At 41.9% G+C, this 57,671-nt stretch carries 50 protein-coding genes and 1 pseudogene (2 of these 51 running past the window's edge); 30 read left to right on the top strand and 21 right to left on the bottom strand.

Annotation, left to right across the window (positions count from 1 at the left end):
• Positions 1–586, top strand: the end of a protein-coding gene (gene prlC, locus BKK48_RS01410) for an oligopeptidase A (RefSeq protein WP_077426437.1). It extends 1,454 nt beyond the left edge of the window; the window shows 586 of its 2,040 coding nt (coding positions 1,455–2,040); its start codon lies beyond the left edge, outside the window; it ends in the stop codon at positions 584–586.
• Between the two features lie 175 nt (positions 587–761).
• On the opposite strand, the gene fabB is transcribed toward prlC, so the two are convergent.
• Complete coding sequence (gene fabB / locus BKK48_RS01415; RefSeq protein ID WP_077426438.1) at positions 762–1,982, bottom strand: beta-ketoacyl-ACP synthase I; 1,221 nt, start codon at positions 1,980–1,982, stop codon at positions 762–764.
• Between the two features lie 179 nt (positions 1,983–2,161).
• Here fabB and mnmC point away from each other — a divergent pair, with 179 nt between their 5' ends.
• The 3 genes from mnmC (at position 2,162) to BKK48_RS01430 (ending at position 4,772) form a co-directional block, all read left to right on the top strand.
• Positions 2,162–4,171, top strand: a complete 2,010-nt coding sequence (gene mnmC, locus BKK48_RS01420) for a bifunctional tRNA (5-methylaminomethyl-2-thiouridine)(34)-methyltransferase MnmC2/FAD-dependent 5-carboxymethylaminomethyl-2-thiouridine(34) oxidoreductase MnmC1 (RefSeq protein ID WP_077426439.1) — start codon at positions 2,162–2,164, stop codon at positions 4,169–4,171.
• Positions 4,172–4,315: 144 nt separating this feature from the next.
• On the top strand, positions 4,316–4,495 hold the full coding sequence (locus BKK48_RS01425) for a hypothetical protein (protein WP_077426440.1): 180 nt from the start codon (positions 4,316–4,318) through the stop codon (positions 4,493–4,495).
• On the top strand, positions 4,488–4,772 hold the full coding sequence (locus BKK48_RS01430) for a type II toxin-antitoxin system RelE/ParE family toxin (RefSeq protein WP_077426441.1): 285 nt from the start codon (positions 4,488–4,490) through the stop codon (positions 4,770–4,772). Before BKK48_RS01425 ends, BKK48_RS01430 begins: the two co-directional genes overlap by 8 nt.
• 42 nt (positions 4,773–4,814) lie before the next feature.
• On the opposite strand, the gene mfd is transcribed toward BKK48_RS01430, so the two are convergent.
• From mfd to BKK48_RS01445, 3 genes are all read right to left on the bottom strand, one after another.
• Positions 4,815–8,255 (bottom strand): transcription-repair coupling factor, encoded by a 3,441-nt coding sequence (gene mfd, locus BKK48_RS01435; protein ID WP_077426442.1) that lies wholly within the window; start codon positions 8,253–8,255, stop codon positions 4,815–4,817.
• Between the two features lie 92 nt (positions 8,256–8,347).
• Positions 8,348–8,527, bottom strand: coding sequence for a DUF5363 family protein (locus BKK48_RS01440; protein ID WP_077426443.1), 180 nt, complete (start codon positions 8,525–8,527; stop codon positions 8,348–8,350).
• A complete protein-coding gene (locus BKK48_RS01445; RefSeq protein WP_077426444.1) occupies positions 8,524–10,374 on the bottom strand; it encodes a tRNA(Met) cytidine acetyltransferase TmcA in 1,851 nt (616 codons plus the stop codon). Before BKK48_RS01445 ends, BKK48_RS01440 begins: the two co-directional genes overlap by 4 nt.
• 265 nt (positions 10,375–10,639) lie before the next feature.
• Between BKK48_RS01445 and BKK48_RS01450 the strand changes: the two genes are divergently transcribed.
• The 16 genes from BKK48_RS01450 (at position 10,640) to BKK48_RS01525 (ending at position 28,570) form a co-directional block, all read left to right on the top strand.
• Positions 10,640–11,626: a mannose/fructose/sorbose PTS transporter subunit IIA gene (locus BKK48_RS01450; protein ID WP_077426445.1), complete on the top strand. Its 987-nt coding sequence runs from the start codon at positions 10,640–10,642 to the stop codon at positions 11,624–11,626.
• 11 nt (positions 11,627–11,637) lie between these two features.
• Positions 11,638–12,432 (top strand): PTS mannose/fructose/sorbose transporter subunit IIC, encoded by a 795-nt coding sequence (locus tag BKK48_RS01455; protein ID WP_077426446.1) that lies wholly within the window; start codon positions 11,638–11,640, stop codon positions 12,430–12,432.
• A 10-nt stretch (positions 12,433–12,442) separates the two neighbouring features.
• Entirely contained in the window at positions 12,443–13,276 is an 834-nt protein-coding gene (gene manZ / locus BKK48_RS01460; protein WP_077426447.1) for a PTS mannose transporter subunit IID, read from the top strand.
• 60 nt (positions 13,277–13,336) lie between these two features.
• Positions 13,337–13,720 (top strand): hypothetical protein, encoded by a 384-nt coding sequence (locus BKK48_RS01465; RefSeq protein WP_077426448.1) that lies wholly within the window; start codon positions 13,337–13,339, stop codon positions 13,718–13,720.
• Positions 13,721–13,834: 114 nt separating this feature from the next.
• Positions 13,835–14,134 carry a type II toxin-antitoxin system RelE/ParE family toxin gene (locus tag BKK48_RS01470; RefSeq protein ID WP_077426449.1) on the top strand — a complete coding sequence of 100 codons (300 nt, stop codon included), beginning with the start codon at positions 13,835–13,837 and terminating at the stop codon, positions 14,132–14,134.
• Positions 14,131–14,424: an addiction module antidote protein gene (locus BKK48_RS01475; protein WP_077426450.1), complete on the top strand. Its 294-nt coding sequence runs from the start codon at positions 14,131–14,133 to the stop codon at positions 14,422–14,424. The genes BKK48_RS01470 and BKK48_RS01475 overlap by 4 nt, the downstream gene beginning before the upstream one ends.
• 145 nt (positions 14,425–14,569) lie before the next feature.
• Positions 14,570–16,471, top strand: coding sequence for an FTR1 family protein (locus tag BKK48_RS01480; protein ID WP_077426451.1), 1,902 nt, complete (start codon positions 14,570–14,572; stop codon positions 16,469–16,471).
• Positions 16,472–16,489: 18 nt separating this feature from the next.
• Complete coding sequence (locus tag BKK48_RS01485; RefSeq protein ID WP_077415632.1) at positions 16,490–17,008, top strand: iron transporter; 519 nt, start codon at positions 16,490–16,492, stop codon at positions 17,006–17,008.
• Positions 17,009–17,119: 111 nt separating this feature from the next.
• Positions 17,120–18,526, top strand: a complete 1,407-nt coding sequence (locus BKK48_RS01490; RefSeq protein WP_077426452.1) for a Fe-S-containing protein — start codon at positions 17,120–17,122, stop codon at positions 18,524–18,526.
• 2 nt (positions 18,527–18,528) lie between these two features.
• Positions 18,529–19,860 (top strand): ABC transporter permease, encoded by a 1,332-nt coding sequence (locus BKK48_RS01495; RefSeq protein WP_077426453.1) that lies wholly within the window; start codon positions 18,529–18,531, stop codon positions 19,858–19,860.
• Positions 19,847–20,980 (top strand): ABC transporter permease, encoded by a 1,134-nt coding sequence (locus BKK48_RS01500; RefSeq protein ID WP_077426454.1) that lies wholly within the window; start codon positions 19,847–19,849, stop codon positions 20,978–20,980. The genes BKK48_RS01495 and BKK48_RS01500 overlap by 14 nt, the downstream gene beginning before the upstream one ends.
• A 42-nt stretch (positions 20,981–21,022) precedes the next feature.
• Positions 21,023–21,694 carry an ABC transporter ATP-binding protein gene (locus BKK48_RS01505; RefSeq protein WP_077426455.1) on the top strand — a complete coding sequence of 224 codons (672 nt, stop codon included), beginning with the start codon at positions 21,023–21,025 and terminating at the stop codon, positions 21,692–21,694.
• On the top strand, positions 21,684–22,166 hold the full coding sequence (locus BKK48_RS01510; protein ID WP_077426456.1) for a TlpA family protein disulfide reductase: 483 nt from the start codon (positions 21,684–21,686) through the stop codon (positions 22,164–22,166). Before BKK48_RS01505 ends, BKK48_RS01510 begins: the two co-directional genes overlap by 11 nt.
• 17 nt (positions 22,167–22,183) lie before the next feature.
• A complete protein-coding gene (locus BKK48_RS01515; protein ID WP_077426457.1) occupies positions 22,184–22,501 on the top strand; it encodes a c-type cytochrome in 318 nt (105 codons plus the stop codon).
• 103 nt (positions 22,502–22,604) lie between these two features.
• Positions 22,605–23,219, top strand: coding sequence for a lipoprotein HlpB (locus BKK48_RS01520; protein WP_077426458.1), 615 nt, complete (start codon positions 22,605–22,607; stop codon positions 23,217–23,219).
• A gap of 380 nt (positions 23,220–23,599) precedes the next feature.
• Positions 23,600–28,570: a YadA-like family protein gene (locus tag BKK48_RS01525; RefSeq protein ID WP_077426459.1), complete on the top strand. Its 4,971-nt coding sequence runs from the start codon at positions 23,600–23,602 to the stop codon at positions 28,568–28,570.
• A gap of 175 nt (positions 28,571–28,745) precedes the next feature.
• On the opposite strand, the gene BKK48_RS01530 is transcribed toward BKK48_RS01525, so the two are convergent.
• From BKK48_RS01530 to BKK48_RS01550, 5 genes are read right to left on the bottom strand one after another with little or no spacing between them, the layout of a single operon-like run.
• Entirely contained in the window at positions 28,746–29,849 is a 1,104-nt protein-coding gene (locus tag BKK48_RS01530; protein WP_077426460.1) for a lytic murein transglycosylase, read from the bottom strand.
• Positions 29,850–29,867: 18 nt separating this feature from the next.
• Entirely contained in the window at positions 29,868–30,671 is an 804-nt protein-coding gene (locus tag BKK48_RS01535) for a glycosyltransferase family 2 protein (RefSeq protein ID WP_077426461.1), read from the bottom strand.
• An 11-nt stretch (positions 30,672–30,682) separates the two neighbouring features.
• Positions 30,683–31,567 (bottom strand): glycosyltransferase family 2 protein, encoded by an 885-nt coding sequence (locus BKK48_RS01540; RefSeq protein WP_077426462.1) that lies wholly within the window; start codon positions 31,565–31,567, stop codon positions 30,683–30,685.
• On the bottom strand, positions 31,560–32,759 hold the full coding sequence (locus BKK48_RS01545) for a hypothetical protein (protein ID WP_077426463.1): 1,200 nt from the start codon (positions 32,757–32,759) through the stop codon (positions 31,560–31,562). The genes BKK48_RS01540 and BKK48_RS01545 overlap by 8 nt, the downstream gene beginning before the upstream one ends.
• A complete protein-coding gene (locus BKK48_RS01550; RefSeq protein ID WP_077426464.1) occupies positions 32,760–33,530 on the bottom strand; it encodes a glycosyltransferase family 25 protein in 771 nt (256 codons plus the stop codon).
• 127 nt (positions 33,531–33,657) lie between these two features.
• On the opposite strand from BKK48_RS01550, the gene BKK48_RS01555 reads away from it, so the two are divergent.
• From BKK48_RS01555 to BKK48_RS01575, 5 genes are all read left to right on the top strand, one after another.
• Entirely contained in the window at positions 33,658–35,181 is a 1,524-nt protein-coding gene (locus tag BKK48_RS01555; RefSeq protein ID WP_077426465.1) for an oligosaccharide flippase family protein, read from the top strand.
• Positions 35,178–36,137, top strand: a complete 960-nt coding sequence (locus BKK48_RS01560; RefSeq protein WP_077426466.1) for a polysaccharide pyruvyl transferase family protein — start codon at positions 35,178–35,180, stop codon at positions 36,135–36,137. Before BKK48_RS01555 ends, BKK48_RS01560 begins: the two co-directional genes overlap by 4 nt.
• Positions 36,134–36,877: a YdcF family protein gene (locus BKK48_RS01565; protein WP_077426467.1), complete on the top strand. Its 744-nt coding sequence runs from the start codon at positions 36,134–36,136 to the stop codon at positions 36,875–36,877. Before BKK48_RS01560 ends, BKK48_RS01565 begins: the two co-directional genes overlap by 4 nt.
• 158 nt (positions 36,878–37,035) lie before the next feature.
• Complete coding sequence (locus tag BKK48_RS01570) at positions 37,036–37,419, top strand: type II toxin-antitoxin system RelE/ParE family toxin (RefSeq protein WP_077426468.1); 384 nt, start codon at positions 37,036–37,038, stop codon at positions 37,417–37,419.
• Positions 37,412–37,714, top strand: a complete 303-nt coding sequence (locus tag BKK48_RS01575) for a helix-turn-helix domain-containing protein (RefSeq protein WP_077426469.1) — start codon at positions 37,412–37,414, stop codon at positions 37,712–37,714. The genes BKK48_RS01570 and BKK48_RS01575 overlap by 8 nt, the downstream gene beginning before the upstream one ends.
• A gap of 88 nt (positions 37,715–37,802) precedes the next feature.
• On the opposite strand, the gene xseA is transcribed toward BKK48_RS01575, so the two are convergent.
• From xseA to BKK48_RS01590, 3 genes are read right to left on the bottom strand one after another with little or no spacing between them, the layout of a single operon-like run.
• Positions 37,803–39,137 carry an exodeoxyribonuclease VII large subunit gene (gene xseA / locus BKK48_RS01580; protein WP_077426500.1) on the bottom strand — a complete coding sequence of 445 codons (1,335 nt, stop codon included), beginning with the start codon at positions 39,135–39,137 and terminating at the stop codon, positions 37,803–37,805.
• Entirely contained in the window at positions 39,130–40,350 is a 1,221-nt protein-coding gene (locus tag BKK48_RS01585) for a ribosomal protein uL16 3-hydroxylase (protein ID WP_077426470.1), read from the bottom strand. The genes xseA and BKK48_RS01585 overlap by 8 nt, the downstream gene beginning before the upstream one ends.
• Positions 40,347–40,661 carry an RnfH family protein gene (locus tag BKK48_RS01590; RefSeq protein ID WP_077426471.1) on the bottom strand — a complete coding sequence of 105 codons (315 nt, stop codon included), beginning with the start codon at positions 40,659–40,661 and terminating at the stop codon, positions 40,347–40,349. Before BKK48_RS01590 ends, BKK48_RS01585 begins: the two co-directional genes overlap by 4 nt.
• 81 nt (positions 40,662–40,742) lie before the next feature.
• Here BKK48_RS01590 and BKK48_RS09825 point away from each other — a divergent pair.
• From BKK48_RS09825 to BKK48_RS01605, 4 genes and pseudogenes are all read left to right on the top strand, one after another.
• Positions 40,743–40,816: pseudogene (locus BKK48_RS09825) on the top strand (EamA family transporter); the annotation flags it as partial.
• A gap of 107 nt (positions 40,817–40,923) precedes the next feature.
• Entirely contained in the window at positions 40,924–41,508 is a 585-nt protein-coding gene (gene pth / locus BKK48_RS01595) for an aminoacyl-tRNA hydrolase (RefSeq protein ID WP_077426472.1), read from the top strand.
• A gap of 47 nt (positions 41,509–41,555) precedes the next feature.
• Positions 41,556–42,647 (top strand): redox-regulated ATPase YchF, encoded by a 1,092-nt coding sequence (gene ychF / locus BKK48_RS01600; RefSeq protein ID WP_018356072.1) that lies wholly within the window; start codon positions 41,556–41,558, stop codon positions 42,645–42,647.
• Between the two features lie 60 nt (positions 42,648–42,707).
• On the top strand, positions 42,708–43,295 hold the full coding sequence (locus BKK48_RS01605; RefSeq protein ID WP_077426473.1) for a uracil-DNA glycosylase family protein: 588 nt from the start codon (positions 42,708–42,710) through the stop codon (positions 43,293–43,295).
• An 80-nt stretch (positions 43,296–43,375) separates the two neighbouring features.
• On the opposite strand, the gene BKK48_RS01610 is transcribed toward BKK48_RS01605, so the two are convergent.
• Positions 43,376–44,770 (bottom strand): MATE family efflux transporter, encoded by a 1,395-nt coding sequence (locus tag BKK48_RS01610; protein WP_077426474.1) that lies wholly within the window; start codon positions 44,768–44,770, stop codon positions 43,376–43,378.
• 41 nt (positions 44,771–44,811) lie between these two features.
• On the opposite strand from BKK48_RS01610, the gene BKK48_RS01615 reads away from it, so the two are divergent.
• Positions 44,812–45,429, top strand: a complete 618-nt coding sequence (locus tag BKK48_RS01615) for a riboflavin synthase subunit alpha (RefSeq protein WP_077426475.1) — start codon at positions 44,812–44,814, stop codon at positions 45,427–45,429.
• A gap of 61 nt (positions 45,430–45,490) precedes the next feature.
• Here BKK48_RS01615 and BKK48_RS01620 read toward each other — a convergent pair whose 3' ends face one another.
• From BKK48_RS01620 to BKK48_RS01660, 8 genes are all read right to left on the bottom strand, one after another.
• Positions 45,491–46,531, bottom strand: a complete 1,041-nt coding sequence (locus BKK48_RS01620; RefSeq protein WP_077426476.1) for an IS481 family transposase — start codon at positions 46,529–46,531, stop codon at positions 45,491–45,493.
• Between the two features lie 152 nt (positions 46,532–46,683).
• Complete coding sequence (locus BKK48_RS10160; protein ID WP_077426477.1) at positions 46,684–46,872, bottom strand: VENN motif pre-toxin domain-containing protein; 189 nt, start codon at positions 46,870–46,872, stop codon at positions 46,684–46,686.
• 86 nt (positions 46,873–46,958) lie between these two features.
• Positions 46,959–47,324, bottom strand: coding sequence for a hypothetical protein (locus tag BKK48_RS01630; RefSeq protein ID WP_077426478.1), 366 nt, complete (start codon positions 47,322–47,324; stop codon positions 46,959–46,961).
• A gap of 53 nt (positions 47,325–47,377) precedes the next feature.
• A complete protein-coding gene (locus BKK48_RS01635; protein ID WP_077426479.1) occupies positions 47,378–47,743 on the bottom strand; it encodes a hypothetical protein in 366 nt (121 codons plus the stop codon).
• Between the two features lie 2 nt (positions 47,744–47,745).
• Entirely contained in the window at positions 47,746–50,160 is a 2,415-nt protein-coding gene (locus BKK48_RS01640; RefSeq protein WP_077426480.1) for a hemagglutinin repeat-containing protein, read from the bottom strand.
• 386 nt (positions 50,161–50,546) lie between these two features.
• Positions 50,547–51,062, bottom strand: coding sequence for a hypothetical protein (locus BKK48_RS01650; RefSeq protein WP_077426482.1), 516 nt, complete (start codon positions 51,060–51,062; stop codon positions 50,547–50,549).
• A gap of 38 nt (positions 51,063–51,100) precedes the next feature.
• Positions 51,101–51,451, bottom strand: a complete 351-nt coding sequence (locus BKK48_RS01655; protein WP_077426483.1) for a hypothetical protein — start codon at positions 51,449–51,451, stop codon at positions 51,101–51,103.
• On the bottom strand, positions 51,448–57,671 hold the 3' portion of the coding sequence (locus BKK48_RS01660) for a two-partner secretion domain-containing protein (protein WP_077426484.1). The gene runs 3,208 nt beyond the window's last position; only the last 6,224 of its 9,432 coding nucleotides appear in the window; its start codon lies off the right edge, out of view — the gene reads right to left on this strand; its stop codon occupies positions 51,448–51,450. The genes BKK48_RS01655 and BKK48_RS01660 overlap by 4 nt, the downstream gene beginning before the upstream one ends.

Consider the following 57,671-nt stretch of genomic DNA (forward strand, 5'->3'; position numbering starts at 1 on the left):
TGTCGCAGGGATTAATGGTGTGCCTTGGGATGCTGTGGAATTGCCAAGTCAGTTTATGGAAAACTGGTGTTGGGAAGAAGAGGCATTGGCATTTATTTCCGGTCATTATGAAACGGGTGAACCTTTGCCAAAAGCAAAATTAGCCCAATTATTGAAAGCGAAAAACTTCCAGGCGGCCATGTTTGTCTTACGTCAATTAGAATTTGGTATTTTCGATTTCCGCTTGCACCATACCTTTGATCCGGAAAAAATCAATCAAATTCTTGATACCCTCAATGCGGTGAAATCACAGGTTGCCGTGATAAAAGGTGTGGATTGGGCAAGAACTCCTCATAGCTTCAGCCATATTTTTGCGGGAGGCTATGCAGCCGGCTACTACAGCTACTTATGGGCAGAAGTACTCTCTGCCGATGCCTACTCACGCTTTGAAGAAGAAGGGATTTTTAACCCAGTTACCGGAAAATCTTTCCTTGATGAAATCTTAACCCGAGGTGGTTCGGAGGAGCCGATGGAACTGTTCAAACGTTTCCGTGGACGTGAGCCACAGTTAGATGCCCTGTTAAGACATAAAGGTATCGCCAATTAATCACAATCAACGCCCTGAAAATTCAGGGCTTTTTTATAAATAAAGTGCGGTCATTTTTCAAAGAGATTTGTCAGTTCCACTTTTTTAAATTCTAATTGGTATGTTCTAAATTCAATATATAAAAAAATCGCACGTTTAACTAACGTGCGATTTTTCTTATTTCATCCGGTTTGGACTAACCATTGTAACGTTTGAAGATTAATGTGGCATTCGTTCCACCAAAACCGAAGCTGTTTGACATCACTGTTTGCAAACCGGCATTTTCTCTCGTTTCGGTGACGATATTGCAACCTTCCGCTGCTTCATCTAAGGTTTCAATGTTAATACTTGGTGCAATAAAATCATTATCTAACATTAATAAGGTATAAATGGCCTCATGTGCACCGGCAGCCCCGAGTGAGTGCCCGGTCATAGATTTGGTCGATGAAATGGCTGGCACTTTATCACCAAAGACATTTTTGATTGCACCCAATTCTTTCACATCCCCAACCGGTGTTGAAGTACCATGAACATTAATGTAATCGATTGGCGTATCCACGGTTGCCATGGCTTGTTTCATACAACGTTCTGCCCCTTCACCACTTGGAGCCACCATATCATAGCCGTCAGAGGTCGCCCCATAGCCCACGATTTCCGCATAAATTTTTGCACCACGGGCAAGAGCGTGTTCCAACTCTTCAACAACGACCACTGCACCACCACCGGCAATAACGAAACCATCACGGTTTGCATCGTAAGCACGGGAAGCTTTTTCCGGTGTATCGTTATATTTGGTGGAAACCGCCCCCATTGCATCAAACTCTGTGGCACATTCCCAAGATAATTCTTCTGCGCCTCCGGCAAAAACAATGTCTTGTTTGCCTAATTGGATTAATTCTAAGGCATGGCCAATACAATGGGCTGAAGTGGCGCAAGCAGAACTGATGGAATAGTTAACACCACGGATTTTATAAGGTGTGGCAAGACAGGCTGAAACACTGGATGCCATAGTTTTGGTTACCGCATAAGGGCCAATGGCTTTGACACCACGAGGTCCACGCACTGCATCACAAGCCACCAACTGGTTATGCGCAGAGCCTGTGCCTGCACCAATCACCAAACCGGTACGATCATTGGACACTTGCTCTTCTGTTAACCCGGCATCTTCAATGGCTTCACGCATAGAAAGATAAGCATAAGCCGCCGCATCGCCCATAAAACGGTACACTTTACGATCAATATGTTCGCTTGGATCTAATTTAATCGTACCCGCAACATGGCTACGCATTTTCATCTCAACAAATTCAGGCACGACTTCAATACCCGACTTCCCTGCTTTTAGAGAGGCAAGCACTTCTTCTTTGTTGTTACCAATACTAGAGATAATCCCAAAGCCTGTAATGACAGCTCTTTTCATTGCTTCTTCCTTTTGTTTTATAGGTCAAAATAACGGCTCAAAACTACTACGAAATAAAAATATTTCAAGCAATAGTTTATTTGTTAGACCAGTTAGGCATTCCCCCCGCCAACAAATTTCAATAAGCCCGAAAATTTCGCTATTATAAGCCAATTCAATCATGCAATAAAGGAATAAAAATGTTCAACGTTCAGTATGCCGATATTCACTTTAATGAAGAAAATACGCCGATTTCCAATCAATTTGATGATATTTATTTTTCCAATCAGGATGGATTAGCAGAAACCGATTATGTGTTTTTACAAGGCAATCGATTATGGGAACGTTGGCTTGCTGATGAAAACGCCCATTTTGTGATTGCAGAAACCGGCTTCGGTACGGGATTAAATTTTTTTGCGGTCACTACATTATTTCGACAATTTCGGCATCAATTTCCACATGCGCCTTTAAAACGGCTCTATTTTATTTCCTTTGAAAAATATCCTCTAAAACCGACCGCACTTCAGCAAGCGCATTTGGCTTATCCTCAATTTGCCGAACTCAGCCAACATTTACAACGCTATTGGCAATCACCGATTAAAGGCTGCCAACGCATTCATTTTGCAGAAACCACCCTTGATCTATGGTTTGGTGATGTGGCAGAAAATTTACCGCAACTTGGCGATTATATGAACGAACAGATTGATGCTTGGTTTTTAGACGGTTTCGCCCCGAGTAAAAACCCCGATATGTGGAACGAAAACCTGTACCACCTGATGTATCGTTTCAGCAAACCTCAAGGCACTTTTGCTACTTTCACGGCAGCAAGTGCGGTTAGAAAAGGGTTGGCATTAGCAGGTTTTGAGGTAACTAAACGTCAAGGGTTTGGCAAAAAACGGGAATGTCTGAGCGGGCAAAAAACACAGCCAAAATCGACCGCACTTTCCGCCCCTTGGTATCTGCCTCAATCGGCGACGATGAAAAAACAAGATATTGCGATTATTGGCGGGGGAATTGCCTCACTTTGTACGGCCATTTCGCTGCTTCAACGTGGTGCCAATATCACCCTTTATTGTGAAGATAAACAACCTGCGCTAAATGCTTCCGGCAATAAACAAGGGGCCTTTTATCCTCAACTGAGCGATGATAATCCCCTCACCATTCATTTTTATCTTCATGCCTTCACCTATGGCAAACAATTACTTGATTGGGCAATAAAACAAGGGATTGAATTTGAACACGAGTTTTGTGGTGTGGCCTTATGTGCCTATAACGAAAAAAGTACGGTCAAATTGGAAAAAATATCCCAATTAGGTTTGCCAAAGGAAATTTTTGAAATATTGGATGCTAAAGCCTTAACCGAAAAGGTCGGCTTGCCCTTTGATTGTGGTGGAGGGTTTATTTCCCAAGGGGCTTGGCTTGCCCCCCGCCAATTTGTGCAAAATGCCTTTTCATTACTTGAAAAATATGGGGTAAAAATCAAAACATCGCAAAAAATTACCGCACTTTCCCCTACCCACTCCGGCTGGCAACTACATCATTCCCCAAAAGACAGCACAGAACATGAGGTAGTAATTCTCGCCAACGGCTATAAAATTACTGATTTTAGTCAAACAGAAAAACTGCCTCTCTATCCCATTCGTGGGCAAGTGAGCCAAATCCCCACTTCCGAAAATTTACTGAAACTGAAATCCGTGCTTTGCTACGATGGCTATCTCACCCCCGCAGATCAAGCCAAAACCAGTCATTGTATTGGTGCAAGCCATATTCGGGATAATACAGATCGTCATTTTAGCGAACAAGAACAGCGGGAAAATCAGCAAAAACTTCAACAAAATATTGCACAAAGTTGGACACAAGAAGTGGATACCTCAGGCAATCTTGCCCGAACAGGTATTCGCTGTTCCGTGCGGGATCTCGCCCCAATGGTGGGTAATGTTCCCCACTTCGCCCAACAGTGTGAAAATTATCACAATCTGTTTAATCTCCGCCGCCGCCAACAACCCATTCCAAGTGCGGTCAATTTTCCCAATCTTTTTCTCTGTGCCGCCTTGGGATCACGCGGCTTAACCTCCGCCCCTTTACTTGGCGAAACCTTAGCCTCATTAATTTATGGTGAACCTTTGCCTTTAAGTGAAGAAATAATGCAAAATCTATCGGCAAATCGTTCCTGGGTGAGAAAGTGGTTGAAAGGGGCGGAGGTGAAATAGTGTTTTTACTTCCCAAAAACCAATAGCAAGCCTGGCCCCATAACAGATTAGATGATCGATATTAACTAAAGGGCGCAAGCCCTTTTTATTTGCTTAAAAAAATCACTCACGTTATAGTAGGAACATTTCCATAGGAGCGTGAAAATGTTTAAAGAAAAAGGCTATGATGAATTTCTCGCTGCAAGCATTAAACGTGGTGAAGAAGATCTTGCGACAGGGCGTGTTTTTACTTTGGAACAATCCAAACTACGTCTACAACAAACAATTGAAAAAAAAGCACAGGAGCTTGAAGCTGCCGAGCGTGAAATGTTGATTTATGGCTAATATTTTCTTTACCCAAGAAGCCGACCGCAACTTAAATGAGATTGTAGCAAACGTAATTGAATACACGGGTTATGAGATAACTGGAATTAAATTAGCCAACGATATTTTGGCTAAAATAGATGTAATTGCCTATATGCCCACTGCAGCTGGTAGAATTATTCAAGATAATCGGCGTGAAGCATTCTGTCGTGGTTATCGTATTGTTTACGATATCATCGGAGATGAAGTATATATTCAAACCATCATCCATTCCCGCCGATTATATCCCCGCTTATAATAGATGCCTATTCAAGTTTTTAGGTTGCCACGCTAATTTCTTTTATTCAACCAATCCCCTCACCAAATCCGTCACAAATTCCAACCGCACTTTATTTTCGGAAAGATCTTTTATAAATTTGAATTTTAATGGGCCGTCAAAGCGGTACACAATGGGTTCTTTTTGGATAAGTTGAAGAAATTTTTCCGGGTCAATTTTCGCATTAGGTGAAAATTCAATGAAACCGCCTTGAGTTCCTGCATCAATTCGTAGCACTTGTAGAGGCTCAACCAATAGACGCAATTCGGCAATTTGCAGTAAATTTTTCGTTGCTTCAGGTAGCAATCCAAAGCGGTCGATCAGTTCGACTTTTAATTCATCCAATTCTTGTTTAGTTTGTGCGGCGGCAATACGTTTATAAAAAGACAAACGCATATTCACATCGCCTAAATAGTCATCCGGTAACAATGCCGGAATACGCAACTCAATTTCTGCATGTTGTTGAGTTAATTCCTCCAGAGAAGGTTCTCGTCCTTCTTTTAAGGCTTTTACTGCCGCATCAAGTAATTCCATATAAAGGGAAAAACCAATGGTTTCAATTTGTCCGCTTTGTTCATTACCCAGCAATTCCCCTGCACCACGAATTTCTAAATCATGAGTGGCAAGAATGAACCCCGCACCAAGATTATCTAAACTTTCCAAGGCCTCAAGGCGACGCTCTGCATCTTTAGTCATCATTTTCAGTGGCGGGGTCAGCAAATAAGCATAAGCTTGATGATGAGAACGCCCCACTCGACCACGCAGTTGATGCAATTGCGCCAAACCAAAATGGTCTGCCCGTTCGATGATAATAGTGTTGGCCGTTGGCACATCAATTCCTGTTTCAATAATGGTTGAACAAACCAACACATTGTAACGTTGGTGATAAAAATCGCTCATCACCCGCTCTAACTCACGTTCACGCATTTGCCCATGCCCAACCACGACTCTTGCTTCCGGTACAAGTGCGGTCAGTTTTTCTGCGGCATTTTCAATGCTCGCCACATCGTTGTATAAATAATAAACCTGTCCACCCCGCAAAATTTCCCGCAAAATGGCTTCACGCACCACTAAATCCTCTTTTTGGCGTACGAAGGTTTTAATGCTTAAACGTCGAGCCGGTGGCGTGGAAATAATGGAAAGATCACGAATACCGTGCATTGCCATATTCAGGGTTCGGGGAATTGGGGTAGCGGTAAGGGTGAGAATATCAATATTGGCGCGTAACTGTTTAATCTTTTCTTTTTGACTAACTCCAAAACGATGCTCTTCATCAATAATCAATAAACCGAGGTCGTGAAATTTCACATCAGATTGAATGAGTTTATGCGTGCCGATCAAAATATCCACTTTACCTTCCGCAAGATTTTGCAAAATTTGTTTTTGTTCTTTCGCCGTTTTAAAGCGTGATAGCACTTCTACGTTCACCGGTAAATTCGCAAAACGATCTTTAAAATTTTCATAATGTTGTTGGGCAAGCAAGGTGGTCGGCACTAAAACGGCCACCTGTTTATGGTTCATCACTGCCAAAAATGCCGCACGCATCGCCACTTCGGTTTTACCAAAGCCCACATCACCACAAACTAAACGATCCATCGCTTTGGGTTGGCACATATCGGAAATGACAGCGTTAATCGCCATTTCTTGATCATGAGTTTCTTCAAAAGGAAAGGTGGCGGCAAATTGTTGAAATTCCTCACGATCATAATGGAACGCAAAGCCTTTTTTCGCTTCACGTTGTGCATAAACATCTAACAAATCCGCTGCCACATCACGAATTTTTTCCGCCGCTTTTTGGCGTGATTTCACCCAAGCCTCGTTACCCAGTTTATGGAGTGGCGCACTTTCATCAGAACCGCCCACATAGCGGCTAATCAAATGTAAGGAAGTCACCGGCACATAAAGTTTGGCCTCGTTAGCATAATTTAGGAGCAAATATTCTGCTTTCATCCCCCCTGCATCAAGGGTCACCAATCCACCATAACGCCCCACGCCATGATCCAAATGAACCACGGGTTGGCCGATTTTAAGTTCCGCCAAATTCCGCACAAGGGTATCCGGATTAATGGTTTTACGCTTATCACGCTGACGCTGTTGCACCCGTTCACCCAATAAATTCGCTTCACCAATAATAGCCAATGGGGAAGATTGTTCGATAATAAAACCCTGCTCAAAGGTACTCACCAACAAACTCAATTTTTCTTGTTTAGCCTCGGCGAGAGAGGGAATTTGTTTCGGTTTAATTTTTAAGGGTTGAAGCAAATCAAGCAAAGTTTCCCGACGCCCTTCCGTTTCCACGGAAAACACAATATTCCCGTTAAAATGTTCAATAAATTGACGAAGTTGCCCTAGCGGCTCTTTTTGTTGTGATTGAATGGCAATCGCCGGTAATGGGCTTACCGGTAAATTTTTCTGACGTACCGATGACCGCACTTTTTCATTTTTCAGCGTAATGCGAGGATAGGCTTTCAGTTGGCGATGGAGTTCATCAAGGTGTAACCATAAACGTTCCGGGGGTAATAAAGGACGCATCGGATCCGCTTTGCGTTGTTCATAACGTTGTTTCGCATCTTGATAAAAACGCTCTCCCTTAACCTGATTAGCCTCCATATCCACCAACAAGGTTTGTGCCGGAAGATAATCAAATAAGGTTGCCATTTCGGCAAAAAATAGCGGTTGCCAATATTCAATACCGGAAATTAACGTGCCTTTGCTGATTTGTTGATAAATATGTTCCGGATCACGGCGGATTTCACCGAAGGTTTCTCTAAATTGCGTGCGGAAAAATTCAATCCCCTTTTCATCTGTTGGAAATTCCTGAGCCGGCAAAAGATTTATGGATTGAATTTCATCGAGTGTGCGTTGCGTATCCACATCAAAAGTGCGGATAGAATCAATTTCATCATCAAAAAAATCTAACCGAAAAGGCAAGCTACTGCCCATTGGGAAAAGATCGAGCAATGAACCCCGTAGCGCATATTCACCATGTTCCAGCACTTGCTCTACGGCGCGATAACCGGCGGCGTCCAATTGTAAGCGCATCTTGTCAATACTTAAGCGATCCCCTTTTTTAATCAATAACACATGGTGCTGTAAATATTGCGGTGGGCAAAGGCGTTGCATTAAAGTGGAAATCGGCAATAAAAAAATGCCTTTTTTCGCATTCTGCAAATGAAAAAGCGCACTCAGACGAGAAGAAATAATATCTTGATGAGGAGAAAAGGTATCATAGGGTAAGGTTTCCCAATCTGGAAACAGTGTCACCTCTTGTTCGCTTAATTCCGATAAAAGCTCTGATAAACGCACTGCAGTGCGGGTATCCGGTGTGACCACCACCGTCAAATGCGGGTGATGCTGAGCCATTTCGCTAATAGCTAATGCATCAGCGCCCGATAAGACATTGCCTAAAATTTTGTGGTCGTTTGGGGAGGAAGGAATATCGAGTTGGAAAAAAGCGGTTTTCATGAATAATGCGTCAATTTCTAATAAAAAATTGACGCATAGTTTACTGAATTAAAAAAGGGGATTCAAGATGAAAATCTGTATAAAAAAACAGGTTATTTTTTAAAGAGTGAATCTTCTTTACATAAATTGCCGTTTTTATCTTCTCGCATTTTTGGCACACCACAACAGCTTGGCGAATCAAGATCGTAGGTTTTAAGAAAATTATCATATTTTTCTAAAGCCTGTTTAAACCATCCTTTTGGTTTCTCGGTATTTTCTGTTGGTGTTGTCATAAAAGTTCCTCTAAGTATTGTTTAATTTCTAAACGAAAACATTCTACGCTTTTTTTCTTATTAAAGGGAAGCGCTTTTTTGCTGAAATAGTCGGAAAGTCGTGGAAAATAACGCTTGCCCTGTGCTTTCAACAAACGGCGAATAGCAGGGGTTGAAGAAAATAAGGTGCGATGAAAATAAGCAAACGTTTTTAAATGTTGCCAATCTTCCTCATTAAGCGACCAATCCACTTCCCCCAGCCATAGCGTTTCAGCCAAAGGATGCGTTGATAGCCCCAGATCACGTTGAAATTGTCGCTGTGCGGTTTCCGTAAAAACCATCCCCGCTTCCGATATGCCCTTCAACGCAATGGCAGAATAGCAACCACTACTGGCTTCCTTGTGTTCCCCCAAATGTACCAATGCAAAACCGCATTTTTGCCAAAAATTTGCCAGATCTTTCGTATACCCAAAGCTGACGGAAAGAAAATCCACCGCCGATGATATAGAATTGACTAATGCCTGCCCTATCCCTTGCTGTTGCCAATGAGGCTGCACTGCAATGCGCGAAATACGCAGTGAACGCAATCGGCAAGCCTGAGGAAAATTGCCATGAAAACATAGCGCTTGTGGAACGAGATTGCCTCTGGGGCGGCGAATTCCCTGCTGAATTTGTTCAATAAGCGCCTCATCATTCATTCTGCCTTCTTCCAATGCCCAAATTGCGCCAATCAGTTGATGTTGATCTGAGGCGAGGTAAAAACGTTGTCCTTCTCCATCAAACAAACGACGTAAATCAATCGGGGAAGTTCGATAATGGGCTAATGTCATCAAACCATAAAAAGATTCCGGCGAGCGGATAAGCTGCGCTTGTTCGATTTCATCAATCCGGATATTGGGCTTTGTGTGATAGGCAATTTGCTCAAATTTATCTTCGGCATCCAACAACAAAAGATCTTCAATAAAATGTTCGAGGGGGTCATTTTTTTCCCAACGCAAAGGCTGATAAAGCTCAAAGTGTTGAAAAGTGCGGTCAATTTTTTGCTTAAATTTTAATTCAAAACCACGACCCGTGCCCTCATAGCTGTGAATTGTAGTGCTAAAAACAATATGGCGAAAATGTTGAGAAAATTGCTGTAATAAGGCTAAGGGGATCATTGCTACTTCATCCACGAAAAGCCAAGCACTTTCAGAAAATGAGGCATCTTGTTGTAATCGTTGGATTAATTCGTCAGGCGCAATAAATTCAATCTTTCCTTTGGCAAAACTATACAATGTATTGACCGCACTTTTATTGGGGGCGGTGAGGTAAATCGGTTCATCAATTCGATTAGCCAGCATACCTAACAAAGCAGATTTTCCCCGCCCTCGTTTTGCCGTCAAAAAATAAAGATCACACTGCCTTTGTAAAATTGCCTCAATAATTTGTTGCTGTTCATCCGTCGCCTGCTTTTGCTTTTCTTCATAACTAAAAATGGGAGGAAAACTGACCGCACTTGCTTTTTGTAAAATCGGGAAATGAGAGCGTGCGATACATTGTTTGAAGTGATGAATAAAATGGGGTGTGCAAATCACCGACTGATTTCCGTTCCAACGAAGGCTATCCACATCAGGCTGTTTTTCTAAATCTTCCCAAGTGGAAAGTAACAAACAGAAAGTTCCCCCTCTTTTTAGTGTTCCACTTGCAATGGCAAGGGACTCTAAATGAATACCCTGTCTAGCATCAAATAAAATATGTTCAAATTCTTGTCCCAATAAATTCTCGGCTTTTGAAAAAGGCACACCCTGCTCTCCAAGTATTAAAACCTGTGGAGGTAAGGCTTGAGGAAGCACATCTGAAATCAAAACAAAGCATTGGCGAGTTAGCATAAGGGATCCTTATCATCATTTCCGTGCATTTTAACGAAATTTTTATGTTCCACAAAACCTCATCCATATTGACCGCACTTTTCTTTACAACACGCATCATAGGCTTTCTAATAGGCTTTCTAACAGGCTGTTTATTTTGGCATCATGGTGAATAAATTTTGATCTAACGCATAATTTGATAGGGTTATACTTTGACCATATTGAATTGCCCCTGCTTTTACACTATGCTTTCACCGTTTTTTTGTAACCTTAGGAGTAGTACCCAATGATTCAAGTAATCGTTGCCGCTCACGGCAAACTTGCCGCAGAGTTGGTAAACTCTTCTGAAATGGTGTTTGGCGAAGTGGAAGGTCTCCACGGCGTCACATTCGTTCCGGGAGAAGGACAAGACACCTTGGTGGAAAAATATGAAGCGATTATCGCAGAATGTGATCCCGCCGATTCGGTGTTATTTTTGGTCGATTTATTCGGCGGCAGCCCTTATAACGCTGCGGCTCGAGTGGCGGCAAAACGCCCACAAGATGATATTGTCACCGGGGTAAGTTTACCGATGTTGTTGGAAGTGTTGGATGCAAAAGACGATGCCAAATCAGCAGAAGAACTGGCCGATACTGCAAAAGAAGTGGGTGTGATGGCAGTGAAAAGCTATCGCAAACCCGATGAAACCGCTTCCTTTAACTCAGCAGAAGAAACTGCGGTCGCCTCATCAGAAGAAGCGCAACCAGAAGAAGACAATACACAATATGATCCGAACGGTCGTATGAGTGTGAACCTGTTGCGAATTGATGACCGTTTAATCCATGGTCAAGTGGCAACATCTTGGGCAAAAGCGGTGAAATGCGAGGCGATTTTTGCTATCAGTGATGAAGTGGCGAATGATGAACTTCGCAAAGAATTGTTACTCCAAATTGCCCCTCCTCATTTGAAAGCCTATGTGATTTCGGTGGATAAAGCGATTAAGGTGTATAACAACCCGAAATACGCCAGCCGTAATATCTTAATGTTAGTCACCAAACCGGAAGATGCGGTGCGTTTAATTGAAGGTGGGCTGCGTATTGATACCATCAATGTTGGGGGAATGACGCACAAAGAAGGCAATAAACAACTTTCTGATGCGGTCACCGTTAATCCATCGAATGTGGAAGCATTCAAAAAATTACTTGATATGGGTGTCAAACTCTCACTTCAGAAAGTGGCCGCCAATAAACCGGTTGAGCTAACCCGTGAAAAATTAGATTCAATTAAATTTTAGGAGAGCCTTTTATGTCAACAATGGAACTCATTTTAGTCGTACTGGTTGCGGCAATCTGCGGTATGGGAAGCGTGTTAGATGAACGTCAAACCCACCGCCCACTTTTTGCTTGTACCATGATTGGTTTGGTTTTAGGTGATCTTGAAACCGGTATCATTCTTGGCGGTACATTAGAGATGATCGCCCTAGGCTGGATGAACGTAGGTGCGGCTATGGCACCGGATGCCGCATTGGCAAGCGTTATTTCAGCGATTTTAGTCATCAAAGGCGGACAATCCGTGGGTACGGCTATCGCTATCGCCGTCCCCGTGGCGGCAGCGGGTCAAGTATTAACTATTTTTGTTCGTACTTTAACCATTTTCCTACAACACAAAGCCGATAAATTTGCAGAACAAGCCAACTTCCGTGGCATTGAGTTTTGTCACTTTGCCGGTCTTTCCCTACAAGCCTTACGGGTAGCACTGCCTGCCTTAGCCGTAGGTTTAGTGGCGGGCACTGATACGGTAACCAGTGCATTAGATGCGATCCCTGAAGTGATCACCCGTGGTTTACAAATTGCCGGTGGTTTCATTGTGGTGGTCGGTTATGCCATGGTTATCAACATGATGCGTGCAGGGGCGTTAATGCCGTTCTTCTTCCTTGGTTTCGTTATTGCTTCCTTTACTAACTATAACCTAGTTGGATTAGGTATTTTAGGTACCTGCTTGGCGATGCTTTATATCCAATTAAATCCTCGCTTTAACCAAGCCGCAATGCCTGTTGCAAGCCAAAAAAAATTAGCCGATAACGAATTAGAAGGTCTATAAGGAGCGCATTATGTCAGATCAAAAAGTGACACTTACTAAAGGTGATATTTTAAAAACCTACTTCCGTTCAACGTTCCTTTTAGGTTCATTCAACTTTGAACGTATGCAATCAATGGGATTTTGTGTTTCGATGATCCCAACCATCAAACGTTTATACAGCAAAAAAGAAGATCAAGCGGCGGCATTAAAACGTCACCTTGAATTCTTCAACACCCAACCTTGGGTGGGTTCCGCCATTATGGGCGTTACCGCCGCCATGGAACAGGAACGTGCCAACGGTGCAAAAGATGTGGATGATGCGGCAATCAGTGGGGTAAAAGTGGGCTTAATGGGACCACTTGCCGGTGTGGGTGACCCGATTTTCTGGGGAACATTACGCCCTGTTTTAGCGGCACTGGGTGCCGGTATTGCCTTAACCGGTAGCATTTTAGGCCCACTTTTGTTCTTTATTTTAATTAACGTGATTCGTGCCCTAACCCGTTGGTATGGGTTCAAATACGGTTATGAAAAAGGGACAGAAATCGTTTCTGATATGGGTGGTGGCCGTTTACAAAAAATCACTCAGGGCGCTTCTATTCTGGGTCTCTTTGTGATGGGCTCACTCGTTTCAAAATGGACCAGTATCAATGTGCCATTAGAACTCACCCGTTATAAAAATCAACTTGGTGAAGAAGTCGTCGTTACCCTTCAAGGCGTATTAAACGATCTGCTTCCGGGCTTACTCGCCTTATTGCTCACTTTCTTATGTATGTACTTATTGCGTAAAAAAGTGAATGCGATGCTCATTATCTTTGCCCTATTTGGGGTGGGGATCTTAGGTTACTGGGCGGGTATCCTTGCCTAATACTTGAAAAATCAAACCATAAGGGCGTATGATAACGCCCTTATTTTTTAGGAAAACATAATGAAATTTAAAGACTTAATACAAGCACCGCCGAGTGAAACCTACATAAAAAACAGCTCTCGCCTCGTTTCCGGCCTCTTTATTATCGGCGGATTACTTTATTATCCCACAAAGGGTTATGGCACCCTCATCGCCTTAGCCTTAGCACTTATTATGTTATTCGGTCAAAAAATGTTGCTCACTCAAGCCAATAAAGATTTCAATGATATGTATCAGGCAAAACAATTTTTTGAACAAACGCATAATGTTGATTATCTACGTTTTATCATGGCCCGTTCCGAACAAATGCTAAAGGATAATAAAGTCCTGTCTGATAAAGCAAAACGTGAAATTCAGCAATTGAGGGATTATTCTGAAGAAAAATTGGCGAGTGAAAACCACTAAAAAAATGACCGCACTTTGAGCTATCCCTCAAATGCTTATAATTTGTTAACCACAGTTTACACTTCAAGCTAAATTATTTAGAATAGCTCCCTAAACATCAGCCCTATTTTCCCCATGACTGTTCAAATAAAAACCACTTTAACCTTTGATAACTGGCTAAGTAAACTAAAGAATATTCGTGCAAAAGCGAAGATTAATGCACGGATCAAACGTTTACAATTTGGCAACTTTGGGGACATTAAAAGCGTCAATGATGGTATTTTTGAGCTACGCATAGATGAAGGACAAGGCTACCGAATTTATCTGAAAAATCAAAATGGTGTTCTGATCTTTTTACTCTGTGGCGGAGATAAATCCACACAAGAACAAGATATCAAAAAAGCAAAACAACTTGCGAAGGAGTTAGGATTATGACTGAACAATTAAAAGATTTTGATATTGCTGAGCATCTCACTTCCGAAGAGGAAATCCAGCTTTATCTCAACGAAATTTTACAAGAAGAAAATGTTGAGCTTATTTTATCCGCACTGGGGGATATTGCTCGGGCCCGTAATATGAGCCAAATTGCGCGTGATGCCGGAATGAGCCGTGAAGGGCTTTATAAAGCATTATCTGGTTCAGGTAACCCAACTTTTGCCACTGTAATGAAAGTGATGAAAGCGCTCAATCTGAAATTTCAAGTTCAACAATCCCACTTCGCTTAAATAAAAAGTGTGGCCAAATCAACCGCACTTTGAGCTTCCCTAAAACTTGACCTACATCACAAAACAGTGAAATCGCTATTGAGATTTTTTCTTATTTAGAGATAATACGATTCTAAATAAGAATAAATTGCATTTGGATAAATTAATGTTTTCTATTATACGCGGTGGTGTGCTATTCATTACCCTTTTCTTTTCCCAATTCACCTTTGCACAAGATAATTATCAGCAATGGGTCACTGATATTACTGAACGGTTAGATAAAACCGCCACACTTCTTCAACAAAATCGTCCTGATGATGCCCGCACAGAAGTGCAAATGGCCTATTTTGAAGTCTTTGAGAATTTAGAAGGCCCTATCCGCATTAATTTCTCGGCACAAAAAAGTTATCAAATGGAAGCCACTTTTGGTGAAATTCGTAAGATGATTGGCGAAGGCAGACCCATTGATGAAATCCAAACCAAAATTAATGGGCTAAAACAAGCCTTACAAGAGGTCTTACCTGCTCTAGCAGAAGGCCATCAACTCAATGCCGATGGGCAACACAATGTCTATCAAAATGATCAAATTTTACCTTACTGGCAACAAAGCTTTAAAACCATTGATGATCTTGTGGCACAAGCCATTGAAGCTTATGAGCAAGGTAATTTTGCCAAAGCCAAGCAATCATTCCAACAAGCGCAATATGACGGCTATAAAAATTCAGAAATGGAAATGGCGGTGCGTACTCACCGTTCTTCCGAGCAATCCGCCGCCATTAATCAACAATTCTACCATTTAATTCGTTTAAGCGAACAAGCAGATCAAATGACGGAAATTGCTTATCAAAGTACCAATCTTCTACAAGATATTGAGGCATTATTACCGGCACTCCCTACCACTCGAGAAGAGCAAAATCAACCGGATAGCTCAGCACAATCCATGGAAAATGAGCAACAAGATTGGCAACAAATTGCCGATCAAGTTAATCAAGGTATTCAACAAGCCATTTCACTGTATGAAAAAGGCGAACAGAAAAAAGCCATTCTTGCGGTACAAGACACCTATTTTGATGTGTTTGAAAACAGTGGTATGGAAAATAAAATCGGCTCTCGTGATAGTAACTTCAAAGCCGAAATTGAAGGCTATTTCACCCGAATGGTTAGCCTAATGAAAGCCAACCAAGGAGACAAATTACAACCTCAGGCAGAAGGGTTAGCACAAAATTTATCCAAAGCAGTGGGGATGTTACAAGGCGGAGAACAAAGCGATTGGTCGTTATTCTTATACAGTTTGTTAATTATTCTACGGGAAGGTTTAGAAGCGCTACTTATTGTGGCGGCGATTGTGGCCTATCTCGTCAAAAATGGTCATCAAGATAAACTACCGACTATTCGTCAATCCGTTTATGTTGCTTTGGTGGCAAGTGTTATCACTGCGTTTATTTTCCAATTGATTTTTGAAAATTCCGGGCAACATCGGGAATTATTGGAAGGCTTCACCATGATGATTGCCGTCGTCATGCTTTTTATGATGAGTTACTGGTTGCTTTCCAAAGTGGAAGCGCAAAATTGGAAACGCTATTTAGAAGGCAAGCTCTCCACGGCGTTAACAGCAGGCTCTTTAGCCAGCTTATGGCTCACCAGCTTTCTAGCGGTTTATCGTGAGGGGGCGGAAACCGTTTTATTCTATTATGCCTTAGCAAGCGATGCCAAAAGTGCGGTCGGTTTAGTTTATCTTTTTGCAGGTTTTGTGGTGGGGGTTATCCTACTGGCTATTTGTTACTTCATTATGCGATATAGCGTGGTAAGGCTTCCGCTTAAACCGTTTTTTATGTTCACCGGCACCTTTATGTATGTGATGGCCTTTGTTTTTGCCGGGAAATCCGTCTTGGAATTGATTGAAGGAAAATTATTTGAGCCAACCCTCATTAACGGCATACCGGAAATTGCTTGGTTGGGCATTTACCCTTATGTGGAAACACTCGTTCCACAAGGCATTTTAATCATCGCTGCACTTTTTGCCTTTGTGGTTATGAAATACCAAAGCAAAAAAGCAGCTTTACGTTAAATCTTAGGAGATCTTAATATGAAAAAAGCACTCATTGCGACTACTCTCGCAGCCGGTTTATTCGCTGCAAGCGCACAAGCCTTTACCGAATACCCAATCGGCGAAGCCGTAACAATGAACGATATGGAAATTGCCGCTGTTTATCTCAAACCTATTGATATGGAACCGCGTGGTATGGGCTTACCGGCAGCCAAATCGGACATTCACTTAGAAGCGGATATTCACGCCGTAAAAGGCAATAAAAATGGCTTTGGCGATGGCGAATGGATGCCTTATCTCACTATCAATTACACTTTAGTGAATACCGATACCGGCGAAAAACAAGAAGGCACCTTTATGCCAATGGTAGCAGGTGACGGCCCACATTACGGGGCAAACGTCAAAATGATGGGCGTAGGTAACTATAAATTAACCTATCATATCGATCCGCCATCAAAAGCAGGTTTACACCGTCATACGGATGGCGAAACCGGCGTAGGTCGTTGGTGGAAACCTTTTGATGTGAGCTATGAATTCAAATTCACGGGTATTAAATAATTGTTTTACAATGTGCGTGAATAGCGGATATTCACGCACAAATTGATACATCTAGGTCACAAAACAACCTATTGTGCCAACCGATTTTATCACCATGATATTTTTTAACTTATGACTTACTTTTTCGTTTTTCTGCTTCAATCACTCTTACCTCTTTCCATTTTACTCGGTGCCTCTTGGGCAATAAAACCGACAGCACCGCCGGCAAAAACGATCATTTGGCTAAGTCTTTTGGGGTTAATAAGTGGTGTGGCACTGCGTTTTGGCTTGCCTAATAGCCAAATTGTCAATCTGAGCCTGACGCTTTTTTTTCTCAGCGCATTTTTATGTTTTGCGCTCAGTCAATGGGTAAACTTTCCTAAATTGCGTTTAGCTTGGCAATTTATCTTTATGTTGATTGCAGGTGTAACTTGGGCGAACGATCCCAATATCACCGCCCTCACCAATACAGATATTATTAACACAGACTTTATTTTAAATCTCAGTGCCGTCATTTTCGGGGTCATTTTATGTTTTGCCGTTGCAATGTGGATTTACTTTTTAGTGAAGCAACAACAAAAAACAACGGGAAAATCCACCGCACTTTTTGCGCTGACATTTCTACTTTGGTTTGCCTTAGTCATACCGCTTGTAGGCGAACTTTTCCTTATTTTGATGAAATTACAAATCATCGATCTCACCAAGCTACGGTTAAGCTTTGTAGCAAAATCAGGGGCGATCACCGGTTGGCTTAATACCCTCTGTCTTGCGGTGATGTTCGTCAATTTAGGCATTTTTATCTTCCAAACACACCTTAAACGTAAGTTACACGCCCAAATTGAGCAAGATCCTATTGAAAAACGCAAAAAATTAGCCTTGGTGCAAATCTCAAAACGTCTAATTAATTGGGGCGCATTGGCAATGATTTTTATTGGTGCAAGCCAACTTTACTGGGAACAGGTTGCTTCACGCCCACCGCAACTGTCGGAAGCCATTCCTGTTACACTCGATCAAGCCCAGCAAGTACATATTCCGATTGAGCAAGTCAAAGACGGTAAACTCCACCGCTTTGTTTGGATTGCCGATGATGGCAAAGCCGTCCGCTTTTTTATTATTAATCGCCAACCGGCTAAACTCAGTCTTGCTGCCGTTTTTGATGCCTGCTTATTATGTGGCGATCAAGGTTATGTGATGCAAGGCAATCAAGTGGTCTGTGTCGGCTGTGGGGTGCATATGTTTATTCCGTCCATTGGCAAACCGGGGGGATGCAATCCCGTGCCGATTGAAAATTGGCAACAAACCGACAATGCACTCATTATTCCCCGCTCCTCATTAGAAGACGGGCTTAATTTATTCAGCACCATTGTAGAAATTGAGGTGCAAGATCCCATTAGCGGCAAAACATTAAAGAACACCCAAACGGAGTATAAATACAGCGTTGAAAACCGTACTTATTTCTTTGAAAATGAAGAAAATCTCGAACAATTCCGCAATCAACCTGAAAAATATTTAAACCGTGGAAATGAAAAAGAGGAATAACAATGTTAGCAAGAATGTTATTTCAATCTTGGCGTTTTGGCCTCAAACGGAAATTACTTGCCATCATCACCCTTTTTTTAGCCGCAGGGTTGGTTTCTGCCCTGCTTGCCGTTTCCATTGATATTGGCGATAAAATGGCAAAAGAACTGAAATCTTATGGTGCAAACATTTTGATTGAGCCGGCAAGCAACGCTGCATTACCCGATGAACTCAATGCCAATATTTCCCTTTCCGGTCAAGATTTTATTGATGAAAAAGAACTCCCGAATATCAAAGATATTTTCTGGCGGAATAATATTGTCGGCTTTGCTCCTCAATTAACGGCGAAAGTCAATGCTTCCAAAACAGCGGAAAAAAACACCGCACTTTCCGTCTCTGTCAGCATTTTAGGAACATTTTTCGATCATCAAATAGCCATTCCCGATGAAGAGGATTATCACACCGGGCAACGTATCATCAGCCCCTATTGGCAGGTGCAAGGTAATTGGGTGAATGATGAAAATGACGATTTCGGTGAGACCATTCCCGTCCTTGTGGGCCGGCAACTTGCCAAGGTGAACCACTGGGAAATAGGTGATATCCTTTATTTAAACTATCAAGAAAAGGATTTTTCCGCTCAAAGTGCGGTCAAAATTCAAGGGGTTTTAACCACCGGTGGTATGGAAGATAATCAAATTGTGATGCCGTTAAGTGCAGCCCAAGCCTTATTAGGAGTAGAAGGCAAAGTGCAATCGGTGAAAGTGTCTGCGCTGACCGTGCCGGAAAATGCCCTCTCTCGTAAGGCTCGAGCCAATACCGATGCCCTTGATGCAGAAGAATATGATCGTTGGTATTGCACAGCCTATGTTTCTTCTATCTCTCATCAACTGGAAGAAGCCGTTTCCGGCGCCATTGTACGCCCAATTTGGCAAGTCGCCGCCTCGGAAGGGGTGGTCATCAGTAAAATTCAATTATTACTTTCGGTGGTCACTTTGGCAGCAGTTATTGCGGCGGCTATGGGTATCGCCTCACTGATGAGTTCAAGCATCATTGAACGCAGCAAAGAAATCGGTTTAATGAAAGCCTTGGGGGCTTACCCATGGCAAATCATGCTATTGTTTTATTGTGAAGCCTTATTGAGTGCATTGATTGGCGGTATATTAGGCTGTTTAGCCGGCTGGGGACTCGCCAAATTTATTGGTGCGACCCTTTTCGGTGCACCGCTGAGTTTTACTTGGATCGTCATTCCTTGCGTGCTTATGCTTTCCATTCTCATTGCCCTCATAGGCACTTGCTTCCCGGCTCATCGCATTGCCAAACTTTATCCTGTTGAGGTGCTTTATGGTAGACAATAAAAGCATGTTTTGGCGATTAATTTTCCGTGCACTGCGCCTGCGTTTACAACGGGTAATGATTATTTTCACCGCATTAACTGTGGGCGCAAGCATTGTTACCGCGATGGCAGCAGTATATTTCGACATTAACACCAAAATGAGCCAAGAACTCCGTACCTTTGGTGCTAATTTCTATATCGGCTCGACAAAAGGCGAAATGATTTCGGTAAGCCAAATTGATGACATTCTACAGAAAGCCCCACAAGGGTTAATCACCGCAGCCAGCCCCTATCTTTACGGTGTGACACGCAGCGAATTGGAAAAAATTGTCATTATGGGCGTTCGTTTTGCCGATATGCGGGTTTTAGCGCCCTATTGGCAAATTAGCGGCTCGGCAATTAATGTGGATTTTGATGATCGCAATGCCATGATCGGCAAAACCCTTGCAGAACGGCTTAATTTAAAAATCGGCGATAAACTCCAACTTTCTAAAAATGCCGTAGAAAAACATCAATTTACCATTAAAGCTATTGTAGAAGCCGGTGATGCCACGGACAATATGCTCATTGTCAATCTTGATTTTGCACAAAATTGGTTAGAAAAAGAAGGGCTTGCCAACAATGCCCTACTCAATGTCAAAAATGAATTGGGGCAAGTAGATCAGTTTGCAGAAAAAATCATGCAGCAATATCCCGAGCTTACCGCCCGTCCTATTCGTAAAGTTTCCGCTTCTGAAGGGCAAATTTTAGACAAAATAAAAGGATTAATGGGGCTGATTTCTTTGGTAATTTTAGTATTAGCCACCCTTTGTGTGAACACGACCTTGGTTGCCATTGTGGGTGAACGTGCCAAAGAATTCGCTTTGCAAAAAGCCCTGGGGGCAAAACAATCGGATATTATCAAACAAATCTGCACCGAAATTCTGATCATCGCTACTTGTGCTATTTTTATGGGATTCATGCTCGGTTATTTGCTGGCGCAGATATTAGGTTTAACGGTTTTTAAATCTTACATTGATATGCGTTTACCGGTTTTCCCGATTACGATCGTGCTCGCCTTACTGGTTGCCTTTATCGCCGTCATTATTCCAACACGCCGTGCATTAAGTATTCAAACAGCCAATGTATTAAAAGGCGAATAAGCCTTGTAAATAGCGAATATCAGCCTAAAAAAAGAGAACAATATGACTCAATTTGTTATCGAAACAGAACATTTATACAAACGCTTTGGTCAGGTTACTGCCCTTGAAGATATCACAATTCAAATTAAGCAAGGGGAATTTGTTGCCATTATGGGTGCCTCCGGCTCGGGAAAAACCACCTTGATGAACATTCTCACCGGGTTAGATACCGCCAGCGAGGGAAAAGTAATCTTAGACGGGATTGATGCGGCACAATTAGATGAAGTGGGTCGTCAACGTTTTCGGGCAGAAAAAATCGGCCTGGTCTTCCAGCAATTCCATTTAATCCCCTATTTAACCGCCCTTGAAAATGTGATGCTCGCTCAGCATTACCACAGTGTGATTGATGAAGCTGCAGCCAAAGCCGTATTAGAACAAGTGGGATTAGGCCATCGTATCGATCACCGGCCAAGCCAACTTTCCGGTGGGGAACAACAGCGTGTTTGCATTGCTCGTGCCCTTGTCAATCAGCCCCCTGTCATTTTCGCTGATGAACCCACAGGGAATTTAGACGAAAAAAATGAGGCATTGATCTTAGATTTATTGCAACAATTAAACCGCCAAGGGAGAACCATTGTGATGGTGACCCATAATCCGGAACTGGGCGAACTCACTGATCGCACTATTTATCTTCAACACGGTAAGTTTTTACGGGAAGAACGAAATGAACATTAAATTTTTACTCAAATCACTCTGCTTAAGTGCGGTCATTTTCAGCACCGTTTCCTGCAAAGAAGAAAAAGCGACATTAGGTCATATGGCCCCAGAACTGGCCGCCTACGATTTGCAAGGTAAACCAGTGAATTTGAAAGATTGGCAAGGCACTCGATTACTCACCTTTTGGTCGGAAACCTGTGGTCATTGTATGGCGGAGCTAAAAACCTTTGAGCAACTCAATGACACTCATCCCAACCAAGTTCAGCTTATTGCCATCAATGTAGATGGTGAAAAGATGGACACCAACGCAGTGGTCGCCAAACACCAGCTCACCCAACCTGTGATTAAAGATCAAATGAACATCACCGCTGAACGATATCAACTGGTGGGAACCCCCACCTCTTTCATTATCGATGATAAAGGCTATATTCAAGCAAAATTTGAAGGTAAAATTCCGCAGCAAGAATTAGAGAAACTCTTTAACAAATAAATCATTAAGGATCCTCAATGAAAGCATTTTATTTATTTCTCGGTAGCCTGTTTGGGCTTTCTTTTTTGGCTCAAGCCGAAACCCTGCCAAACTCAGATTTCATCAAAGCAGAAAAGATTTACAAACGTTCCTGCGCCACTTGCCATGGAAAAAAAGGGGAAAAACCGGCAATGGGTGAATCAAAAATCATTCATCAGTTAAAAACAGAAGAAATTTCAACCGCACTTTTGGAACGTCAAAAGGGAAAACTTATCGGGGCGGGCAACCCGGCCAAGCAACGTTTAACGGAAGAGGAAATCAAAGCTTTATCCCAATTCATCCCCACATTACAATAAACTGCTTGAAATTTTTTTAAACTAATCTGAAAATACGCGGTCTTAGGGGAACTGAATTTTTACCCAACAGATCATATTTCATTATCAACTTAAAGGATTTTTTATGAACAAATTAACTAAAGTCACTGCCACTGCGCTATTTACATTATTTTTAACTGCCTGTGATAAACCGGCAAACAAATCTACAGATGCGACGAAACCTCAAACGACTCAACCAGCTGAAGCCCCTAAAGCCGCTGAAGCTGCTCCGACAGTAAATACTGAAGCTCAAGAAAAGGCAGATTATGAAAAATTACTTGCGTGGAATCAAGCACAAGGTGCAGTACAAGCGCAAAGCCAACAAAAGCTACAACAAGACTTAGCGGCAGCCATCGAAGCGAATGATGAAAACAAAGCTAAAGCAGCAGTAGAAGAATTTAATCAATCTGTTCAATCAAGCATTGCAAGCTTAGATGCTCTTGATGTGAAATCGGATTTAATCAACAATGCAAAAACCAAAACCAAAAATGTGTTAACCCTTGCAAGTCAATTATTGGTGGCGCAACTTAATACGAAAACCGAAGAAGCTCAAAAAGCTTATGAAAGTAAAGCGATGGAACTCCAAGCGGAGATGAAATCTTTAGCTGAACTTGGCGCACAAATCGAAGCGAAATTTAACCCGGCACCGGCTCAACCTGCCGCACCGAGTGCAGAACAACCAGCTCCTGCTGCTAAATAATTTCCTTATCCCATACGGCTAACTACCGTCAGATTATTCACAAACCTCTAGAGGAAAATCTAGAGGTTTGATCTATAAAGAGGATAAATCCTCAAACGAATACTCATCAAACCTATTGAATATCACCTTTACATTCTTATCTATTATGCCTTGAAATATAAGCCTTTCTCTTCTTTTTTCCCCTCTTTCTCATAGCTTATGTAAAGGATGTGTAAAGTTCTTGATTTACATCAAAATAGCTCATAAAATCCGCAACCGATTAAATTGGTACGACCACATCTTGCGTACCGGAATATGATGAGAATAAAGAAATTGCACACTTCTCGTGCAATATTTTTGGAGTATTTTTTAACTATACTATGTAACTTGAGGGAAATCTCATGAACAAAATTTTCAAAGTCATTTGGAATCAGGCAACACAAAATTTTGTTGTTGTTTCTGAATTAACAAAACGGAGAGGCAAACAATCCTCCTCCACCGATCAACGTCTTGCACCAAATAAACTTCTTGTCGCAATGGGAATGGCGGGTGCGTTATTAATGAGTGAATCTGCACTAGCGGCAACAGCAGCAGTGGCAGTGGCAGATGTTGCAGGAGGAACGGGCACAATCACGGCGGATCGAAACCCCGTTTATATTTCTACCGATCAGTGGGGAAGAGTCGCACTGGGTAACAACAGTAACGCACAGGGTTCAAACAGTCCGCTTGCTATTGGTGGAAACAGTAATTCAAACGGAGAGAGTGCCATTGCAATTGGTCGTGGCTCTAGCTCAACCGGCTCAAAATCAATCGCTTTAGGTCGTGATAGCTCAGCAAGCAATACTGAGAACATAGCTATTGGCTCCCGAAGCCGAACCGAAGGTGAATTATCAACCACAATAGGGGGTGGGGCAACTTCCACAGTGAAAAAAGCCGTGGTAATTGGTGCGGGTGCCAAGGGGATCCGTATTAAGGATGAAACTGACGATAAAGTCAAAAACCCTCATGTCGTGGTAATTGGTACCGATGCGATGGTGCGAAATGTTGAAAAAGAACAGTCTCGCGGAACTACTGTTATTGGTGGTAACGCTTTAGCCGGTTTCTTAACACCTGAAGATGGTTCTATTACAACAGAAAATAATTTAAATGATGCTGATTATGCAACAGCAACGGGCGCATTGGATCCGAACCGTTTGATGTATCGCGCAGGTATTAAAGATGCTGCGGGAAACCCAATTTCCGGTGTCGATGAGAAAGGAAACGTTATCTCCTTTACATCTAACGAAGCAACAGCAATTGGTTTTGATGCCCGTGCGATTGGCGACCAATCTATTGCTATCGGTGCACAAGTTATTTCCGGTCACGCCTCTGTTGCTATCGGGGGTAACGATATGGGTGCCGTTGCGACGACTGAAAATAAAGCAGTTTATAAAAATATCGTTGGCGAAGATTTAGCCGAAAATATACAAAAAATCGGTAGCGAAGAATTTTATGAAACCACCTATGCAAAAGATGGTTCCGTTGCAATCGGTCAAAAAGCCCATGCCAACGACTTATTTAGTACGGCTATCGGTACTGCGGCGTATGTTCAAGAAGGCTCGGAGCTCGGAACGGCTATCGGTACCGGTGCCCGTGTTGGTAGACAAAGCACACCGAGTGGTGCAACATTCGGTTCAACCTCAGCAAAATCAACCAAAGGTGGGGTGGCAATTGCGGCAGGTGCAGTGGCTGAGGGTGATTACACCACAGCAGTGGGTACTGGTGCCAATGCCTTGGAAAACAATGCTACAGCGGTAGGTTATAAAGCCCTTGCGAATGCTACCAATGCCTTGGCGTTTGGTGCAAATGCAAAATCTCAGGCAGAAAATGCAGTCGCAATGGGGAGCAATTCAAACGTAACCTCTACAGGTGAATCCTCCATCGCTTTCGGTACAGATACTACAGTATCAGGTAGTAAATCCGTTGCATTGGGTTCAAACATCCAATCATTAAGCACCAATGGTTCTGTTGTGTTAGGAGATTCTTCAACCGAAGTTGTAGGCACAAACGGCGCTTCACATAGTGTTGGAACCGTAACAAGTGCAACCGTCAGAACCTCAGAGGGTGGCACCTTTACTTACAGTGGTTTTGCCGGTCAGCCGGTAGATGCTGGTAAATATGTGTCTATTGGTGCGAAAAATGCAGAACGCCAATTAAAAAATGTGGCGGCCGGTCATATTGATGCTAATTCAACCGATGGAATTAACGGTTCACAACTTTATGCGGTGATGACACAAGCCGCCAATCCATTAACGTTTACCGCAAACAACAACAAGGCATCACGCGAAGTATTTAATGCAACAACGAATGCAAACGAGACAGTGTCTAATGTTGGTTTGGATCGTCAATTAGGTCAAACACTTAATATTATTGGTGCCCAAAGTGCGGTCAGTTTAACGCGTAATTCTGATGCGGCGGTTGACGGGGCGTATTCTGCGAAAAATATTCAAACTATCGTAGATAATAACGGTATTCAAATTCAAATGGCAGAGAACCCGGAGTTTAACAGTGCCACTATTGGTAAAGCAGGCAAAGTGGATGAAAACGGCAATCCGGTTGTTCAATCCTCAAACGGTAACTACTACCCTGCCGGTACACAGTTGGATGAAAATGGAAATCCGGTCGATCCGAGCGTTCAACCTATTGATCCAAACACGGTGAAAAATGATACGGCGGTGGCATTAACCTCAGATAAAGGGGTTTCTACAACCGATACAACATTAGAACCTCGTGATCCTAATGATCCTAGCACTAATGTTACGGTGAATAACCCACCAACCGCATTAAGTGTGAAAGATGCAAATGGCGATAACAGCCAAATTAACGGCATAGCTTCTGCATTAAGCACAAAAGAAGTGGCAACAAATAATCCTGCTAATGCCACAACCCCAGCAGGTAAAGATACCTTAGTGGATTTAACCCCACCAACTGATCCTGCAGATAAAGCAAAATGGGAATCAAGTGCGGTCACTGTTGGTGATATTGTTAATATGGGTTGGGTTGTTTCTGCTGAAGATAACAAATACACGGATACCGTGAAAAATGCCAACGAAGTGAAGTTTATTGGTAAAAACGGTATTACCGTCACAGGTGAAACCAAAGGTAATGTACGTGAAATTACTGTGGCAATAGAAGAAGGCGAGGTGATTAAACCGAACGAAGGAACTTACAACGGTAAACCTATTGTAGTTGTTGATGGTGATAAAGTTTATGACAAAGACGATATTGATCCGACAACCGGTAAACCGCTAGCAGGCAAAGACCCAATTAAGAATCCAAATAACCCGACTGAAAATTTATCACCTAGTGATAAGGGTGTTGTGAACAATGGTGACAAGTTTGTAACAGGTCATAAAGTGGCGCAAGCTATTCAAGAATCGGGCTTCATTGTAGGTAAAGAAACTGATACATCTAGCATCAACTTTAACAATAAGGATGAAAAAGTTAATCCAAATGACGAGCTTCGGTTTGCAGATGGCAAAGGCACAATTGTTAGCACAGGTACAGTGGAACAAATCGATCCAAACGGTGAAGTGGTGACCAAAACTGTGGTAAAAGTGGATGTGGATACGGGAACATCAACCGTTCAGGATGATGGTAAAGCCGCACCAATCAAATACACTGATGCAAATGGCAATCCGATTACTAAAAATGCGGATGGTACTTACACTGATGTAGACGGTAATACAATTACTAAAAATCCGGATGGTTCTTATGTTGATGGTTCGGGTAATCCTGTTACTGTAACAGAAGAAGATCAATCTAATAAAGTTGCCACGATTGGTGATATTACGAATACTATTAACAATGTATTCCATACGGTGAATACCACCAAAACAAACGAACAAATCACTTCTGCGGCAAATAACACTGGCGTAGCGGTGAAAGCAGGCGATACGCTTAACTTTGTGGCAGCGAAAAACCTCGAAATCAAACAAGATAACCACACCATTACTTATGGTTTATCAAGCGATATTGAGGTAAACAGTGTTAAAATTGGTAAACCAACTAAAGTCGATTCAAATGGCAACCCGGTTGTAGAAGGTAAAGATGGTAATTACTACCCTGCCGGTACAGAAATGGATCAGACAACGGGTAATCCTACCGATCCTAATGTTGCCCCGATTGACTCTGCAGATGTTAAAGATATCCCTGCGGTGAATATGACTTATACAACAGCAACAGTTGCTGACGGTAATATTGCACCGGCGGTTAATATGAACGGTGCAACATTGACGAATATCACGTCAAATTTACCGAACACCACCAGTGTGGAAAATGAGCCAACAAATAAGGCTCCAATCACTGCTCAAAATGCGGCTGATTTAGCTAAAAAATCCGGTAGCAATGCAGCAACATTAGGTGATGTATTGAATGCAGGTTGGAACTTACAAGAAAATGGTGCTGACCGTGACTTTGTAAAACCTTATGACACCGTGAACTTTGTCAATGGGACAGGTACTGTTGCGAATGTGACATCTGATGGTTCTGTAAGCAACGTCACTTACCATGTTGCCGTTGATGATAAAACCACAGAAATCACTTACACCAATAAAGCAGGTGATACGCTTTATAAACAGGCGGACGGCACTTATAACACGAAATCTGATGGTTCAGGCACAAGGGTTAATGCAGGGAATGTAACAGGTAGCCGTGTATCGGCGAAAACATCGCCAATCAGCGTTAATAATGCAACAGGTCAAGTTAATACACCGGTTAATCCAACGGCTCTTGCAACCGCAGGCGATGTGGCAAATGCAATAAACAACTCAGGCTTTACGCTCACAACAACAGCGTCTAAGGGTGAAGTTGCAGGCTCAAGCAATTATAGAGTGAACCCGGGTAAAACTGTGACAATTGATGCAGGTAAAAATATCCAAATCACTCAAAACAATGGCGTAATTTCTGTAGCAACCAAAGATGATGTTGAATTTAACAGTGTAAAAGCAGGCCCGGTTACCATTAATAACAAGGGTATTGATGCAGGTAATACGAAAATTACCAACGTGGCAAGAGGAACTGCGCCTAACGATGCGGTGAATGTTAGCCAGTTAAAAGAAGCCACCGGGGATATTAACAATAAGATCGACCGTAATACCAAAGATTTACGAGCAGGTCTTGCCGGTGCTCGTGCTGCAGCAGGTTTACCACAGGTTTATCTACCGGGTAAATCCATGGTAGCGGTATCTGCCGGGGCTTATCGTGATCAATCTGCGATCGCAGTGGGTTATTCCCGTGCTTCTGACAACGGTAAACTCATCTTGAAACTCCAAGGTGATACCAACAGCCGTGGTGAAGTCGGTGGTTCTGTGGGTGTCGGTTATCAATGGTAATGAACCCCAACACGAAATAACATTAACCAAAAGTGCGGTGAAATTTCACCGCACTTTTTTTGTAGAATAAGTATGTCATCTCTGTGATACAAACCCGATAGTAGCAACTGTGTTTGCTACATCATATTGATTAACAAAAAAACAGCGGTCAATTGACCGCTGCGCTTTATACTCTTTATAACCCTACTCTTTCCTTTATTCGATCGGCAAACATGCCGATACTCACCGCAAAATAATTAGATTTATTCCAATCTAAAATGGTGCGGAAATTATTGGAGACTAAAAATGCTCTGCCCACTTGTTTATCCGGTCGGACAAGCCAAAGATCTGCATGGGAAAGTGCGGTCAATTTTTCTTGCGCTTGCGCACTGCCCCCCAACGGCATTACCCCTTGTGCTTGCCACTCACGCAAAGAACGGGCTTTATGTTTCTCAATACCGGAAAGGGATAAATCAAGCGGTTGGTTCAAGGTTACTTCAATTCCCCACGGCAATTTATCGTCCCAACCAACAGTATGTAAATAGTTGGCGATAGAGGCAAAAGCATCGAATTGGTTTGTCCAAATATCTTTCACCCCATCGCCATTCCCATCAGCGGCATAATTTAAGAAAGCACTTGGCATAAATTGGGTTTGTCCCATGGCACCGGCCCAAGATCCCAACATTTTAGTGCGTTGAATATGATCACGATCCAGCATTTTCATCGCATTAACAAATTCTTTGCTAAACAAGGCTTCACGTCTGCCGTCAAAGGCGAGAGTGGCGAGAGCAGATAACACATCATAACGTCCTTGATAATGCCCGAAACTGCTTTCCATTCCCCATAACGCCAAGATATATTCTTGTTGAATACCATAACGTTGACTTGCCCGTTGCAAAGGCACTTGCACTTCCCAATAACGATCTTCTGCCACATTCACTTTATTATTGGTGAGCACTTTGTTGAGGTAATTGGTTGTACCATTTGGATTTAATACCCGCGGTTGGTTTGGATCACGTTTGACAATTCTGCCCGCCTGAGCCCGGTCTAATGCCACCGCTTTTTCTACATAACGGATATTATTTTGTGCATTCAAAGTGGCAATCGAAACCCCTTCTGCTGCCGCTTTGCCTTTTAAAAATTGCACATAATCATGGAAATTATCCAATGTGCGGGGTTTGGTATAGGTTGCATTCGCGCTAATTGTCGGAACCGTATTCGATGAGCTTTGGCTACTGCCTGCGCAACCTGCCAGTAAACAAGATAAAAGTGCGGTTGATAATAACGAGATTTTTTTCATTTGTTTTCCTTTTTAATATTATTTTCTTAAGAATTGATTATAGGCCGCTTTGAGCAATGAAGTCGGCAACAAACGGGAAGTCGAACGCAACATAAAAATCAACATTCCCGCCCCAAAACCTTGTATGCCCAAACGATATTTGAGTTTGAATAACCGCCATTCCGCTTTCGCCTGATTCAAACCACGACGACGTCCGACCATTCCGTTACCGACCCGGGCATAAACCAAAATATCCGGTAAATTTGCCACTGCTTGACCTTGTGCCACCAGTTTAATCCATAAATAATAATCTTCTTGCAGATCTTCATACCCTCCGCAATTTATCACCGCCGCTTTCTGGTAGGCCACCGTCATATGATTAAAAGGGCAACGTTTTTGGGTAAATTTCACAATATCTGCTGCTTCGGTCGGAACATAGCGATAAGCAACAATATCATTCACATTCTCACCAAACTCGGCAATTTGTCCGCCAAAAATAATGGTGTCAGGGTGCTGTTCAATAAATGCCAGCTGTTTGGCAAAACGTTCCGGCACACAAATATCATCCGTATCCATACGGAAAACCCAAGGGTGAGTACAATGTTTCAGCCCCTCATTTAAGGCATTTCCCAAGCCTCGATTTTGCGGTAATTTCACTAATTTTAACGGTAATTGGGTTGCAAACTCTGCCACCACCGCTTCTAATTCTTCGGTAACCGCACCGTCAAATACCAACACAATTTCGTCTGCCGGATGGGTTTGCGCCACGAGGCTTTCAAAACATTCGCGTAAAAATTGTGGATTTTCCTTAATATATAAAGACATTAAAACTGAAAATTTCATGATGCCTCTTTCTATGACATAAAGCGTTTCAAATTCAGTGCCAGTTTCGGTGAAATCAGCACCACTAGCGCTATCACAAGTTGTTTCATACTTTTGGTTTGTTTAAAAATATCAAAATAATAATATGCCGCTTTGCGTGATAAATTCATGATATGCGGATAAGCCAAAATATAGCTGGCATTAATATTAAAATTGCGAGCCTGCTGTGCGGTTTCCACATAATGTTCACGAATATAATCAATGGCTTTTTCCGTATTACGGGTATCCGTTGAAACACTGGAACGTTGGGTGTGGAAGGTGCAATAAGTCAAAGCGTCCTCTAATTTATAGGGTTTAAAACTCGGATCTTTAACTAATTTTAATAAAAAATCATAGTCTTCTAAGGAACGAAGTGCGGTGGATAATCCGCCTATTTTTAGAAAAAGATCTTTTTTCACTGCCACCATCGGCATACCACCAATTTTATTAGCCAATAAAATCCGTTCCACCGTAATTTCTTGCGGTGAAATCGGGTGGGTTACATAGCTGAAACCTTCATTTACCATTTCGCACTTTGCCGGGTGATAAATAAAATTGATATCAGGATATTGGTTAATCACCTCTGCCAATCGCTCGCATTTATTCTCGGCAAAGCGATCATCATCATCTAAAAATAGCAACCATGATGCTGTTGCCGCACGAGCACCAATATTTCGGCTTTCCGCCGCCCCTTGATTGGTTTCATTACGGATCACCTTAATCTTAAAAGGATAGGTATCATCCACCACCACCGGTTCTTTTGAGTGGTCATCCACAATCACCACTTCAAAATCTTCGTAGGTTTGCTGTGCTAAACTTGCCAACAAAGCAGGAATTTCCGATTTTCGATTGTAAGACGGCACAATAATACTAAACATATTTTCCCTCATTCTGTGCGAAGAAAATGCGTTGTTTGCCGTGCGTGCCAAATAATGACAAAAACATCAGCATCACAAACATAATCCCCGGAAACGCAAAGGTATCGGCTTTAATATGACAAGCGGTCAGGATCACAAAGGCAGAAAGAACAAATTTCCAGCTGCCATCAAACCAATTTAATGCCACTTTGCGGACAAAATAAAAGGTGACAAAAAAACAAACCAACATATACCCCATCCCACCATATAGAATTTGGCGTAAAAAGCCGGAGTCTGTATTGCCATAATAGCGCCCGGTTTCTAACTGCCCTGTCATATACAGACCATCCCCGCTGATAAACTGTTTTAAGGTTGGGATAAATAAATGATTTTTAACGAGGGTATCCGTAGAAGAACTCACAAAACCGGCGCCATGTAATAAATTAATCACCGGTTCTAAGGCATGACCCACATAAGGATTTTTCGGTATAAAATAAGCCAATCCCAACACTAGGAGCAAAAATGCCACCAATGAAGGCACATATCGCCATTTAAAATAGACCGCAATACTCACCACAGAAAGCAATAAAAAAGTTCTGCCGGAAATCAACCCGATACAAAGCATCAAAAAGAGCAAAACACTCGGTAGATTGTTATTTTTTGCGTTATAGGCCAATAAAAAGTGGAACAGCATTAAGTAAAATAAGCTCAGTTGAAAAAAGGCGGTAGCGGTGATGTTATACAAGCGATATTCTTGTTCCGAACCATAAAACCGTGCAGGTAAGATCGCATTGGTTGAAAGTAAAAATTCCACCAAAAAAGAAACACCAAACAAAGCCAACAGGCCGAATACAAACTGCACGCCCACCCCAATTTGCAAATCCCACACAAGCCGTTGTTGCCCGTTGGGTAGCCGATAAAAAGCGTTGTAAACCCCAATACCGAAAAGAAACAATATTAGTGATTTCACATACATGATGATCACAGAAAAATCCTTTGTGCCATTTATTAACAAGGGGACAGCACTCAATAAAATAAGCCCTAACAACACGGCTAAACTATCTATTGGCACCACAATCCCTTGTTTGTTTTGCTTTTTCATTATGCGATAAATTAACAGGGCAAAGGCAATCATCCCCACCACAACAGACATACGCACAACATGGAAAAACCAGGGATCGTAAAGATAGAAAAGATTAAAAAGTGCGGTCATTTATTTTCCTAAATTTTTCTGAATCGCCATCATTTTTTTCAGCGGATATTTCACCAATTTTTTCGCAAGATTATTGGCCTCAGCGCCTCGAATTGCCTCAAGATTACTCACTAATTGCGGATTTTCGATCACCATTAACGGGCGAACCACTTGGTTCGGCAAGCCAAATTGGGTTTCAAACAACCAAAAATCATCAGCAAGCCAAAAAGGTTTTCCTTGTTCAAATTGTTTTAAAAAAATACGGGCTGCAGATTTTTTAATTAAATACCCCACCGTACCGGCAAAATAGCTTTTATAAGGATAGGCATAAGCCACGCCTCCCGCTTGATGACATAAAAATGAAAAGGTTGTCGGATAATTAATTTCTAACTCAATATCATTAAATTGAGCGATTTTGGATTGCCCAATAAGCACAATCGGCATGGTATGAGGTTGGCTTAAAAGTGCGGTCAAATTCTGCTGAAAATTGGGAGCAAACAAGGCATCGTCTTCGCATACCAAGGCATAATCATCCTCGGCTACCGCCATATCTTCCACAATCAAACGATACACCGCAAGATGACTAAGCGTACAACCGATTTCACCTTTGGTAACTTTACGTCCGTAACGCTGCTCAAATTGTGCCAAATCAAACTGTTGAGCCAATTCGTCCCATTCCCGTTGCATGGTGTTAATAGCAGAGAAAACAGAAAAATCTGCGGTATCGGGTTGTGCGAAGAAAAGCACACGGCGCTGTTCATCTTTATCTAAGGAAATCAAATATTTATTCATTATTTTCTCGATTAAAATTCTATCGTCTATTTGATTGTTCAAATGGGAAATAGTTGCATAAAAGATTGCTGATTATACTAAAGAAATCTATAATTCCCCACCAATTTTAAGGCGTTCATCAATCACAATGTCAAACAAAACCATTGCTAAAAATACCTTATTTCTCTATATCCGTATGCTCTTTAATATGGGAGCAATGCTTTATATTTCACGCGTGGTATTACGGGTATTAGGCGTTGAGGATTTCGGGATTTATAACATTGTTATGGGCGTGGTGATTTTGTTTTCCTTTTTTAACGGGACAATGACGGCGACCACACAACGTTTTATTAATGTCGAAAAGGCCGCCAATGATGTAAGCCGTATCAATATGATTTTTAACATCAGCCTGTTAAATCATCTTTTTATTATGTTAGTCGTGACGGTGTTGGCAGAAACCGTGGGGCTTTGGTTTTTAAACCATAAACTGAATATTCCAACAGAAAGAATGAGTGCGGCCAATATCGTCTATCAAATTGCCCTTCTCATTGCCTTAATTGAAATCATTAAAGTGCCCTTTAATGCGATGATTGTCGCCCATGAGCGTATGGCATTTTACGCTTGGCTTGGCTTGAGTGAAACCTTATTCAAACTCACGGCTATTTTTATTTTAATGCAGATAGAGCAATACGATAAACTCATCAGTTATAGCCTGTTATTATTGGGTGTGAGCCTACTGGTCTTTTTGCTTTATTTTAATTTTACCCGCCGTCGTTTTTACTCGGAAACCCGTTTTCATTTCCATAAAGATTTAAGTAAAACAAAGGAAATGGCGAGCTTTTCCGGTTGGATGTTACTCGGACAAACCGCTTATGTTGCATCCACACAAGGCCTAAATATGGTTATCAACCTGTTTTTTGGGGTGACAGTGAATGCCGCAGTAGGGATCGCCACCCAAGTGGATACCGCCATTTATAGCTTTGTAAATAACTTTCAAGTGGCATTTAACCCACAACTTGTGCAATCTTATGCGGCAAAAGAGGAAGAACGTAACAAAAAACTCATTCTCGGCACATCAAAATATTCCTTTTATCTGATTGCTATTTTGTCCGCCCCGGTGCTTTATTTTACCCACCCATTACTCACCTTTTGGTTAGGCGATCAACTGCCCCAATATGTCGAACCCCTGGTACAAACCACTCTGCTCTGCTCATTGATCAGCGCTATGGCGGGATCTTTTTGGATGACGGCACTGGCTATCGGCACAAACAAAATTAAACAATATAATATTGTGATTGCAATAATTGATCTTTGCACCGTACCGCTTGCTTACTTTTTATTTACTTTAGGTTATAGTCCGGTTTATGCCTTTATTGGCCGATTTTCCACCGCACTTTTCATGCAAATTTATCGTTTCTATTTTATTAACAAAAAAATTCAATTTAACCGCAAAGAATTCGTCACTTATTTGTGCCACATCAGCCTTATCTTCAGCCTACTATTAGGGCTGGTTTATTTTTCAAACCCTAAGCAGACCTATACATTCTTTGAATTTATCGGTGAAACCGTATTATTGGAAATAGTGCTGGTGAGCGTGATTTTGTTATTCGGGCTAAATCGAGCGGAAAAAAGCTTCCTCTTTGGCTATATTTTGAAAAAGGTAAAAAAATGAATACAACATTAATTTCTCTAAAGAAACAACTCGCCCCTATTGCGGATTTAATTAAAGATAAAAACGATGTGTTTTATTTTGATTACCCGCTACATTTAAATGTAGGGGATTTATTGATCTATCACGGAACGGAGCAGTTTTTTAAGGATCACAGCATTAATGTGACCTTAAGACGTTGCGAGTTTGATTTGGATATTAATGAGATCAAACAACAGATCACCCCTCATACCACTATTTTGTTACACGGTGGGGGCAACTTTGGCGATCTCTACCCACAACACCAAAAAATTCGTGAGGCAATGGTTCAACATTTTCCCCATAATCGCATTATTGTGTTGCCACAAACCCTGTATTTCAAAGATCAAAAAAATCTCGAAAAATCAGCCACACTTTTCAGTCAACATGCTGATTGCCACTTACTTGCCCGAGATGAGCGCACAGCAGAAGCCTTCAAACTATTTTCCCCAAATGTAGCCTTATCACCGGATATGGCCCACCAGCTCTACGGCACCTTGCCGACAAAACAAGGCAACACGGGGAAAACACTTTATTTTTTACGCAAAGATATTGAAGCCAGCGAAGTGGAAAAAAATATCCTCGCCACCCTACCGGCAAATGCCAATGTGAAAGATTGGGAGGATATTCTCACCCGTTTAGATAGCATCGTTTTGGCACTCAGTTGGCGTATGAGCAAATTTGCCAACCAACGAAATTGGGGTTGGTTGAAAAATCTGTTCCATCAATTTTGGTTTGCTTATACCAAAGGTATTGTAAAACGGGTGGCTAGCGTGTTTTTACAACATGATCAGGTCATCACAACCCGTTTACACGGTCATATTTTCTCCTGCTTACTGGAAATTCCAAACCGAGTGTGTGATAACGCTTATGGTAAAAATTCCGGCTATGCCAATTTATGGACGAAAAACATCGACTTCGTGGAAATTGATAAAAAATGATGGAACTCAAAAAGCTCATCACTGCCATGATACTCCCGCCATTTAATATTTTAATTTTATGGCTATTGGCATTGGTTTTCGCCCGCTTTAATTTCAAAAAATTAAGCCGAATTTCCACCGCACTTGGCATGGTTTTACTTTATCTGCTCAGTATTCCTTTTACCGCTCAAACCTTAAAAGATAGCTTAGTCACAGAAGATCATTTAACACTCAATGACTACAAAAATGCCCAAGCTATTGTGTTATTAGGCGGCGGATTACGGGATAGTAAAGAACTTTATGCGCCCCTTGCTTCCACCGCCATTCAACTTGAACGGCTACGTTATGCCGCCTATTTACAAAAAGAAACAGGCTTACCGCTTCTCATCACAGGGAGAAGCCCAACCGGTGCTATCGAAGCAAAAGTGGCAGCAGAAGAATTACAACAATTCTTTCATGTGCCAACAACATGGATTGAACCTCAGGCCCTAACCACCAAAGAAAATGCACGATTGACCAAACAAATCTTGGAAAAAGAACAAATCAACAAAATTATTCTTGTCACCAATGAATGGCATATGCAACGGGCCAAATTACTTTTTCAACAGCAAGGATTTGATGTATTGACTGCCAATGTGGGCGAAGGCATCACACCTAAAGAATATGGATTAACCCTCATGCATTTCATCCCACAAGGCGGCGCAATGGCGAAAAATATGCAGTTATTAAAAGAATGGATCGGTTATTGGAAAGAGAAATAAGGATTTATTTCTTCTATCGACAAATAAAGTCATCATAAGTAATAGAGATGTAATCAATTACTGACGTGCATTTAATCAAAAGGGGCGAAAGCCCCTTTTTGTTGAAGTCGATTTATGAATTTGTTAGTATACTCTTAAAGATGACAGATTGAACACGAATGAGAATTTTTAAAACCAAAGCCTTTGATAAATTCGCACAAAAAAATCATATCTTAGATAACGATCTACTCAAAGCGATCATACGCGCGGAACAAGGCTTAATTGATGCCGATTTAGGTGGCAATATTATTAAGCAACGTTTAGCAAGAAAAGGCCAAGGATCTAGCGGTGGTTTCCGCTCTTTTATCTTTTATAAACTGAATGAAAATAGTTATTTTGTTGCCGGAATTAGTAAAAATGTGCGTGATAACATTTCATCTCAAGAGCTTACCGCACTGAAAGCCCTAGCTAAAGTCTACGCAACATTTACACCACAACAAATTGAGTTACAGATCCAAAACGGATTACTGATTGAAGTATTATCTGAGGTAAAAAATGAGTGAACTATTAACGATGATCCATGAAAACGCAGCAGATTTACATGAAGCTGGATTAATAGATAAAAAAACGATGAAAAAATTTGATGAATTATGCCTCACACCAGTGCCAACGTTTACACCAGACGAAATCAAAGCAATTAGAGAAAAAGAACGGGTTTCACAAACGGTCTTTGCCCATTACCTTAACGTGAGTAAGAATATGATTTCAGAATGGGAAAGAGGTGTAAAAAAACCGACCGGTACAGCACTGAAACTTTTAACATTAGTCCAACATAAAGGCCTTGAAATTCTTACCTAACCTTTTTTATGATCATTATAACAGGCTGATCCTCGTTTTATTTCGGCATAGTCGAAAATAAAACGCTAGTAAAATCAGCCTTCTGGCTTTATTTTTTCTTTATTCCCACCACTTGGCTCATAATCTGTCCATCCGCTACGGTGGTAGTGATGATGGTGTCTTTCTGCACATCTTTCACACCGGTGATCGGTTTTCCTTCGGCTGTTTGAGCAATGGAATAGCCACGAGAAAGCACTTTTAAAGGGCTTAATCCGTCTAATTTTCCACATAATATGGCCAGCCGATTTTGGCGTTCCGTCAGGTGGCGGTTAGTGTTGAAATGTAATCGCCCTTGTAATTGCACGAAGTGCTGTTGATGACGTTGAAGTCGATAAGGTAAAGGATTTTGTGCCAAACGAAGAGAAAGTGCGGTCAGTTTTTGTTGTGTTTTTTCCAACTGACGTTGCATAGCAAAGCGCAAACGCCGGGCAAGTTGTTCATTTTTCGTTTGTTGAAGATGTAATTGATTTTGTGGATGCTGATTTTGCAAACGCAACATCAGTTGTTTTAATCTTTGGTTTTTTTCACTAAATAAGCGGTCAAATGCCATATCTAAACGCTGTTGTTGGTGGCGAAGTTGTTGTATTAGCTCTTCTTGATTTCGGCTAACTAATTCTGCCGCAGCAGAGGGTGTAGGCGCACGGAGATCCGCAACAAAATCCGCAATGGTAATATCCGTTTCATGCCCCACGGCACTGATAATCGGTAGCTGAGAACGAAAAATAGCTCGAGCAACGGCTTCTTCGTTAAAACACCATAGATCTTCTAACGAACCGCCACCACGGCCTACAATCAGCACATCCACTTCTTGCCGTGCATTAGCCAGTTCGATCATCTGCACAATCTCAGCCGCCGCCTCTTTGCCTTGCACTGCCGTTGGATAAATCACCACTTTCAAACTCGGGTCACGGCGTGCCAAAATATGCAAAATATCTTGCAGTGCCGCCCCGGTTGATGAGGTAATCACCCCCACGGCTTTGCTAAAGTGCGGTAAATTTTTCTTGAGATTTTGAGCAAACAATCCTTCGGCCGCCAGTTTCATTTTCAGCGCTTCAAACTGTTGCTGTAACAGCCCTTCCCCTGCCGGATGCATGGATTCAATAATCAGCTGATAATCGCCTCGTGGTTCATACAAACTCACATTAGCCCGTACCAAAACTTGCATACCATTTTGCGGCCGAAAAGCTACACGCAAATTTTTCATGCGAAACATCGCGCAACGTACTTGGGCATTTTCATCTTTTAAGGTGAGATACCAATGGCCCGATACCGGTTGGGTAAAATTAGAAATTTCCCCGGTCAGCCAAATTTGGGAAAAATGATTTTCCAACATTTGGCGTGCTGCGTTGTTGAGTTGGGAAACGGAATAAATCTTCTCAGACATCGTCATGAATTAACACCCAGCCATCGTCCAGCCAATTACAAATTGAGTCACACAATAATGTCATCGCCGTTTCCGGATCTTCCGTTTGGTTGGTTAAATGGGTTAAATATGCCCAATCTAAGGATTTGCCGTCTGCCAAATGTTTTAACACTTCCGTTTCAATGACATTTAATTCATCTAACCATTCCCCATTGGCATAAATGCGAAGAGGATTTTCCGTATAAAGCAACTTGCAATTGTTATCCTGACAAAGCAATGCGCCTTCTTCTAAATCCGCACGCACCTCCTCTGGATCACTCATTTCTTCAGGCACCAAAAGCTCATAACGGCGGGTGCTCACGGCGGTTGCCACCGCTTGTTTGAATAATTTATCAAAGGCTCTAGAATGGGCGAGTTTATCTAAGAGTTGTTGCTTCATCATCTGAATATTTTCATCCGCAAGTTTGCCGGTATGCTGCATGGATTGAGTTAAGCGAAGCGGCAAATCAAATTCGCTTAAATTCAAATCCGGATCTTGATGACAAAAACCTTTACTGATGCCCTCAATAAGATGCGTTAAATTCGGATAACGCAAGCCAAAAGAAAAGGTTAAACAATCGTCCTCAGCCACCCCATAATGCGCCATTCGTGCAGGAATATAGAGAATATCGCCCGGGTTCATCACTTCATCAATCACTAAATCGCCCATATCGTCAAAAATACGAATCGGCTGATTGGGTTTAAATTCCGTGCTGGAATCACACCATTTCCCCAACTGCCAACGGCGTCTGCCATAACCTTGCACTAAAAACACATCATATTCGTCATAATGTTTGCCTACCGAACCGCCTTTTGGAGCATAAGACACCATAATATCATCCCGTTGCCATTGGGGAATAAAGCCAAATTTGTTCCAAAGTTGTCCCAATTGTGGCGACCACTGTTCCAAATTTTGCACCAGTACCGACCATTTCTGCGGGAGATTTTTAAAATCTTTTTCCGTTAGCGGGCTAAAAAACACTTTCCAATCATCATCGGCAAAGGTTTTCACCAAACGTGCGGTGGCATCTTCATTTTGCGCCAACTCAATAATATCTTGCGGTTCAAACTGCCCGACAATTTCAGGCAACCCATTGCGGATAATCAACGGCTTTTTCTGCCAATAATCTAGCAAGAAAATTTCAGGGGTGATGTTTTCAGGTAAGCAAAAATCAGTCTGGGAAAGTGCGGTCATTTTTGAACTCCTTTTTCTTTATTGGCTTGAGCAGCTTGTTCAGCGGCACGTTTACGGCGGATTTCTTTTGGATCGGCCAGTAACGGACGATAAATTTCAATGCGATCCCCCTCTTTTAAGAGATCGGTTAATTTTGCCGGACGGCTGAAAATACCGACTTTATTTTCACGCAAGTCAATATCGGTAAATTGTTGCAAAATACCGGATTGCAAAATGGCACTTTGCACCATTGTACCCTCTTCCACTTGAAAGGATTTTAAATAAAAGCGTTGTGGCAAAGCATAGGCGATTTCAATATTAATCTGGCTCATCATGGATTTCTTCATCTTAAAATTTAAGGGCTATTATAGCGGAAAAGTGCGGTTAATTTTAACGATAAATCAGGGAACAAAATGAATTGGGTATTTTTTGCTGTGGGGGCGGCATTTTTCGCAGGGCTTACCGCTATTTAGGCAAACTGGGCGTAGTGATTTTGGCAGGTGTGCTGGTGTTAGCGTTATAGATTGAGAATTTACCTGCATTTCGCTACAATACGCCACTATTTTTATCATTAGGCTTTTAATCATACGCAATATGTCTGAAATTAAACTCATTGTCGGCCTTGGCAATCCCGGCGATAAATATGCCGAAACACGCCATAACGCCGGAGAATGGTTAATAGAACGTTTAGCACATCGTTTTAACACTAGACTTAATCCTGAAAGCAAATTCTTCGGTCATACTGCCCGCACGTTGGTAAACGGAAAAGAAGTCCGTTTGCTTGTGCCTACCACTTTTATGAATTTAAGCGGTAAAGCGGTGGCAGCGTTGAGTGGGTTTTATCGTATTCAACCGGAAGAAATATTGGTAATTCACGATGAATTAGATTTACCACCGGGGAGTGCAAAGCTCAAACTGGGTGGCGGACACGGTGGGCATAATGGTCTGAAAGACATTGTGGCGAAATTGGGAAATAACAACAATTTCCATCGTTTACGCCTCGGAATCGGTCACCCGGGACATCGTGATTTGGTTGCCGGTTATGTCTTAAACAAACCTTCTCCAACTGATCGCCAAGCCCTTGAAAAAGCCCTTGATGAAGCCACCGATTGCGTGGAAATGATTTTTAAAGACGGCATAGTGAAAGCCACCAATCGTTTAAATAGTTTTAAAATTTAAAAGTGCGGTCATTTTCGCAACTTTTTTTGACTTAATAAGGAAAAATTATGGGATTCAAATGTGGTATCGTTGGTTTGCCGAATGTGGGCAAATCCACTCTTTTTAACGCACTCACCAAAGCCGGTATCGAAGCGGCAAATTATCCATTCTGTACAATCGAACCCAACACCGGTGTTGTGCCTATGCCGGATCCCCGCCTTGATGCCCTTGCGGAGATTGTTAAACCGGAACGTGTTCTCCCTACAACAATGGAATTTGTGGATATCGCAGGGCTAGTGGCTGGAGCTAGCAAAGGCGAAGGTTTAGGTAATAAATTCTTAGCCAATATTCGTGAAACCGATGCCATTGGCCATGTTGTTCGCTGTTTTGAAAATGACGATATTGTTCACGTCGCCGGAAAAATCGATCCGTTAAATGATATTGAAACCATCAATACAGAACTTGCTCTTGCCGATTTAGACAGCTGCGAGCGAGCTATTCAACGTTTACAAAAACGGGCAAAAGGGGGCGATAAAGAAGCAAAATTTGAACTTTCTGTCATGGAGAAAATCCTTCCTGTGCTTTCTGAGGCGGGAATGATTCGTTCTGTTCCTCTTGATAAAGAAGAGCTTCATGCGATTAAAAGCTATAACTTCCTCACCCTAAAACCAACGATGTATATCGCCAATGTGAATGAAGATGGTTTTGAAAACAATCCGTATCTTGACAAAGTTCGTGAGTTTGCCGAAAAAGAAGGCTCGGTCGTTGTGCCAGTGTGTGCCGCCATTGAAGCAGAGATTGCAGAATTAGAAGATGAAGAAAAAACAGAATTCTTACAAGATTTAGGCATTGAAGAACCGGGTTTAAACCGTGTTATTCGTGCCGGTTATGCGTTGTTAAATCTTCAAACCTATTTCACCGCCGGAGTAAAAGAAGTGCGTGCTTGGACGGTTTCCGTGGGGGCAACCGCACCGAAAGCGGCAGCTGTGATTCACACAGATTTCGAGAAAGGCTTTATCCGTGCCGAAGTCATTGCCTATGAAGATTTTATCCAATTCAAAGGGGAAAATGGCGCTAAAGAGGCCGGTAAATGGCGTTTAGAAGGGAAAGATTACATCGTGCAAGACGGCGATGTGATGCACTTCCGCTTCAACGTATAACCTTCATCAATATGACCGCACAGGAATCTGTGCGGTTAAAATATCACCACAAGAAAAACCATGTCTTTCTCCACTCTCAGTGAAATTAAAACGGCGATTATTCAAGATCCGCAAAATCAATCTTTTACCACACGTCATATCGAACCGCTTTTTGCAGCGCCCCCTACGGCACGCATTAATATTGTGGGTCAAGCCCCCGGATTGAAAGCGGAACAAACCCGCCTTTATTGGAACGATAAAAGTGGAGATCGTTTGCGGGAATGGTTAGGGGTTGATCGTGATACGTTTTACCACTCGGAGCGGTTTGCGGTGATTCCTATGGATTTTTATTATCCGGGAAAAGGAAAATCCGGCGATTTACCGCCACGCAAAGGCTTTGCAGAAAAATGGCACCCTCAAATTTTAGCGCATCTTACCAACATTGAGCTGACCATTTTGATCGGGCAATATGCACAAAAATATTACTTACCGCAAAATGCCTTAAACGTCACGGAAACGGTGAAAAACTATCGTCAATTTCTACCGCACTTTTTCCCTTTGGTTCACCCTTCCCCACGCAATCAACTATGGTTACAAAAAAATCCATGGTTTGAGCAGGAGGTGATCCCCCAATTACAACAATGTGTTAAAAGGATCTTATCCCGCTAATTTTGCCATCCGTGACAGGAGAAAGGCGCTTATCATCATTAGCATCACACGAGGATAAGATTTTTGCAGGAAAGGGCGATTTACTTCAATTTTTCTAAACGTGCCATTAACCGGCTATCCTCTAAATTTTGTATCTTTCTCATTCGATAAAACAGTAAAACAGCCGCAAAGGTTAGTGAAACGACAAAAGCAATCCAAAACCCTTTCGCCCCCATACTTGGCATGAGAAAATCGGTTCTAGCGAGCATATAGCCTAAGGGGACACCAATGACCCAATAGGCAAAAAGCGTAATATAGAGGATCACTTTTGTATCTTTATAACCCCGCAATATTCCACTGACAACCACCTGAACCGTGTCGGAAAACTGATAAATCGCCGCAAGAAACAACAAACCGGCGGCCATATCTATTACGATGTCATCATTAACAAAAATTGAGGCAATTTCATAACGAAAGAAAATCGTAATAAAAGCGGTGATCACCGTAATCGTTAAACCGAGTATTAATGCAGCATAGGCGATATTTTTCGCTTTTTTCGGCGAACCCGCCCCCAGCGCTTGCCCCACTAAGATCGTGGTTGCCATTCCCACAGACATAGGAAACATAAAAATAAAAGAGCTGGTATTTAAGGCAATTTGATGACTTGCCACAATGGTTGCACCAAGTGGAGAAAGCAACAATGCGGTTAGTGCAAACAGTGCCACCTCACAACAAAGTGCGATAGCAATCGGCAAACCAAGTTGTAGGAGTTTTTTTAGTGTGGCTACATTCGGTTTTTCAATCAGTTGGCTGAACACCTTTAACTGACGCTCTTGCCGATTAAAATAAGAATAGCCCAACATCATCAAACACATTGACCAATTCACTATCGCCGTTGCCACCCCACAACCTACCGCACCGAGTGCCGGCATACCAAATTTACCGTAAATGAAAATGTAATTGAGTGGAATGTTAAGCATCAGCCCAAGAAACGCAATCACCATTGCCGGTTTGGTTTTCGCAATACCGTCATTTAAGCAACGGAAATTGACGAGCAACAAATAGGCCGGTAATCCCCAAAGCATTGCCTGTAAATAATCTCGCGTAATTTGCGCCATATGTGAATCCATTTGCATCAACTGCAAAATAAAATCACTGTAATAAATCAATAACCCAAGAGGAATACTGCTTGCAAGGGCAATCCAAATCCCTTGACGAACTTGATGAGCAATGCGATGTCGCTGCCCGGAACCATTGAGATAAGAAATGGTTGGCGGTAAGGCCAATAATAAACCATGGCCGAAAAGGACTAAGGGCAACCAAATGGAGGCCCCGACAGAAATCGCCGCCATATCGGTGGAACTTACCCGCCCTGCCATAATGGTGTCCACAAGCCCCATGGAATTTTGAGCCACTTGTGCCAATAAAATTGGAATGGCAATTTTAATTAACTTTTTAATATCAAGGTGATAGTCGGATAAAAGACGAAAATTCATAAATTTGATATACTACGCAAAAATTTGATTGAGGAAAATTTATGTTTACCGGAATTGTACAGGGCATCGCCCCTATTTATTCGATTAAAGAAAAAACACATTTTAGAACACAGGTCATAAAATTACCACCTGAAATGCGAAAAGGGCTAGAAATTGGCGCTTCTGTGGCAAATAATGGCGTGTGTTTAACCGTCACTGAAATTCATGATGATTTAGTCAGTTTCGATTTAATGCAGGAAACCCTGCGAATTACCAATTTGGGGGAATTAAAAGCCGGGGATTTCGTTAATATTGAACGGGCCATGCAAATGGGTGATGAAATTGGCGGGCATATTTTATCCGGCCATGTGTATTGCACCGCTGTCATTTCTGACATTATCGTGACAGAAAATAATCGCCAAATTTGGTTCGAATTACCGACCATGGAAGTAATGAAATATCTCCTCACCAAAGGTTTTGTTGCAGTCGATGGCATTAGTCTGACGATTGGCGAAGTCAAAGAGAACCAATTTTGTGTCAATTTGATCCCGGAAACCCTACAAAGAACTTTAATGGGACAACGTAAAATCGGGGATAAAGTGAACATTGAAATTGACCCACAAACCCAAGCCATTGTCGATACAGTGGAACGGTATTTGTCTACCAAATCCGTGTCATAAATTTGTAGAATATCAAACCCAATCTGACAGTCCCCGTTTAAAACAATGTGTGCCTGTCAGATTAATTTGAGCTTAGATTCTTTTCTGCCCAAATTCGTTTTCCATCAACGAATGTATCCATTGGCGTTCTTCCACAGCACATTTTCCCTTGATGGGTTCGATGATGGTTATAATACAACAACCATTCATCCAAATCAGCTTGTAATGTGGCTAAATCCATATAAATTTTCTTCCTAAATGCCACTTGGTAAAACTCCTGTAAAATGGTTTTGTGAAAACGTTCACAGATATCATTTGTCTGCGGGTGTTTGACTTTCGTTTTTGTATGCTCAATATCATTAATCGCCAAATAAAGCTCATAATCGTGATTTTCGACCTTACCACAATATTCACTCCCTCTGTCGGTAAGAATGCGTAGTATCGGTAAATCTTGGCTTTCAAAGTAAGGCAATACGTTATCGTTGAGCATATCTGCTGCCGTAATAGCGGTTTTCATGGTGTAAAGCTTGGCAAACGCCACTTTGCTGTAGGTATCAATAAAGGTTTGCTGATAAATGCGTCCAACGCCTTTAAGATTGCCAACATAGAAGGTATCTTGTGCGCCCAGATAGCCGGGGTGAACGGTTTCAATTTCACCATAAGCAAGTTCATCTTCTTTTTTACGCTCCAAGGCTTGCACTTGGGATTCATTGAGAATAATGCCTTGCTCAGCAACTAATTTTTCAAGTGCGGTCAATCTTTGTTTGAAATTAGCAAGATGATGCCTTAACCAAATCGACCGGACACCCCCTGCGGAAACAAAAATACCTTGTTTACGCAGTTCGTTACTCACACGAACCTGGCCGAATGCAGGATTATCCAAAGCAAACTGCACCACGGCTTTTTCGACTTTTTCATCTACTCGATTTTTAATGTTAGGGACACGTCGGTTTTGATTGAGTAGTGCATCCACACCGCCTTCTTCAACCGCTTGTTGATAACGATAGAAGGTGTCTCGGCTCATTCCCATGATTTTGCAGGCTTGGGAGATGTTACCGAGTTCTTCAGCTAAATTGAGTAAACCGGTCTTGTGTTTAATGAGAGGGTTGTTAGAATAAAACATGAGCGTTTCCTTTTTTGTTTAGATTGAATTTGACACTCATATTCTAAACGGGAAACGCTCACTTTTTATTGTGATTTGTCAGATTTAATCTGATCTTCTACAGATTAATACGGTAATACATAGTCGCCGACGCTATCCCCGCCCTGAATAATTTAGAATGTTTTTGTTACCCCGAAATACATACCCTCTCCCCCGCATTTATCCCCTATCTCGCCAACAATAACGCTATTTATTACACCTTCCAAAGGGTTATTCTCCACCGCCCGTTTCGCAGCCTCCGCTCCTGCTGTGGCAGTGATGAATGAGCTACCTTGTTGGTCACTCGTACCTTTGGCTTTCAATCACATCCACTTCATCCACCTAAATAGCCACTTCCCATGAAGCAATGTTTTTCCGTTTATTACACTTACCTTTTGAAAAGTTTCCATTAGTTGAATTTACATTGCTTTGAATCATACTCGTATTTAAGCTCAATATTTGATGTATATGTATACATAGTAATCAAGTTACCATCTTTACAATAAATATCTTTATTAACTTCAATATATCCTCGATTAAGAACAAAATTCCTATAATCCTCTATCTTACCTTTTAAGAAAAATTTTAAGTCAGAATATCTAAAACCAATATTCTGAGATACCATTTCATTTTTAAACATGATATTTAAAGCTATATAAAACCTCTCTCCCTCTTGCTTTTTATTAAAATTGTAACCAATACTTCCGGATAGTACACCGTATAGAAGAGCAATAAGAATAACAAATAAATTGATAAGCAATACATATTTCTTCATAACTTACCACCTGTAACTCTAAACATCACATCTGTATCAATCAGATACTCTCTTTAGTCACAAAATGAAGAAGGATAAACATAAACAAGCCTAATAGAATTAGGCTCAATAAACAGATTTATCCTCTCTCTATCTACGCTACAATATTCGTTGTTATCAGTAGCCCCAAAGCCCATGCTAGAGATAAAATCTTTATATAATAAAAAATTATTATTACCTCTTTCTAAATTAACTACGATATATGCCGTTACTTGGCTATAGTTTTCAACAGATTTTATTCTATAATTTAACCTCTCATTTAATGATGATAAAAATTTCTTCTGATGAGAAAAAGCATCTTGTCTCCCATTGAATTGGAACATAAATCCATAAATGGTAAGAATAAATATAAAAAATAAAAAAATAAATTTCTTATGCATAATTATTTATTCAATGGAATTGAATAATCTCCCCCTATAGAAAATCCAGCACCAGCACCTAACGAATAGATATATCTAGGTTTTTCAGATACAGTTCTTGAAATTCCGGCACAAATAAATACACATCCCTTAGCTCCTAAACTCGCTCCTCCTAACGCAGAATCTATAGTTTCGGCTAAATATTTACCACCTTCTACTTTTGAATCTATGCCATAAATCCATCCAACCTCTCCAGAAACACCTAATTTATACGAAGAATCCAAAGGATTTATGATGGGAGACATACTAGGAGTAAAATAAACCGTTCCATTTCGCGTATTTATAGAGAGTTTTACACCAACTTTATAGATACTCCCCTCTATTGCAATATAATGAGGAATACCTTGATCAATAGCATCTTGAGTAGCCTGTTCCTCAAGATTCTTCGCAATCTCATCCGCTTTAGCTTTAACCTGAAGTGATTTCACATACTCTTGATCTGTAGATCCTATAAAAAATGTATTATTTTCAACCGCTCTTTTAGCAGTTTCCGCTCCAGCAACAGCAAGCGCCATTCCTCCGCCATTTTCTTTACTCGTACCATTGGCTTTCGCTGTCAATGCGCCTGCCAATCCACCTGCAATCTGACTTAGCGTGCTGATGTTCTCTTTTTCGTTAGCGGTAAGCTCACTCGGTGCTTTGTTGTAAAGGGTTCGGGTTAAGATTTCTGCAGTGGCTTCACCCGTTACTCCCGCTATCGCTCCCGTTAATGGGTCTTTGCCCGTCACTTGGAACTCCACTGCTGAAAGCAAAGCATGAGCAGCTAAGTTTGCTGCCTTGTCTTTTGCGGTATCGCCATCTGTCATTTCGTGAATTTTCTTGTTGAGATAAGGCGAGGCAAGTGCCACTATCGCACCATTAGTGTCGTTTTGTGCAGCAGCTTGAAGCGCTGCCGTCACCGCTCGAATCGCCATGCCATTTGGGCTGCCTATGCCAACGTTGTTATCAATCTTCTGTTGGGTTTGGTTCATTTCCTGTGTAATACTGCCAATCTGCTTATCAAGCGCTGCCACTTGAGCTTGGTTAGCATCATTGTCACCAAGGGCTTTTTTCTGTTCTTCTAGTTTGAACTTCTCAAGACCGAGCTTGTTAATTTTCTCCCGCTCTTCATAAGTCGCAATACTGATGGCATTGTTAGCAATCTCGCCTATCACCTTCGCCATTTCCTGCCGCTCTTGCACTTTCTTCAAGTCTTGTTTATTCACTTGCTGATTGGCATTTTTCGTATCCCTCGAAAGTGCGGTCAGTTTTTCCGGTGTTTTGGTGTCAATATGGATGTTTTCGCTGATAGCCGATTTCGTTTGGCTTCGTTCACTTTCATGGCTGTTGCCCAACAAACTCAATGCGCTACTTATCGCCTGCATTGGGTTTATTCCGCCACTGCCTGCACTAATACTCGCACTTTCCGTTTTAATTTCACTTCTGTTTTCAATATCCGCATGGCTGATTGAACCCGTTTTAAAGCGGTTTTTATTGGTTTCTGCTTGGCTGTCGATAATCGCACCGTTGAGTTGGGTGTGGTTGTGGATTGTGGCGTTCATTCCCTCTTCGCCCACTTGAATGCCTGTTTGCTCTCTCACTTGGGCATAATCCACGCTTGCCTTGCTATACGCCGCATTCACCGATGCGCCACCGCCCGAACCATAGGCTATCGAGCCACTTGCCCCGGCACTCACTTGTTTCGATTCGTATTTTTCTATGTCTTGACGGCTGGTGAGTGTCAAACTTTGAAGGTCTGCTTCCCAACGTTTTGTGTTGAGGTTTGCCGATTCAAGGCTTAAGCCTCCTTCCTCGCTGTTGGTGATGAGTTTATCGGCGTTGAGTCGGTTGTTTTGCCAACGTTCGCTATCGGAGTTCGATTTGCCTTTAGCCCCATTCACCGAAGCCTCCAAGCCAAATCCGTAGCTGTTGCCATTCGTGCCAACAAACACACCCACACTGCCACCTACCGATTGGTTTTTCGTGCGTTGGTGTTCTTCATCTTTTACACCTTTAATCTCAATTCCTTGTCTCCCTGACAATGCCATCACTTTAGCATTGGCATCCACACCTTCAAAGCTCAGTTTTTCATCTCGGGCTTTCACATTCAATGTGCCGGTGCTCAAGGTCGATTTTTGATGGCGAATGCTTTGGCTTTCACTGCTCTGCGTTTGTTTTTGATTGCCGTAGCTCACACTGATTTTCACACTCGGGCTGGCGGTTGTCCCCGTCCCTTGCATTTCCCCTGACCGCAATGCATCCAAGGTTTCCGCCACTTTCCCTACATTTTGTGCCGCCATCGCCACTTCTTCTGCTGCTTTCATCGCATAAAGCGCTTTTAGCTTCGGATTGGTGACCTGCTCACTGCGTTTTATGCTGTTATAGGCTGCTTGTGCCATATCTGTCACCGGTGTGCTCACCGCAAGGGTTAAACCCGATTGTTGATACTCATGGCAGTTTATGACCTCCCATCAGATCCGCTCATATCACGGTAAGTGAGTTAGTGTTAAGCAAGTGTAGTGCATGTAAAATCTAATTTCTCACACGAATTTTTATATTCTATACGCATATTTTTAACCCATTCCCCTACACTTGCTTAGAATATCTCTTTATTCAATCTGATTTTTTCAAATAAAAAAATACTACTGTAATAAAAAGACTCGCTGGATACCATTTTAATATTATAAAAATATCAACCTTAGAAAGGTCAAAATTAAATCTATATAATACAAGAAGATAAACCATTCCGATTAAATAAATAGATAGTTGTATAATAGAAATAACATCATCTTTTTTCATCATAACCACCTTGTTGAGTACTCTCATATACTTTTTCTAATCCATTAATTAAAGACTCACGAATGAAAGGAGCATAAGGTTTGTCACTAAATTTACTATCGAAGACATTACCAATTAAAGTTCCTCCAGTTGTTTTAACAACATCATATTTACCATCCTTAGCCCAATCACCCATAACACCTAAACCTGTCGCTGGGATTATCGGCATTCCTGCTGTTGCAGCAGCTAAACCTCCTGAATAAGCAATATTTACACCTGAATTTTTTAGATTCTCAACCGTTAATGGTTTTCCAGTTGCATAATCATATGCCTCAAACCCAGCCTTAACACTAGCTGAGGTTGCAACACCTTTTAACACTGTTCCCACAGGTTGTTCACTCATTGATTTTATTGAGTTATTAACATAGCTCCTTACACCATTAACACCTTTTCCTATAGCACTCTCATAGGTTAATTGTCCATTAATATAAGATTTCGCGACTGCATTATTTACAACAGACATACCTGCTTTAATATCTTTAGATAATTTTCTAGCTAAAATTACTCAATAATATCCAATCTAACAATCCTTACATCAACCATTTTTTTATCCAGATAAGCATAATCATATAACTCATCTAACGCCAAGAAAAATAAGGAATCCACACCTCCATTATCAATATCTAACACGCCCGTTATCAAATATTCATACCCTTTTAATTTTCTAACATTCTTATTAACTGAATCACTTATATATATATCAAAATCATCATAAGCAACTATCTCTGCCAAAAATTCATCTCCAATATCATGTTCCAATCCTATGTTAGAAAAACAATTTAACTCAATATTATTTAATAAAACTACCACATCATATTCATCATTTCTTATTAATTTACAAAGATATTTCATTTCTTATTCTCCTTAGGATAAATAACTTTGTGAGAGTTGTCGTTATTTAATAACCTCCAAAATTCCTTGCCGCTTTTAGTATGGTAAGTTGTTATATCTTTATTTAAATTTGTTCCTACAAATGCAAATTTAGCTTCTCCTTTTCTAGTTGTATTACCTAAATATTTGACGAATCCATTTCTTAACTCACCTTTATACATATATTCGACAGGAATCCCTGTATTCATTACATATCTAGCTCCCGTCAAATAGTCTTTAGGTGTTGAATACAAATTACCAAATTCATTTGAATGTTTTTCAAAGTGAGATAATAACTTTTCTTTAGATATAAAATTTCCAATTTTCGCATCTTTAAATATAACTTTAGTAGATGAAATCCCCCCTATCACATACCCACTCTCCGCTATCGTCTCAAACATAGTTTTAGCGAGCGGATTCTTGTTTGCATAAAGCTCACTAAAGTCAAACAACCCTGTGCCACTTTGATAATTTTGAGAGAGACTCCCTGAAAGGCTATTTGCTTGATGTCGGTACTTTCTCGCAAGCTGTTCGTCTTTATCGCTCTCCTGATTAGCGTGGTATTGCTCAAGTTCACGATAACGATTCACTTCAGCTTTAGCACTGCCATAGACTTGGCTGACAGTTTCTTTACCTGCTTGCTGATAATAAGATTTCCCTTCTCTTATGGCTGAATTTAATACATAGTCCGCTGTGGTTGTTGCATAGTTTTTCTCCCTACGATTAACCCGATTGTATAAATCCTGATTGGCTGTAACATATTGTGCATTGAGCAAACTATTACGATATTCATCCGATTTTCTGTCTAACTCACTAAAAAGTGTTGGCACTTTTGTTTCTTTCGCTAAATTATTCAAATAATCGCGTGCTGCTTGGTTTTTCTCAACATAGGTAAAATCATCCGATTCACCTCTCAACGCTTCGGCTGTAAGTTGAGCTAATGCTTGCTCTTCGCTTATTCCTTGCTGTTCAGCAAAGTTTTTCGCTCTTTCTCTGATTAACTCTATTTGTTCAGGATGCAACTGCCGATTAAAACTCTCTGCATTGTAAGAGGCCAAAGCGCCTTGCTTCACCGTTTCACTTGAGCCGCCTGTCACCGCACCTGCCATCGCACCTATCATCAGGGCCGTTGCCTGTTGTGCCGCTTGTCTTAATTTCTCTTTTTGTTGTGGCTCAAGGTTCAGTCCTTGGGTTTGCGATTTCAGGTAGTCTGCAACATAGGTGTTCAGCCATTCCGAACCGGCGCCTGCCACCGCACCCGTGGCAATATTTCCATCTCCCATTTTCGCCGCCAAAGCACCCGCAAGCCCATGCATTAAGATTTTTTCCTGACTGCCGTCTTCAAAATCAAACGCTTTTGCCACATCACCTGTAATTTTTGAGAACAACGCCCCAGCCACTTGTACTGCCTCTTGCTGTTCTTTGATTTCCGTTAAATCAAAGGCTTTAACTTTTTGATTGGCATTTTGGGTGTCCCTTGAAAGGGCGGTCAGTTTTTCCGGTGTTTCCGTGTCAATATGGATATTTTCGCTGATGGCCGATTTTGTTGTGCTTCGTTCACTTTCCTGTTTATTCCCTAACAGGCTTGCCGCCGTTGCCATGGCGTTTTTCGCATTTTGTGCCATATCCGTTGAAAGACCCGCACTGATACTTTTCACCTCCACTTCACTGTGGTTCTCAATGTCGCTATGGGTAAGCGATTGGGTTTTAAAATGATTTTTTGATGCCTCTGCACGGCTTTCTATGACGGCACCTTTAAGATGCGTGTTGCCACCCACCTTCACATTCAGTCCACCTTCCCCAACATGGAAACCCGTTTGCTCTTCCACTTGGCGGTAATTCACTTTGGCTTTATTTTGAGCATAGTTGGCCGAGGCATTTGAGCCTGAGCCATAAATTGCGACACTAAATCCCGCCCCCGCTTGCTCTTGCTTGGAAGCATACTGATTGCTGTCTTGGCGGCTTTCAAGATTGAGGTTGCCTTGAATATCTGCACTCAGGCGGGTTGTGTTGAGTTTTGCCCCTTTGAAATTGGCATCTTGACCAGTTTTGATGAGGGTTTCTTCCGCATTCAAAGCACTATTACGCTGAGTAATACTGTCACTGTTTTCATGCCCTTTTCCTACCTGTGCCGAGCCTTCTATACCAAAACCGTAGCTGTTGCCACTCGCACCGAGGAATACCCCCACACTCCAACCGCTATTTTTATTTTCACTACGATGACGATAGCTATCTTGCACCGATTCTACATTCAGATTTTTTGCCACCGCCAATTCTGCACGTTTTGCATTAATGGTTGAGCCTAAAATATCGACATCGCCTTGGCGACCAGTAATCGCCACTGTTCCTGCACTTAACTCACTACCACTGTGTGTAACAGTTTGGGTTTCACTACGTTGTTTAGATTGGCTCGCACCAATACTGACGGAAAGTTTGACACTTGGATTAGAAACATCACCCTCTGTCATCTTGCCCAAGTTAGAAAGGGTATCTGCTGTTGTTGCCACGTTTTTCGCAAGCTCAAGACTTTCATAGGCCGCCTTCATTTGATGAAGTTTCTTTAACTTCTCATTTTTTACTTCACCACTACGTTTGATGCTGCCCATCATAGATAGTGCTGTGTCAACCACCGGTGAGGACACCGCAAGGGTTAAACCCGATTGTTGATACTCATGCCGTTCGCTTGTGTTGATGATGTCTTTCCCCGCTTCCACTTTCACCGCCGCACCTTCTATGTCAATGCGATTCGTGCGTGGGGTGATGAGGTCGGTGCCCATCACCTTAGCATGCTTGCCTGCTTGGATTTGAATATCGCCATTCATTGAACCCAAGGTGCTACGGGCATCAGACTGGGTCCAGCCCTCTGATTCAAGGTGATGTTTTTCTGATTTAGACCCAAAGGTGATGCCTATCCCGCCACCACTAAACACCCCTGAGGTTTTCTTGGTTTCTTTGTGAATGTTGCGGAAATGATTCGTGTCGGCAGCAATATCTACATTCCTTCCCGCTTGGATTAGCAGGTCATTTTCAGCAATGGCTTGTAATCCTTTCCCTTTCACATCATTGCCTGCCGCAAGGATTATCGCTTCGCCACTCACTTGTGTGCCTCGTTGCGTTTCCGATTGTTTTTTGTCAAAACTGGTTTTGGTGACTTTGGCCAAACTGCCACTTTTCGTTTTGTGGAACTCTTCAAAATCCCGACTTTCTTTTGCGCCATTGAGCACGAGGTCGTTTTTTGCAAGGGCGGTGAGTTTCGCTTCACTTTCAAGCACGGCCCCTTCCGAATAAATATTTCCTCCCCCTAAAACCACATCGCCCTTACCTTTCACTCGGCTAATTTCAACACCTTGTACCGCTTCGTTGCGATAGTGGTTGCCGCCACCCATTTTTTCATCAAAACCGACTGAAAGTGCGGTCAAATTGAGGTTATTTTTTGAGGAAAGGTAAGTTTGTCCCTTACCTTCATTGATAATCTCTGCTCCCGTCAGGTTGAGGTTGTTGGCTTGAACTTGCAATGTGCCGTTCTCACCTTTAACGTGGAAAAGCGCTTTTCGGTCAAGATTCGTTTGGCGACGTTGATAACCGTCAAGATTGACTTCCGTTGTTCTACTCGTGCTTTGATGTGCTAAATCGCCTTTTACGTTTAACAATAACGCTTCGTCCGCTTCAAACACACCACCGATATTTTTCATATCGCCCGACACCTCTGCCGCAATCGTGCCACCCGAAACCTTTCCGCTATTACGAATTGATTGACTGTCTAACAGGACTAATTGGCGCCCTGCGATTGTCCCTTGATTCACTAACTCTTGCGTTTTGACTTGAACCTGATTGGCCGAGAATAAGGTGCCGTTGCCGCTGACATCCCCTTTTTTGACGACAGCATAGACTTTCGGTACAACAACCTCCGTTAGACTGCCGTCATCCAATCTGACCTGCTCTTTTTCTAACCACACAATATCACTGGTTAATGCCGCCACTTGCTCGGCGGATAATTTCACCCCTGGCGTAAGATGAAAAGATTTTGCAAAGGTAATGCCCGCATCCATTAAACCTTTATATTGGCTTTCAAAATCTTGGTAGTTCCCTAAATATTGTCTACCTGTCAGTAAGTTGATTTGCTCTCGTACCAAACGTTGCTCATAGTAACCATCGCCCAAGCGTTTATGCACATTTTCATGCTCATAACGCAGTGCTTTATACATATAATCCGAACTCAGCCATTTTTTATATTGCGTAAAATCCGGGTCGGTTTCCACAAGAACGTGGCTGTCCGCATTGGGGTTGATGCGGTAGAGGCTTTGTGTCGGCAGGCGGGTGTCAACCGGAATACTACGCACTTCAATCCCTTTATCCTTATCCATTATCGGAATCCGCTCTAAGGCTAATTTACTGCTTTGGTTCGTGTTATTGTCAAAGTTGACCTTGCCCTTATCAACCTCAACATTCAGCTTGCCAATATCCGTGCTATTGACGCCATTTTGTACCTTAGTAATGTCATTACGGGATTTACCGCTTTGATAATGTTGATAACTCGCCGGCAGGGTGTTCTCTAGCTGAACAAAAATCCCCATCTCTTTGTGTTGTTCATCAACCCGCTTCAACGCACCGCCTTGATTATATTTGCGCTCATGATAACGGCGAAAACCTCCACGCCATCTGGTATAAGTGTAATCTCGCCATCCTTCTTCAATATTGCGTGTAATGGCGTCTTCATCATCTAAATTTTTTAACGTTCCACTGCCCTCATTGCGGATCGCCTGCCCGCTAATCACCCAACTTTTATCATTGAGAAAACGATCACTTTGGTAGGTAATATTTTCTCCGGCTAAAATCTGTGCAGGCAATGAGGCGGTGGTAATGTTTTCTTCCACACGCTCACGATCAACAAAAATCTCCCAAAAACGGTAAAACTCTTCCCCTAATAACGGGCTGTTATGTTTATCTATCGCATCGCTGAGTGCTTTTAAATTATCGCCGTATTTTGCCGTCCAACTGATTAACGGCAATAAGGTTTCATAATCCGCTTTATCTTGCACGGCTTTGTTATAAGCAATTAAATCTCGGTTATATTTTGCTTTTGCCTGTCTATATTTGAAGGGACTTGAATAATCCTCTCTTTTCGGCTCAATCGGTTTTGCCGGCACAATCGGCGCATAATTCATTTGGGCATCTTGTTGTCCGTCTAACGCATCGATTTCGTCTTCGCTTAAATTCGATGGCGTTAAGCTATTTACTCCCTCTTGTTTTTGACGGTTCATCACCTCTGCCATCGCCGGAGTAATATTTGGCATCTCCTCCGCCGGTGCAGTTAAATTAAAATATTGCCAAATCGGATTATCCTTGCCATAAACGCTTTCCGGCATAATCCGACATTCGCCGTTTACACAATCCGCTGTATTTGGTATGGCAAGCAATTGATCTTTCGTTAATTGGCTACTGTCGGTAATAACCTGCAAACGGCTTGGATCGTAAGTTCGCACATATTTCCACGCCCGACTGTAATTAACCCGTTTTAAACCTTTGGTATCAATATAAGGTAATTTGCCGTTATTATAAGGTGCATCACCTGTTGCTAAATCATTCGGCAAAATATAGGATTTGGACACCGAAACATTTGAGGTTTCTTGAATAGTGGATTGGTAATGAATATTCGTGTTAGCCACATCTTTGATCTTTAATCCAATTCCTTTTCCTGCCTCAATAATGCTACTGAAGTTTTTCAAACTCAAAGCTTGACCGGTAGCATGGTTATTTTGGTCTAAACGATCACCGAAGAAAATGCCACCCTCACTATAAATGAGCGCACCACTTTTTCTGTTTGCCTCATAATTTTCGGTTAAATTGGTAATATGTTTCGCCCCGATATCTAATTGCTTTCTCGCTGCAATGGTTGCGGCATAAACCTTACCATCGTTACCCCGTTGATCTTTGTTTAATACCGTATCGGCTTGTAACGCAACATAATCACCGTAAATCCGCCCGGTGCCGATATTGTCGATTTGTTTGGCTTTAATCAGTGTGCCGGCATTTTCCGTTTCGTTAAAACTATTAATCAATCCCTCGTTATGTAAGGTTGAAGCGGATATTACTTGAGTTTGTGCCGAACTGATTCTGCCGCTTTGATGATTGGTTATTCTACCCGCTTGAAGTTGAAGGAGATCATTTGCTGATAAGCGGTGCTGATTCACTAACTGACCGG

It is taken from the genome of Rodentibacter heidelbergensis, assembly GCF_002000125.1.
Classification (GTDB): domain Bacteria; phylum Pseudomonadota; class Gammaproteobacteria; order Enterobacterales; family Pasteurellaceae; genus Rodentibacter; species Rodentibacter heidelbergensis.

Bases quoted from the DNA above. Each gene is read 5' to 3' on its own strand.
- BKK48_RS01535 (WP_077426461.1), bottom strand. From the start codon at position 30,671: ATGAAATTTTCAGTTTTAATGTCTTTATATATTAAGGAAAATCCACAA.
- BKK48_RS01480 (WP_077426451.1), top strand. From the start codon at position 14,570: ATGTTTTCTATTATACGCGGTGGTGTGCTATTCATTACCCTTTTCTTT.
- BKK48_RS01505 (WP_077426455.1), top strand. From the start codon at position 21,023: ATGACTCAATTTGTTATCGAAACAGAACATTTATACAAACGCTTTGGT.
- BKK48_RS01620 (WP_077426476.1), bottom strand. From the start codon at position 46,531: ATGTTTTATTCTAACAACCCTCTCATTAAACACAAGACCGGTTTACTC.
- BKK48_RS01510 (WP_077426456.1), top strand. From the start codon at position 21,684: ATGAACATTAAATTTTTACTCAAATCACTCTGCTTAAGTGCGGTCATT.
- BKK48_RS01635 (WP_077426479.1), bottom strand. From the start codon at position 47,743: ATGCATAAGAAATTTATTTTTTTATTTTTTATATTTATTCTTACCATT.
- BKK48_RS01470 (WP_077426449.1), top strand. From the start codon at position 13,835: ATGACTGTTCAAATAAAAACCACTTTAACCTTTGATAACTGGCTAAGT.
- BKK48_RS01585 (WP_077426470.1), bottom strand. From the start codon at position 40,350: ATGACCGCACTTTCCCAGACTGATTTTTGCTTACCTGAAAACATCACC.
- BKK48_RS01550 (WP_077426464.1), bottom strand. From the start codon at position 33,530: ATGAATAAATATTTGATTTCCTTAGATAAAGATGAACAGCGCCGTGTG.
- BKK48_RS01455 (WP_077426446.1), top strand. From the start codon at position 11,638: ATGTCAACAATGGAACTCATTTTAGTCGTACTGGTTGCGGCAATCTGC.
- manZ (WP_077426447.1), top strand. From the start codon at position 12,443: ATGTCAGATCAAAAAGTGACACTTACTAAAGGTGATATTTTAAAAACC.
- BKK48_RS01450 (WP_077426445.1), top strand. From the start codon at position 10,640: ATGATTCAAGTAATCGTTGCCGCTCACGGCAAACTTGCCGCAGAGTTG.
- BKK48_RS01565 (WP_077426467.1), top strand. From the start codon at position 36,134: ATGATGGAACTCAAAAAGCTCATCACTGCCATGATACTCCCGCCATTT.
- BKK48_RS01495 (WP_077426453.1), top strand. From the start codon at position 18,529: ATGTTAGCAAGAATGTTATTTCAATCTTGGCGTTTTGGCCTCAAACGG.
- BKK48_RS01575 (WP_077426469.1), top strand. From the start codon at position 37,412: ATGAGTGAACTATTAACGATGATCCATGAAAACGCAGCAGATTTACAT.
- BKK48_RS01485 (WP_077415632.1), top strand. From the start codon at position 16,490: ATGAAAAAAGCACTCATTGCGACTACTCTCGCAGCCGGTTTATTCGCT.
- BKK48_RS01560 (WP_077426466.1), top strand. From the start codon at position 35,178: ATGAATACAACATTAATTTCTCTAAAGAAACAACTCGCCCCTATTGCG.
- BKK48_RS01545 (WP_077426463.1), bottom strand. From the start codon at position 32,759: ATGACCGCACTTTTTAATCTTTTCTATCTTTACGATCCCTGGTTTTTC.
- BKK48_RS01530 (WP_077426460.1), bottom strand. From the start codon at position 29,849: ATGAAAAAAATCTCGTTATTATCAACCGCACTTTTATCTTGTTTACTG.
- mnmC (WP_077426439.1), top strand. From the start codon at position 2,162: ATGTTCAACGTTCAGTATGCCGATATTCACTTTAATGAAGAAAATACG.
- BKK48_RS01490 (WP_077426452.1), top strand. From the start codon at position 17,120: ATGACTTACTTTTTCGTTTTTCTGCTTCAATCACTCTTACCTCTTTCC.
- pth (WP_077426472.1), top strand. From the start codon at position 40,924: ATGTCTGAAATTAAACTCATTGTCGGCCTTGGCAATCCCGGCGATAAA.
- BKK48_RS01520 (WP_077426458.1), top strand. From the start codon at position 22,605: ATGAACAAATTAACTAAAGTCACTGCCACTGCGCTATTTACATTATTT.
- BKK48_RS01525 (WP_077426459.1), top strand. From the start codon at position 23,600: ATGAACAAAATTTTCAAAGTCATTTGGAATCAGGCAACACAAAATTTT.
- BKK48_RS01430 (WP_077426441.1), top strand. From the start codon at position 4,488: ATGGCTAATATTTTCTTTACCCAAGAAGCCGACCGCAACTTAAATGAG.
- BKK48_RS01640 (WP_077426480.1), bottom strand. From the start codon at position 50,160: ATGGCACAAGCAGCCTATAACAGCATAAAACGCAGTGAGCAGGTCACC.
- BKK48_RS01615 (WP_077426475.1), top strand. From the start codon at position 44,812: ATGTTTACCGGAATTGTACAGGGCATCGCCCCTATTTATTCGATTAAA.
- BKK48_RS01555 (WP_077426465.1), top strand. From the start codon at position 33,658: ATGTCAAACAAAACCATTGCTAAAAATACCTTATTTCTCTATATCCGT.
- ychF (WP_018356072.1), top strand. From the start codon at position 41,556: ATGGGATTCAAATGTGGTATCGTTGGTTTGCCGAATGTGGGCAAATCC.
- BKK48_RS01610 (WP_077426474.1), bottom strand. From the start codon at position 44,770: ATGAATTTTCGTCTTTTATCCGACTATCACCTTGATATTAAAAAGTTA.
- BKK48_RS01425 (WP_077426440.1), top strand. From the start codon at position 4,316: ATGTTTAAAGAAAAAGGCTATGATGAATTTCTCGCTGCAAGCATTAAA.
- BKK48_RS01515 (WP_077426457.1), top strand. From the start codon at position 22,184: ATGAAAGCATTTTATTTATTTCTCGGTAGCCTGTTTGGGCTTTCTTTT.
- mfd (WP_077426442.1), bottom strand. From the start codon at position 8,255: ATGAAAACCGCTTTTTTCCAACTCGATATTCCTTCCTCCCCAAACGAC.
- BKK48_RS01590 (WP_077426471.1), bottom strand. From the start codon at position 40,661: ATGAGCCAGATTAATATTGAAATCGCCTATGCTTTGCCACAACGCTTT.
- BKK48_RS01650 (WP_077426482.1), bottom strand. From the start codon at position 51,062: ATGTCTGTTGTAAATAATGCAGTCGCGAAATCTTATATTAATGGACAA.
- BKK48_RS01655 (WP_077426483.1), bottom strand. From the start codon at position 51,451: ATGAAATATCTTTGTAAATTAATAAGAAATGATGAATATGATGTGGTA.
- BKK48_RS01605 (WP_077426473.1), top strand. From the start codon at position 42,708: ATGTCTTTCTCCACTCTCAGTGAAATTAAAACGGCGATTATTCAAGAT.
- BKK48_RS01465 (WP_077426448.1), top strand. From the start codon at position 13,337: ATGAAATTTAAAGACTTAATACAAGCACCGCCGAGTGAAACCTACATA.
- BKK48_RS01475 (WP_077426450.1), top strand. From the start codon at position 14,131: ATGACTGAACAATTAAAAGATTTTGATATTGCTGAGCATCTCACTTCC.
- BKK48_RS01500 (WP_077426454.1), top strand. From the start codon at position 19,847: ATGGTAGACAATAAAAGCATGTTTTGGCGATTAATTTTCCGTGCACTG.
- BKK48_RS01570 (WP_077426468.1), top strand. From the start codon at position 37,036: ATGAGAATTTTTAAAACCAAAGCCTTTGATAAATTCGCACAAAAAAAT.
- xseA (WP_077426500.1), bottom strand. From the start codon at position 39,137: ATGTCTGAGAAGATTTATTCCGTTTCCCAACTCAACAACGCAGCACGC.
- fabB (WP_077426438.1), bottom strand. From the start codon at position 1,982: ATGAAAAGAGCTGTCATTACAGGCTTTGGGATTATCTCTAGTATTGGT.
- BKK48_RS01540 (WP_077426462.1), bottom strand. From the start codon at position 31,567: ATGTTTAGTATTATTGTGCCGTCTTACAATCGAAAATCGGAAATTCCT.
- BKK48_RS01630 (WP_077426478.1), bottom strand. From the start codon at position 47,324: ATGAAGAAATATGTATTGCTTATCAATTTATTTGTTATTCTTATTGCT.
- BKK48_RS01440 (WP_077426443.1), bottom strand. From the start codon at position 8,527: ATGACAACACCAACAGAAAATACCGAGAAACCAAAAGGATGGTTTAAA.
- BKK48_RS01445 (WP_077426444.1), bottom strand. From the start codon at position 10,374: ATGCTAACTCGCCAATGCTTTGTTTTGATTTCAGATGTGCTTCCTCAA.